This is a genomic window from Heliobacterium chlorum (assembly GCF_014502795.1).
In the GTDB taxonomy this organism is placed as follows: domain Bacteria; phylum Bacillota; class Desulfitobacteriia; order Heliobacteriales; family Heliobacteriaceae; genus Heliobacterium; species Heliobacterium chlorum.
In genome coordinates, this window is sequence record NZ_JACVHF010000006.1 from 1 (window position 1) to 57,671 (window position 57,671).

Here is a 57,671-nt window from a genome sequence, read left to right on the forward strand (position 1 = left end):
GAGTCTGGGCCGTGTCTCAGTCCCAGTGTGGCCGTTCACCCTCTCAGGCCGGCTACCGATCGTCGCCTTGGTGAGCTATTACCTCACCAACGAGCTAATCGGACGCGGACCCATCCAAGAGCGGATTGCTCCTTTGGTTGTCCGGGGATGTCCCCAGACAACGTTATGCGGTATTAGCAGCCCTTTCGGGCTGTTATCCCCCACTCTCAGGCAGGTTATCCACGCGTTACTCACCCGTCCGCCACTAAGAGCTTCCATCGAAACTTCCGCTCTCCGTTCGACTTGCATGTGTTAGGCATGCCGCCAGCGTTCGTCCTGAGCCAGGATCAAACTCTCCACAAAAAATGTAGATAAGCTTGAGTCAAGCTCTTATTGATAAAATTTCTTGTCGAGTTAATGCTTCTTATATGAAGAATCATCAACTCGTAAGAAGTTGTCCGTCCCGCTTACGCGGGCCGAATTAACTTTGGTTTCGCACGTTTTTGCTTACAACTGTTTGATTTTCAAGGACCAGATCCGACCAAGCTTATAGCTTTTCGTCGATGTTTTCGCCGCCTTGTATCGGCGACGTTTGCTATTATTGCACAGGTCTAAAGTGATTGCAAGCATAATTTTTTTCCAAATCGATTTTTTTATACTTCTCCTTAAACAAAGCCATCCCCTAAAATGAGATGGCCGGACAATAAGAGTCTGCGAACGAGTCGACTTCAAGGCTTCATAGACTGCTATCTCTATGGAATTCACGTGGTGTAGGTTTTACGATTATCCCTCTTTTTTCGGTTGGCCTTCGCTTGTTTCACCAGCACCCATATCGACAGTGTTTGTTAACTTACGAGTATGTGTACCGTCGGGACCAACTTCGCGAATGATCAATGTCTCTTGCTCTGATGCATTGTTTTTCATCTACAATCACCTCCGACGTTAGCATATCCAGGAGGCTTTCGACCCATCCGACACAAGAAACTGCCAACCAACGACAGGAGTGATAAAAATAACATTTATATGACAGAAAAATCTGACATCAGGGATTTCTTTTATATCTGATACAATGATAGAATCGTAGTTGTCTAATAGTTTTTCTCACTTTTCCATATTGTATGTAAGAAGGTGTACTGGTTTATGACATCCCGCCCGTTGTCTCACATCGAGATTCTTAACACGTTGGTCGACCGCTTTCAACATCTGGCGGAAGGCTTCCTCCAGGCCGGCGACACCTCATCGGCCCGGGGCTTAGAAGCTTTACAGCAGAAGTTGGTTCAACAGCACTTAAGCATCGCCTTTTGCGGTCATGTGTCAGGCGGGAAATCTGCCTTGATCAACGCGCTGATCGGCCACGATGTGCTTCCGACGAGCCCCGTACCTTCTAGCGCAAACATCGTCTCCATTCAATCAGGCCCCCCGGCTGCCCGGGCGCTTTTGAAAACTGGCGAAGCGGTTGATCTTGACCTCGCGTCAAGTCTCCCTGATGTACAGTCCCATTGCGTAGATGGGACTAATACCGATGGGGTCGTTATCACGGTACCTCATGACCTTTTCGAGGGCTCTGTCTCACTCATCGATACACCAGGGGTCGATTCGGCCGACAAAGCACGGCGCTTAGCCGAAGATCCTGCCATTATCTCTGCTGATGTCGTATTTTATGTGATGGATTACAACCATGTCCAGTCGGAAATCAACTTTGCCTTCACGAAACGGCTGCGGGAACGGGGAAAGCCCGTCTACCTCATCGTCAACCAGATCGACAAGCATTGCGATTTCGAGCTTGATTTTGGCTATTTCAAGCGTAGCTCTGAAGCCGGATTTGCCACTTGGGACATCCAGCCCAACGGATTGTATTTCACCACTCTGACCGAGCCGGATCACCCAGAAAATCAACTGGACCAATTAAAAGCTCATTTACGCTCTATCTTCCTCCATGAACAGGAGATCCTCATTGCCACCGTCTTGCCGGCTGCTCGGCAGTTGATCGAAGACCATAGCCGACGACAGTCCGATCAGCAAGCCGACCGGCGCCAGGAACTTCAGTCCATCGTTGAGGAGACAGAAAACCTGGAACAAGCCCTGCGTACCTATCAAGACCTAAGCCGGCAGGTCGAAAACCTGCGCCGTATACCGGAGCAATTACAAACAGAACTGGACAGCGAGATCCGCCGAGTCGTGGAGAACGCTCGGATTACTCCCTTTACGACGACGGAACGGGCACAGCGTTACCTGGAAAGCCGAGCCCCTGGCTTCAAAGTCGGCTTTTTGTTCTCCGGCGATAAAACGAAAAAAGAGATTTCCGTCCGTTTGGATGCTCTTTATGAGGATTTTCGCCATCATGTATCGACCCAGTTAGAGTGGCACTTGCGTGATGTCTTAGGAAAAGTTCCCGAGGCACACGGCGCTGCCGACAGCGATTACTTACAAAAAGTCAATTCCTTCAGCCTCACTTGGGGGCCCGAATTGATGGTAAACGCTGTTCGCGAAGGAGCAGTGGCCAGCAACGAGTATATTCATAACTACACCCGCGATATAGCCAATGAAGTCAAGGCTATGTATCGCCGGGAAGCCTTGTACTATGCCGAAGAGGCCGTCCGGCTGGCGAAACAGGGCCTGGCAGAACGGCTCGAACAACTGACTCGTCAGTTGGAACCCCTCAGCGTCTTGATGGATGCTATCAAGAACTTAGAAAAAATGGACCAGTTTGACCGGCAGTACCGGGAAAAACTACTTACGATGCTGCAAAAAGATCTCCCCAAGCCTGAACCGATAGAAAAACTCTTGGCCCCACTAATGGAGACGGTAGGTAAAGCGGAAGCAGGCCTTGAGGCTACCAATGATTCTTCAGCCGGCTCTTTGACCAGCCTTGGTCAAGCGATAAAAGAAAATGCCGCACCACTTCGGACAGGGCTAGTCGATGATCACAACACCCCAGCCGCTCAGACCGCGAAACGACACCCATCGTCATCACTGTTGCATCAGACAGGCCTTCGGCTCCATGCCTATGCTTCGGCCGTCTCCTCTTTACCTGGCTTTCAGCACATCGCCGAAGCGTTGACTTTGCGAGCAGAACGCCTAGAGAAGAACATCTTTACGGTAGCTCTTTTCGGCGCCTTTAGCGCTGGAAAATCGTCTGTAGCCAATGCCTTATTGGGCCATCCGGTGCTACCGGTTTCGCCGAACCCAACAACGGCAGCGATCAATAAAATCTTGCCACCGAACGACCACTATCCTCATGGAACGGTCCGGGTGCAGTTGAAGACGGCCGATGACATTGAAAGCGATGTAATGAACTCCCTAAAAGCTTGTGACGTTCAAGCCGCCAGTATGGCCGAGGCCTTGGAACGTTTGCAAGACATCTCTCCCGGCGACATTCACCCCACGGCGAAGCCCCATTATTCCTTCCTCAACGCCGTCGCCCGGGGAATCGCGGCTGTGGAGAACCGGTTCGGTCAGGAACTGATCATCGACCTGGATACGTTCCATGATTACGTGGCCAGTGAAGAGAAAGCTTGTTTCGTCGAATGGATTGAGCTCTACTACCGCTGCCCGCTGACAGACCATGGCATCATGCTCGTCGATACACCCGGTGCCGACTCGATCAATGCTCGCCATACTGGTGTCGCATTCGACTACATCAAAAATGCTGATGCGGTCCTCTTTGTCACCTATTTCAACAGCGCCTTCTCCCACGCCGACCAAGATTTTCTCTTCCAGTTGGGACGTGTCAAGGACAGCTTCGCTATGGATAAGATGTTCTTCCTGATCAATGCTGCCGACTTAGCCAAAACAAGCGATGAATTGGAGACGGTAAAACAGCACGTCAAAGAACGGGTCGCCGCTTGCGGCATCCGTCAACCCCGGTTATATACCGTCTCCAGTCAGACGGCCTTGCTGGCTCGACTCGGACAATGCGACGCCATGACGTCCTCTTTGGAAAAGACCTACCGGCAGCGAACCATCGCCCTATCGGCTGCACGAGGAGAAGCAACTCCTGGTGATGGACTGCTACCCTGGGATAAAGGCCTCGACTTATCAGGCTTTGCTCAATTTGAAGAGGAATTTTTCCACTTCACCCTCGATGAACTAACGGCGGTGGCCTTATCGGCTGCCGAAAGCGAAATGCAACGGACTTTATCCAGCCTGGAAGAAGTGATCGCTGCCGCTAAGACCGATGCCACCTCCCGCCGAATCAAACGGGCAGCTTTCGAAGCGTCCCGAATGGAACTAGAGCAATCGCTCAATAGAGTCGGTACTGCCGCCGAAGCGGACCTGCTGCACAAGGAAATCGATGAACTGGTCTATTATGTAAAACAGCGACTCTTCTACCGTTTCGGCGACATGTTTGACCGCTACTTCAATCCCGCTGTACTGCAGGATGCCCGGGGCAATATTACCAAAAAAGGGTTTCAACACTGCCTCGATGACCTGTTGCAGACGATGGAAAAAGAGTTGGAACAAGAATTACGGGCCACCTCCCTTCGCGTGGAGAATTTCGTCCACAAGCGGGCCGGTCAGTACCTAGAAAAACTGAACCGGGTCGTTACCGCCACCGCCTCCCACTGTGCCTTGCCGGACTATGAACCAGCTCACTTGCCGACACCAGAAATGCCGAAGGGACTTTTCCGGGCGAACACGAGTTCTGTAGGTGCCCTGCTTAACAGCGTGAAGACGTCCAAAGAGTTCTTTGAAGGGACTGGGAGGGCTAAGTTCCGGCAGGACCTCGAAACTCTTCTGCAGGTGCCGGTGGATGTATACTTGTCTAAGGCAATCGACGTGGTAAAGGATGCTTACTCCGAGTCACTTCGTGCAGTATTAGAAACTGTCCACGCAGCAACTTTACAAACGGTAGCCGATTATTATGCAGGATTGTTGGCAGCACTCACTACCGATTTTGATTTAAAAATTGTAGAAAATACCTATGAACAATTGAAAATGGTTGAACTAAAATAAAGTTGGATAACTCCGTAAGACTGATTGCAATTGATACTAAATAGTCAAGAGCGGATCCCTCAGAAGGGGTCCGCTCTTTTTTGGCTAAAAAGGGCTAAATGTTCGTCAGTCAATAGCATTGGTTTGTTATGTAATCTATGTTACAATACCCTATGGGATTGAGATTGAAATATTTTAAAAATAATCAATTGGCCTAAGTTGAAAATATTGGTATCTGAATTCTATTTGAGGAATATATAAGTCTATGTAACATTGACCTTACTTCATTAAAAGCGACCGCATAAACACGAAAAATCTTTTGGAGAACGAATTCTTGTATGAGTTAGAAAGGAAATGAAATGCGAATACTTTTAATTGCCTATGATAACGACTCTTACATTACATGGTTTCCCCAAGGACTTGCATACATCGCAAAGGTTTGCCAAGATGAAGGTGCAGAAGTAGAAATATATAATCAAGACATGTATCATTGGCCAGAGTCTCACTTATTAGATAAACTAAACCGGGAAAAATATGATGTAATCGGTGTCAGTGTGATTGGCGGATATTATCAATATCGAAAGCTATTGAAAATATCTGATGCCATAAACCAATCTAAAAATCGCCCCTTTTATATTATTGGAGGACATGGACCCGCACCTGAACCGGAGTACTTCCTGCAAAAAACTCAGGCAGATGTAGTCGTCATCGGCGAAGGGGAAAGGACCATTAAGGAATTGCTTGAGGTCATTCAAGGGCAAAGATCCTTATCCTCTGTTGATGGCATCGCTTATTTTGAAGGCGGCCAATTTATAAAAACAAAAGAACGAGAATTGCTTACCAATATAGATCACCTGTTTCCATCCTGGGATATATTCCCTATTAATTATTACTCTTTGATGCGTGCACCCCATATTCGCAACAGTGATCGGTGGATGCCCGTTTTATCGGGACGAGGCTGTCCTTTTACTTGTAACTTTTGCTATCGCATGGATAAGGGGTTTCGGGCTCGCTCACCGGAAAGTATCCTTGAGGAAATCGGGATCCTCTCAAAAGATTATGGCATCACCTATATCGGCTTCTCTGATGAATTGCTGATGAGTTCGGAAAAAAGGACCATCGAGCTTTGTGAAGCATTTATTAAATCGGGATTACGGTTTAAATGGAATTGTAATGGTAGATTAAATTATGCTAAACCAGATGTCCTTCGCCTCATGAAAGAAGCGGGTTGTCTATTTATCAATTACGGTATCGAGTCTATGGATGAAAAAGCCCTAAAACGAATGAATAAAGCCTTAACGGTCAAACAAATCGTTACAGGCATCGAGAATACGCTAGCAGCAGGTATTAGCCCAGGTTATAACATTATTTTTGGTAATATCGGTGAAAATGAAGAATCGTTACGACTTGGTGTCGAGTTTTTGTTGAAATATGACGACCATTCTCAATTGAGAACTATACGTCCAGTAACGCCTTATCCCGGCTCTCCCTTATATTACTACGCTATTGAAAAAGGCCTTTTAAAGGATTGTCAAGATTTCTACGAAAACAAACACACCAACTCGGATTTGCTCTCCGTTAACTTCACCGAACTCAGCGATGCCGATTTTCATCGGGTGCTTTATGAAGCCAATAAAAAACTCATGACGAACTACTATGAGCATAAACTTTCTCAAAACCTGGAATTGGCTCGAAAGCTCTATTTTGATCAAGATGCTTCTTTTCGCGGGTTTCGACAAACGTAACCTTTGTGCTTAAAAAGGACTATTCTTCCCCTCCTATCTTCAAATTCACCATTAGCAACCAGTGAGACTAAAAAGCTGTCCTTCTAGTCATTTTCTATATGACTTTGAGGGACAGCTTTTTATCTACTTATATAAAATTTGACGTCGATACCTCAAAGATTCGCAACCACGGGTTTATCGACAATCATAAAATGATTTGCTCAACAGAGACGATAAATCAACTGTTTTGATGATCTCCTTAATTCTTCTTGAGGCATCTCCATTCCCATAAGGAGACTCTATTACCGACAAGGATTTGCGGAAATCCAGCGACAATGCCATGTCAATCGCCTTTTTGATGCTATCTCGGTCGTCATTACAGTCAATGACCGAGATAGCACGCAATCGACCTTTTTGTCTGTCGCCAATATTGACGGTTGGCTTCCGAAAGATCGGGACTTCAATCAAGCCGCTCGATGAGTTTCCGATTACGACATCTACATATTTTAACGCACTCAAGTACCGGAGTTGTCCCAACGATGTGAATACTTTTACCCGTTCCGACCTAACCCTCGCGTATTGATTGATCTCTTGAATGATCACACGTCCATCCGTATCCGCATTGGGCAATGTCAAGATGACTTTCGCGTGCGAGAAATCATCCAACGCCTCAAACAGCGCCTTCAGCGACTTTAATGGTCCTCCCTGATCCAGTGTGACCGGATGAAAGGTGACCATGAAGTTGATCGTGTCCAGCTTAAAATCTAACTCTTGTTCCAACTCTTCCTTGGACAAAAGTTTCATTCTACGAATGTTATCTAAGCCTGGTGCCCCAAAATTAAATACCCGCTCCGGATGCTCTCCCATTTGGATGATTCTTTGCCTATATTCTTCAGAGGCTGGAAAGTGTAGATGTGACATTTTCGTGACCCCATGGCGAATCGCATCATCGATGCATCCCTCTGTAGCTTCCCCTCCGTGGATATGAGCGACAGGAATTCTAGCGATTAGCGCCGCCTGAACGGCGGCGAGGATCTCAAAGCGATCGCCGAGGACCACCATAAGGTCCGGTTTCAATCGCTCAAGCACATCGGCAAAACCGATTAAACCCAATCCTACTGCCTTCGTGATCCCCACCACAGTGTCGCTGGAGAGAAGCATCTCCACTTTCGCGTCGATTACAAAACCGTCGGACTCAATATTTCGATATGTCAAGCCGAATTCCGGCGAAAGGTGCATCCCTGTCGCAATAACTTGCAGATCCAGAAGGGGATCTGCCTTTATCTCATCCATTAGACAGTATAGTAGCCCGTATTCAGCACGACTGCCGGTTACGACAGCAACTTTTCGTTTTACCATGTCTTTTCCTTTCTCATTAAAGACACTATGACTAGGCTACGATGGTCCGAAGGCTTTCAATGCAAATTCGCATAACATAAAATCCAATTCACTATCTATATCAAATGAACGTTCCCTCGGCATGATAAAAGCACCCGTTTGCTTTCCTAAGAAACTCTTTTGTTCGAGCAGCCAATCACGTTCGGCTATATATATAGCACCGTTCAAGGAGTAGCTTTTGGCTAATTCTTGTCGACGAAAGATCATCTCCCCCATATCGAGAATCGGGCTCATAGATCCTTCAAGCTCAACACTGTACATCCAATAAGGGCTTTTTTCGACCTCTGTAACGGATACACAAGCGCTAAATTTATCCTTTCGACTCTCAAACCACTCGATACAGCCATCAATATCTTGAACCGAGCGCAGCGGCGACGTAGGTTGAAGCAATAGGATATAATCGTAATTCGGCAACATTTCCACCGCATGAAGAACGGGGGATATTCCAGGAGTGTCGTCTTTCGCTAATTCCAGAGGCCGAACAAAAGGGATTTCGCAACCCCACGCTTGCGCCGTCGCAATGATTTCGCTGTCTTCCGAAGATAATATGAGACGATCAATATATTTTGACTTTTTAGCCTCCTCGATCGTCCAGGCGATCAGCGGTTTATCACCCAAGATGCGTATGTTCTTCCGAGGTACTCCCTTTGAACCACCCCGAGCGGGAATAATCGCTAAAATCGTTTTCCCATCGATCATCCAAAAACCTCCATGAATTCACCATTCGCTTTTTCGTAGTCAATAAGGTGACCAATATCAATCCAGTACTCACGAATGGGAAAAGCTGATGTGGCTTGGTTTTCTTCAATCATTTTTTCAAAAAGACTAGGCATATCAAACTGGGTATCTTTCGGAATAAGTTTGATCACCTCGGGATTTAAAACATAAATTCCGGCGTTCACGAAAAATCGTTGAACCGGTTTTTCGTCAATACCAGTCAACGTATGCCCTTGGATTTTAACGACCCCATAGGGAACCTGAAAATCATATTCTCGTACACACATGGTCCCTTGAGAATCATTATCTGCGTGGAAATCCATCAATTGTTCAAAGTTAACTTTCGTTAATAAATCACCGTTCATAACGATAAGCGGTTTTTTCGGTAATTCCGGCAGCAAACTCAATGCCCCGGCTGTACCTAACCGCTCCTTCTCGTGAAGGTAACGAATCTCCGCACCCCACTGAGAGCCGTCACCAAAATATTCCTGGATCATATGGGCTTTATAATTCACCGATAGATAAAACTTGCGGAAACCATATTGAATAAAATTCTCGATGATAGTTTCTAACAATGGTTTGTTTCCGACTTTCAACAGCGGTTTCGGCACTGTTTCCGTCAACGGACGCAAGCGGGCCCCTAATCCGCCAGCCATCAAAACAACCCAGTTGTCTCGTTTCTTTTCTTGTTTCAGAATATCCTGAACTAACAGCAAATCAACGACTCGTCCATGTTCATCAACGATCGGTATTTGATGAACATGGACGTTCTTCGTGAGTTCGATCATGCTTTGACGGGATAGGGATTTCTTTAGAATAAAAGGAGTACGATTCATAACTAGCTCAATCGGTTTGTCCAGCGTTACTCCCTTTAAAATACCCCTCCGGATATCTCCATCAGTTACTGTTCCCTGCAGTACCCCCTGTTCATTGATAACCAGTGCAATTTGGACCGCACCAGAATCAATGATTTTAATCGTTTCTAAAATCGTGTTAAACGGTTTAACCAATACTTTTTTCCATTCACCCAAAACCGCTCACCCCCCCCAAATAAGCTTTGGCAGGAACGCCCATAACCACACTTTTCGCAGGAACGTCCTTCACGACAACAGCCCCTGCCGCAATAATACTATCAGCACCGATATATATCCCTTGAATGACCGTAGCCCCGGCACCGACCATGACATTGTCTTCTACCTTCACATCGCCACAGAGCACTGCTCCGGGAGCCACATGGACGTGTTTGCCGATAGAGCAGTCGTGATCAATAACGGCCCTAGTATTGATGATCGAATTTTCTCCGATAAAGCATCCCGGCTGAATGACGGCTCCAGCCATAACCTGGCATCCTTTTGCCAGTTCGATCCCATCCGCCAATAGAGCTGACGGATGGACGATCGTGGCAAACTGGTATCCGGAAGATATAAATCTTTCGTACAGGCTCCTTCGGACCGTACTCTTTCCGGTAGTCCCTACGCCATTTATCAGGTAAACCGAATTCGCCGGATACTCATATACACTTTCGTCGTTACCGAGAACGGGGATACCTGCCAAAAAAGCCTCCCGCCCTGGATCGTCCTTAGCGATAAAGCCTAGAAGTGGCCATCTGCGCTTTCCGAGGATATCCAGTAAGACTCTGGCATGTCCACCCATTCCTAAAAGCAGCGAAGGTTTAATCACCTACACCTCCTCTGCCGATAAACTCTCATCCGTTTCGTAGCCCCGTTTCGCTTTTTTACCGATGACATTCCAATAAAACATGGGGGAAAGCCCATTTCCCGGCCGTTTGGAAGAAATGTTGTCGCAGCTGAAGCTCTCCCCTTTTTGGATCGGCCTTGAAGCGACGAGACTTTTTCTTGCAATATGGCGATTTTCTATCTCAGAAGGAACTGGTCTTTTCAAAGCCGTACCTAATCCATCCTCGACTTGACGAACGGCTTGAATCATCTGCATTAACTCTTGCGGTTCCAATGATGCTTTATGATCGGGTCCCGGCAAGGTACGATCCATCGTAAAATGTTTCTCAATGACTTGGGCGCCTCGGGCAGCCGCAGCTATTGGAATCGCTATACCGCAAGTGTGGTCGGAATATCCCACAGCAAGACCAAAGGCATTGCGCAACGTATCCATAGCCCGTAAGTTCACATCTGCAAAGGGAGCAGGGTATTCGGTCGTACAATGTAACAGAACAACCTTTTCCATAAGCGATGCTTGCCCCTCGGAAGAACAATAAGCACGTTCAAAGTTTTCAATCGACGTTTCTTGTTTATCACCGATATATCCAAAGGCGAGAACCGATAGAGCCCTCTCGATTTCACTCAATGTGCTGATTCCCGTGGACAAGATGATTTTATGTCCCCTTTTGGCCGCTGCAAGCAGCAGAGGCCCATTTGTGATGTCACCAGAGGAAATTTTTAGACAGGAAAGATGTAAGCGGTCTACTAGAAAAGATAAGCTGGGCAGATCAAAAGGTGTAGATAAAAAGTCGATTCCTTTTTCTGCGCAGTATTGCATCAACTGAAAATGGGCAGCTTCCGTCAATTCGAGTCGTTTCAGCATCGCGAATTGGGATTCCCTATTTTCCGCAGACTCATTTTGGTAGCGGGCTTTCGGTGCATCAACACAAACTAAATTCTTTGTCTTAAACGTTTGAAATTTAATCGCATCAGCACCGGCTTGGACTGCCGCATCAATCAGTTTCATCGCTAAGTCCATGTCTCCGTTATGATTGACACCAGCTTCCGCGATGACATAAATCCGTCGGTAGTTCATTGCTTCACCATATTTCCTTACGAAAAATTTAAAATCTCAATATCCCGCTCATTTCAGTTCACACATAATAACACTGCTGGGTACATTGATGATACGTTGTTCTAACTTTTCCGAAACCGATAAGTTCATTCGCGGGCATTGATGATACATGGGTAGTCTATGCATCAGCGTCCATACGGGTCGTGTCTGTATCCCTACGGCATTTGTTGCTTCCAGCAATTCGTCTCTCTGAGCGACAAATTCTTCGTCTATGATGAGCGCGTTGAGCCAGTAATTGCTGACGGCAAAAGCTGGCTCTCGGAAGACCTGAACGCCATGGATTCCAGTGAAGAGGGCCTGATATTTTTGGGCCAGATCCCGCTTTTTTCGCAAAAAATCTGGCAGTTGTTCCATCTGTGCACAGCCTAACGCTGCGTTTAAATTCGGCATCCGATAGTTGTAACCGACCATGTCATGGTTAAATGCCCACCGATGGGGCACTTTCGCCGTTGTGGTCATATGTTTCGCTTTTTTGGCCAACTCTTCGTCATTCGTCAAGATGATTCCGCCACCGCCGGTCGTTATCGTTTTGTTGCCATTAAAGCTAATCGCTGACAATCGTCCGAAAGTGCCAGTATGTCGTCCTTTGTAAAAAGAACCAAGCGATTCGGCAGCGTCTTCCACGAGTTCAAGACCGAACTGCCGGCAGACTTCGAGGAGCGGTTCCAAATCTACGGGGTGTCCGAAGGTGTGCATTGGAACTACGGCTTTGATGGCACGTCCGGTAAGGCGGTTATGACAGATTCCATCCCGCTTCTCAGCGATTTCTTTCAAGTAATCGGCCAGTTTGGAGGGATCCAAACCGAGAGTGCTTTCCTCCACATCGGCGAAGTGGGGAACGGCGCCGCAATACATGACGGCATTGGCCGTAGCCACAAAGGTTAGCGAAGGAATGATCACCTCGTCGCCGCAGTCGACGCCGGCGAGTTTGAGACAGATGTGCAAGGCAGCGGTTCCATTGACGACGGCGACAGCCTTTTGGGCACCTGTATATTCTGCGAGCATCGATTCAAATTTCTCTACATATTTGCCTGCCGAGGACACCCATCCGGTATCCAAACACTCTTTGACATAGGCCCACTCATTTCCACCGAAACAAGGCTCATGGAGTCCGATGAATTCTTTCTCGCCGGGCAGTATCTCTTTTAACTTTTGAAGAACGCTGTCGATATCTAAACTCATATTCATATGTTATACAAATCTGCCTTATAGGCTTTCAGATTTTCTCTATCGGTAAACCAGGCTGCTGTCTCGGTGAGCCCTCTTTGAAAACCGTCACGACCACCGTAGCTAGGGCTCCAGTCTAGAAGGCTCTTGGCTTTCCGATTATCGGCCCAGAGTCGCTCCACTTCGCTCTTCTCCGGTCGTATTCGGTTTGGATCTGTTTCGATCTCAATTTCAGCCCTCATCACATCGGCGATGAGTTGAACCGTTTCGCCAATCGAGATCTCATAATTACTGCCAATATTAATGACCTCGCCAATCGAACGCTCTGATTCGGCGACTGCGATAAAACCGCTCACGGTGTCTTTGATATAGTTGAAATCGCGTGTCGGCTCTACGGAACCGAGCTTGATTTTTCTCTTTCCACTGGCGATTTGAGAGATGATCGTAGGAATCACCGCCCTGGCCGATTGCCTGGGACCGTAGGTGTTAAAAGGGCGGATAATGCTGACAGGCGTATGAAAGGCATAGTAAAAAGACATAGCAAGTTGATCTGCACCGATTTTGCTTGCCGAGTAGGGCGATTGTCCTTGCAGGGGGTGTTCTTCATTGATGGGGACATATTTGGCAGTACCATAAACCTCACTCGTCGAAGTATGTACGACCTTCTCTATCTCTAATTCTCTAGCTGCTTGTACCACATTTAATGTACCTTTTACATTCGTATCGATATACGTATCGGGCGAATGGTAGGAGTAGGGAATAGCGATGAGCGCAGCTAGATGGAGCACTACGTCACAGCCCGTTATGGCTTTTTTCACCCCGTGAGGATCACGTATATCTCCCGAAAAGACATCCAAACTCTCTCGGATGTCTTTGGGAGAGGCATCTAGCCATCCCCACGAATTAAAGGAGTTATAATAGACAAAGGCGCGAACGTCGCAACCTTGCCGGACTAGCTCCTCGGTAAGATGAGAACCGATAAATCCGTCTGCGCCTGTAACAAGGATTTTCTTCCCGTTCAATGTCAAAATCAAAACCCCCACATATTGATGAGAAACTCTTCAGGGCACTGTTCTAATATATTGAGATTCATAGTTAAGACTTTCTTATATTATTATTTATCGTCAATTTAAAAATAAAACTTTACGTTAGCCGTACGATTGCTGGGATGAGCGAAGGGATCTGCAAAATCCCTGCTTCCCTTTTCCGACATTAGTCGGGGATTCTCTCCCCTAGACAGTTAAAAGGTCATCCCTTATGATTTATTCAGGAAATAAGATGAAATACTATGAACCATCGCTGGTGGTTGGAGGATAAAGCAGGAATACCCAAAAAGAGGGGGCAGAAAGGTATGCCTTGGGATGCGGAAATCTGGCGCTTCGGCTTTTTTCTGGTAAAAGAGACCGTATCCTTTCTCTGGACGGCGTCCTTGGAGATACTCTCTTTACTGGCCCATCAACGCGGTTTCTGGTTGATCTTGGCCGGGTTCGTCTTTATGGGTGCAGCACTTTACCTCTGGCGCCGGCGATTCCGCCGGGAACCATCACGGTTTCAGACGGAAAATGCCCCGCGTGATGCCTAACTTGGCCTCACCGGGGCATTTATCATGTAATCATATAAATACCTTCCGTGGTCGTTCAATCGACCAATATCTTAGACGGCGAAGAATTTGGTATGCGGGAATTAGGAAAGCTGATGGGACATCATGGACAGATCTTCGGCCGAGTGGGCTACCGCCTCAGAGGCGTTCTCGATCTCATGGGCCGTCGAACTGAGCGACATCACTTCTTCTGTCACCTGTTGCATCTGTTCCTGGTTCGAAGCGATCGACTCGAGGATCTGGGTGAAGCCCTGTACCACTTTATCGACGAGTTGGTTGACCCGCTCCATGGAGTGGGAATTCTGTTCCATCGCTTGGCTGACTTCGGCCGTGTGGGTGCGCGATAGCTGAATCATCTCGGCGATCTCTTGGACGGACTGTTCAGAACTGCTGGCCAGCTTCTTCACTTCCTGAGCGACCACATTAAAGCCGCGGCCGTGTTCGCCGGCACGAGCCGACTCAATGGCGGCGTTTAAAGCGAGCAAATTCGTCTGGGAAGCGATTCCCTGGATCACTTCCGCGATCGAGGAGATCTTCTCCGAACTTTCGTCCAAGGCAGAGATTTTGCTCTTCATATCCAGCATCAGTTGAGTCAGGTCTTTAATCGCCTGAACGGATTCTCGAAGCTGTTTTTCCCCGTTTTGGGCGAGGTGGACCACTTGGTCGGTATGTTTGGCCGCTTGAGACACGTTCTGGGTGATCCGTTCTGCCGACGAGGACATGTGAGCCGCAGAAGCAGCCGTTTCCTCCGCTGTGGCAGCTAAGCCTTGACTCGCATCATTGACCTTTTCCTGTAACGATTGCAAGTCTCCCAGAATCTTTTCCAGTTCCTCTTTTTTGGATAAGCCGGATGTATAACTATCTAGGTAACTGCTCATGACCAACTGCTGATCCAGGTTGGTAATCGTCAGTAACGCCGTGATCGCTGCTTTGGCTCGATCTTTATCGGTGTAGGCATCCATTATTTTGGGGATAAAAAAGTTGTAGTAGAGTTGATAAGCCGAGGTATACCAATAGGGCGGCAAGTCGATCCGGTCATGGGCCTCACCGATTTTATGACGGTTGGCGGCGTAATCGTCGTCGAGCCGTAACGGGGCCAAACTCAGCAGGTAAGCCCGCATCGTCTTTTTCAGTCGTTCCACCGTAGAATGTCGAGTGATAAATTCGCGCATTTCCGGTATCGAACCCAGGTGCCCGTAAAAAACGTCGACAGCCTCATCGACATGCTTTTCGATAATCGGGCGGATTTCCTGTAGCAGTTCCATTTGTTCCGGATTCAACTTCATAAAACGGACAGACAATTGAAAAGAGGGATTTTGAATTGCAATAGTCGGTTTCGGTCCACTATAAGGACGTAATCCCGTATTCTCTGATGCTTTTCGCCAGAACATATTCTGGACCTCCCTACTCAATCCTAATGATGCTTAGCCTTACAATGATCGAGAATTCATCCGGCCGGTGGTTGCCTTTACTAAGTAAAACCGGATTGGGTATAAAATCATTTTGGAAGAAGAGCAGAATATGGTACTGTTTCGATATCCATTGTCGCTTTCCTTCTCCCTATGCAAAAACTCAGATAGGATTATTCAGCAAAGAAGGTTTGTCTATGAATAATAATACTAAAGCCATACTGTTTGGCGGCCTACAGGCAACAGAATATACCGATCGTGCCGAAGCAGGCCGTCTTCTGTATGAGCGGATCAAACAACAAGGGCTGACCTTTGATGTGATTGTCGCCATCCCTCGAGGCGGTGTGGAAACGGCCGCACCGATCGCTAAAGAACTAGGCAGTCCGCTCGCTCTCATCACTCCCCGGAAATTGGGGGCCCCCGGACAGGAAGAGGTCGCCATCGGTGCCGTGGGACCGGATGGTTCCGTCATATTGAACGACCGCCTCATCGCGTATCTCGGAATCAACGAAGAGTATATCGAGCAAGTCAGGCAGCTTCAGGTCATTGAAATGGACAGGCGGAAGAAGGAATATCCCTTTATCCTCAACGTAGGATCGGTGACATCGAAAAAGATACTCCTCGTCGATGATGGCGTGGCCACCGGCTATACCCTGATGGCGGCGATTAAAAGTATCCTCCGTCATGAGCCGGCTTACCTGGCCGTTGCACTGCCGGTCGGACCGCCCGATGTACTGGAAGCCCTCTCCGAATCGGTCGATCAAATCATCTGCCCGCTAGCCCCGGAAGACTTTCAGGCTGTCGGGGCCTACTACGTGGACTTTGGGCAAACCTCGGACGAATCTGTTCGAAAGCTTCTAGAAGAAGTCAATCAGTCCCTTCCAAGGCCCGGTTTTTTCGCTTGATGAAGTATTGTGTAAGGAAATAATAACATTCTTAGTGGGAATTGCCTTCACTGTACTTTGAAACACTAGTGATTTGTATTATACTAAAAGTTAGACGCGAGACATAGAAATAAAGAGTATCCGGAGGGTTACCCGCTATGAAGATGTTAAAGATCCCCGAACCTACCGTCGTTCGGCTGTCCCTGTACTCTCGCTTTCTAAACCAAGCCAGCAGCAAAGGCATTGACATAATATCTTCCGATGAAATCGGCGCAGCTGTCGGAATCCCGTCAGCACAGGTGCGCAAAGACTTGTCTTACTTTGGAGAATTCGGAATTCGGGGCGTCGGCTACCGCGTTAAGGAACTGGGCGCTCAAGTAGACAAACTCCTGTGCGTCAACCATACCTGGCCTGTCATCATCGTCGGGGCCGGCCATTTGGGCATGGCCATGTCCTCCTACCGGGGTTTGCAGGACCGCGGTTTCAACGTGGTGGCACTCTTCGATTCGGACGCGAAAAAGCAAGGCCACCTTCCCAACGGTCTGCCCGTGCTTCCATTAAAGCAATTAAATGACACAATAAAAGAACAGGGTGTGAAGATCGGCATCATCACCGTGCCTCCTGCGTCAGCCCAACGGGTCTGTGAGTATCTTGTCGACGCTGGTATCGATTCGATCATAAACTTTGCTCCAACTGTTCTCAGCGCCCCCCCTCACGTAGAGGTACGCAATATCGATTTAACCGTTAACCTGGAAGTATTGAGCTTCAATCTCGGTATGCGCGGGTAAGCTTTGATATACTGCTTTTTGTACGTTGGCTTTCGTACGTGCCAACTTCTGTGGCGTTGAAAAAAAGCCTTAAGAAATGGAAAAATCGCCCTCCGCCTTATCTATTTAGGATAAGACTGGGGCGATTTTTTTGTGGGCCGTGAACGTTTGTTATGGTTTATCTCGATTCCGCCGAAAAAACCGTTGGCTCCAGTTCCTCCACAAGTTTCCGAATAGCCCGACTCCCTCAAACCGAATCAACGGTGGATCTTCCGGATCGGGTACGGGAATCAGACCGAGCGATTCATTCCATCCTTTGATCGCGGTCGCCCTTTTCCAGACACCTCCGGTCCCACCAGGCAGGAATTCCATCTCCACTTGAGCCGGCGACCAGGAAAGCGAGACAGCTAGATCTCTGCGGGAACGCACGGGAAGGCCGTTGACGCTGCCTAAGAGATCTCCGGCTCGAAGGCCCGCCTTTTCAGCTGGAGAGCCATCGCCTACATCGAGGATCTTCAGACCCCTGGGGGAGGTCACATAAAGGGGAGTGCCCTGCATCTCGCGCCGCTTTGTCCAGAGAATCAATGCCTCATGGCCGAGGGGCCCAAAAAGGGCTGGCAACAGGGACAGCATGGGTATATGGGAAGCCAGCACGACCAGGGAGAGCAGAATCAAGCTGTAGCCGGCCAGCATCAGAGACGATCGCCGGCAATGAACTCGGGGTTGGCGAACGAGAGCCAGGTCACCATAGCCGAGTAAGGCCACTAAGGGCAATGGGCTGAGCACCACCGATTCCACAGCCGGATTGTAGGGGATGTCTGGAGGGCTGATCAGCGGCCACCAACCGGGCGTAGAGATCTCTTGAAAAGGAATACCGCTGTTATGGGGAATCGCGACCATCGTCAATACGACCAAGGGAATCGGCCAGAAGCTTTGCAGGTGATATCCCCCGACGGTCATTCCCCGGCGATGGGCCACATAAACAGGTAAACTGTCTCGGTGGCCCGACAAAAACATCAGAACGGCCTCAACAAGATGCAAGATGGCCACGAGCCCCATGATTTGCACTACGCTGACTTCCGTCCACCCGAGAAAGATCGCCGCCAGGGAGATGACTCCGCCGGCATAGGCGTAACACATATACCGGGTGTTGATCAAAGCCAGTGCGATGGCGACGGGTAAGAGATAGAGAAACCCCGATTCGACGATCGTAACCCCAAAGAGAATCATCAAGAAGGACCCGATGAATCCGCCAACCAGACCATACATCGCTGATGAAAAGACAGAATGCCACACATTTTCCGTTTTTACTTGAAACAGTTCTGATTTCATCCGCAGTTGACGCCGGTAAAGGAGCGCAATGATCAAAAGGAATACCCAAAAAGTTGGGTATTCCAGAGGGTAAAGCAACAGTATTTCAAAACCTTGGATGATCGTATTCAGAAGGTCCCATCCATTGAAGTCGACCATAGTTAAGCCAGCCTTTTTTTGTAATCAGGTCACCTTATCTCATCATCGAACGAACGACCTCGACACCTTTGTTGAAGACGGTATCGTTATCTTCCGTACCAGCAACATGGGGAGTTTCATTCTTCTCGGGCTCTACTTTGAAATCCGGTTCGATACCGATTTTATGAATATCGTTGCCTTTCGGTGTCAAGTATTTGGCTGTTGTCAACTTGACGGCAGCACCGCCATCCAAGGGGATCACCGATTGGACAATGCCCTTGCCAAAGCTCTTCGAACCGATCATAGTCCCGGTGCCATAGTCTTTGATCGCACCAGCCACGATCTCCGAAGCGCTCGCGGAACCGCCGTTGATCAGTACGGCCAGCGGGAGCATGACTTGATTGCGGGTCGATTGGTAAACTTCTGTTTCTCCGTTGCGATTGACCACCTTGACGACAGGACCTTGCGGAACAAAGTTGGAAGCGATGTCTACGGCCGATTCTAATTCACCGCCGGGATTATCGCGCAGGTCAAGGATGATGCCTTTTACATGCTGATCCTGGAATGCTCGGATGGCTTTGTCGACTTCCGCAGCCGCTGTTTTGTTGAATTGAGTGATGCGCAATACACCGATGCGGTTGTCCCCTTTGGCCAACTCAGCCGTTACGACAGGGATGTTCACTTTCTCACGGGGCACTGCGAATTCAAGGAAGTTTTTCGTGCTCTCCCGGAACACAGTCAAGTTAACGTTAGATCCTTCGGGCCCTTTGATTTTCGAAACGGCCAGATCCACATCCATATTGGCCACTTCTTCCCCATCGACCTTGACGATGACGTCACCGGCTTTGATGCCGACCCGTTCCGCCGGTCCACCTTTGATGGGCGAAACGACGACGATCTTATTTTGATCTTTTTTGCTGACGTAGACTCCGATACCGCTAAAACTTCCCTGGATCTGATCGAAAAGCTGTTTGTATTCGTCCGGTTCGAGATAGGTTGAATAGGGGTCTTTTAGGGAGGCAACCATGCCCTTCATGGCCCCGTCCACAAGGGTGGAAAAAGAGGTCGGTTCCAAATATTCGCTTGTCACGAGCCGGACGACGTTCACGAGACGGCCCAGATGTTGATAGTTTCCTATCACCGCCACAGCCAGGGAAGCTGTTGTCAATACACTAACGATGATGACCAGGGCTGCGGCGATGACAAGCCCTCTACGACGACCAGCCAATGAATTCAACCACCTTATTCCAAAATGAGCCACACAAAAGTTCTGTTCCTCTAAACTCTATACGCTTTTAGTGCTAGATATACAACAAGCTGAGTTTAAATCATTCCGGCAATTATCCCCCGATGTACCCCATCGGGTTAGTATGAGATCCGTTTATCCGGACTTCATAGTGCAAGTGCGGTCCCGTGCTCAATCCCGTCGATCCTACCTTACCGATAAAATCGCCTTTTTGGACAGTTTGTCCTTCCGAGACACCAAGCGAAGACATATGCCCATAGAGCGTCGTAATTCCGCCGCCGTGATCGATGACCACACAGTTTCCGTAGGCATAGTCATAACCAGCGACGATGACGACACCGCTGTTCGTCGCCAGAATGGACGCGCCGGCAGGAGCACCAAGGTCAACACCCGTATGATAGCTGTTTTTCTTTCTCACTGGGTGGTATCGCGGCCCGTAGGAAGATGTAACAGGAGCATAGTTTTCCAAGGGATAACCCCACGTTCCTTGGGTCATACTGGGGCGGTTCGTTTTGCTCTGCAAGCTGCGAATTCTCGCTTCCAACCGTTGCGATGCAGCTTCTTCCGCGTCGAGCATTTCAGCGATACTATCTTTTTGTTCACGTACTTGTGCGAGGACTACCTTTTGTTCCTCACTCTGAGCCGCTAAGCGGGACCGTTGTTCTTCCATACGAGCCTTGATCTGGGCCAGTTCTTGTCTACGAAGTTCCAAATCGGCTTTGCGAGCTTCAATCGTCTTCTGTTCCGCTTCAATCTCATGAATCAATTGAGCATCCCGTTGAACGACCTTTTCCATCAGGTCCATGCGGGTTAAAAAGTCGGTGATGCTGTTCGCCTGCAGCACCACTTCCAGGTAAGAGACGTTCCCGTTAATATAGATATCTTTCATGCGAGCCTTAAGGAGATCCAGTTGAGTTCCTTGGCGCTTTTGGGCTTCAGCGATCTCCTTCTGAGCCTGCTGAATGGCTGTTTCTACATTTCGCGTCTGACTGTTCAGGTCATTGATGGCCATTTGGGTATTGTTCATTTCCCGGTTGACCGTCGATAGTTTCCCGAGAACACTGTTTTCCTGCTGGACCTTTTCGCGCAGTTCCCGGCGGGTGTTTTCGATGTTGGCCTGCCGCTGCTGCAGTTCCTGCTGGGCATCTTCCAACTGGTCTGCCGACGCCGCTTTGATAGGAATCGTCTGAGCGCTGTAGATAAAAAGCCCCGATAAACAGGCTATCGCTACTCCCCCCAGCACCAGACGGGATAGGTTTTGCTTCAAAGGAGCCACTCCTTTTTGCATGGAGTCATCATACTTTCAAAAACTTCCGCAAGGAAATGACACTACCCATGGCACCAATGAGGATACCGGTTCCCATGACGATCTCAAAGATGGTCATCAGGAAAGAGGCATCTGAGCGCAGCGGCACAAAAGGCAGGGACGATTCTACATAGGTCGTGACCGGCGCATAGATGCCGTAAAGCAATCCAACGGCGATGAGGGAGCCAAAGAGGCCCAAAAAGGTCCCCTCCAGCAAAAAAGGCCAGCGAATAAACCAGTTGGTTGCACCGACGAATTTCATGATGTTGATCTCTTTACGCCTGGCAAAGACCGTTAACCGGATGGTCGTAGAGATTAAAAAAACCGATGCGGCCCCGATCAGGAACATGATCGACAAGCCGACCATGCGGATCCACTCGGTCAGACTGAGCAATTTCTCGACGAACCCCTGACCGTAGCGAACTTTTTCTACGCCGGGATACTTGTTGAATTCTTCGGCCAGGCTACTCACATCGTTGGGATCTTTCGCTTTCACCCGGTACATATCGGGAAATGGGTTTGCATCCCCCAGGGCTTTGAACATATCGCTGCGGTCACCGAGTTGCTTTTTCATGGTCGCCATCGCTTCGTTCTTAGAAACAAAAGTGACCTCGTTGACTTTGCTATGACTGCGGAGTTTATCCCCCACGGCTTGGATCTGCTTGGCATCAATATCGGTGCGCATGGCAACCAAAACTTCCAGTTCCGATTCCATCGTCGTCACCAGATTATTGGAGTTCATCACCAAAAGCAGCGAAATCCCTAAGATCAGCAGGGAAATAGCTACCGTCGAGATGGATGCGATACTCATCCAACCGTTCTTCCAAAGCGAGCGGAAGGACTCCCGAAAAAAATAGCCTACGGTGCGCATTCTCATCGCAGGGCACCCCGTTCCTGCAGGGAATAAAGGCTCTGTGAATTGTTACCGGGTAGAACGGTACCTCCCGGTTGGATATATCCACCTTGAGCTAGGGAACCCGGTAGAGAAGCGCTCGACCCCTGTTCGTAGCTGCCCCGCTCTTCGTCGCGGACGATGCGCCCATTTTCCAGGGCAATGACTCTGCGTCGCAGGCTATCGACGATATCCTTGGCATGGGTAGCCATGATGATCGTCGTACCGCGGCGGTTGATTTCTAAGAGCAGGTTCATAATTTCCGTGGCCGTCTCCGGGTCGAGGTTTCCCGTTGGTTCGTCAGCGATGATCAACATCGGTTCGTTGACGATGGCCCGGGCGATAGATACGCGCTGCTGTTCTCCACCAGATAATTGATGGGGCATGAGGTTGCCTTTTTTACCGAGTCCCACCATCTCCAACACCTGCGGTACGCGCTGGCGGATTCGCTTCGTCGGTGCTTCGACGATCTCCATGGCAAAGGCGATGTTGTCATATATAGTCTTATTCGGCAACAGACGAAAATCTTGAAAGACGACGCCGATTTGCCGGCGCAGGTAAGGAACCTCTCGTTCACGCATGCGGACGAGAGACTTTCCGTCAAAAAGGATTTGGCCGCGAGTCGGCGCTTCTTCGCGAAAGATCAATTTGATAAAGGTCGACTTTCCTGCTCCCGAAGGACCGACAAGAAAGACGAAACTTCCCTTTTGTATACGAACGTTTACGTCTACAAGGGCCTTTACCTCGTTGGAATACGTTTTTGAGACGTTAAACATCTGTATCATAAAAATAACAACCCCCATCAGGAGGTTGTTCGACAAAAAGATTCTATATCCTTTTTCCAATTTCGAGAAAATAGTGGATTCTGACGGTCTGTGTACGTTAAGAACGAACCATTTGTGGCAAATCGGGGTGTAATGACTCCGTTCGCTAAGGGCTCCACGGCTGTTCGCTCGGTCGCTTCGCGAGTGCGCCAAAACTCTGGGCTTTTCTGCGTGTTAACCGTGGCGCACTTTCCGCTTCGCAACGTTCGCTCTCGACGCCGTTCCGCCCAAAACGCTCACTTCGTCATTACACCCCTGATTCTACAATTATGTGTATTCGCCCTGTTGTACGCGTTGTTATTTTTTCCGACCGACGGCTTTTTTCGCTGCTGCGACGAGAGCCTCTTTTGTCAGGCCGTATTTTTCAAAGAGTTCATTCGGTTTACCCGATTCGCCGAAGGTATCCTTTAGGCCAACCCGTTCCAGCGGTGCCGGGTAGTGTTCGGCGAGTACTTCAGCGACGGCGGAACCGAGGCCGCCGATGATGGAGTGTTCTTCCGCTGTGACGACAGCACCGGTCCGTTGAACGCTCGCACAGATCGCCTCTGCGTCGATCGGTTTAATCGTGTGAATATTGAGCACTTCCGCCTCAATGCCTTCAGCGCTCAACAGCTCTGCCGCTTCCATCGCCATCGCGACCATCAAGCCGGCGGCGATAAAGGTCACATCCTTGCCGGAGCAAAGGGTTACGGCTTTACCCCATTCGAAGCGATAGTTCTCATCGTACAAGACCGGCACAGCCAGCCGGCCCAAACGGATGTAGACAGGCCCTGAGTATGAGGCTGCCCAGCGGATGACCGCTTCCGTCTCGATGCCATCTGCAGGGACGACGACGGTCATGTTGGGGATAGCCCGCATGAGGGCGATGTCTTCCACAGTCTGGTGGGAGGCACCGTCTTCCCCGACGGAGATCCCCGCATGGGTAGCGGCGATTTTGACGTTCAGTTTAGGGTAAGCGACAGAGTTGCGTATCTGTTCAAAGGCTCTCCCAGTGGCGAACATGGCAAAGGTGCTGGCAAAGGGGATTTTGCCGGCCGCAGCCAGACCGGCAGACACGCCGATGAGGTTCTGTTCGGCAATACCCATATCGAAAAACCGTTCCGGATATACTTTGGCAAAGTCAATCGTTTTGGTCGATTTGGCCAAATCAGCATCAAGTACGACGATGTCCTGGTTTTCGCCGCCCAGTTGGGCCAGGGCGCGTCCGTAGGCATCGCGGGTAGCGATTTTCGTCATCGATGGACCTCCCTTATTGCAGTTCCTTCAGCGCTTGTTGGGCTTGTTCGGCATTGGGCGCCGACCCGTGCCATCCCACCTGGTTTTCCATGAAGGAAACGCCTTTGCCCTTAACGGTGTGGGCCACAATGCAGGTAGGTCGTCCTTTTGTCGCCTTCGCTTGTTCGATCGCGTCGATGATCTGTTCGAAGGAATGGCCGTCGATCTCTAGGACGTTCCAGCCGAAAGCTTCGAACTTTTCTTTCACAGGAAGGCAAGACATGACTTTTTCTACGGGACCATCGATCTGGAGCTTGTTGAGGTCGACAAATGCTGTCAAGCGATCGAGCTTGTAATGGGCAGCCGCCATCGCTGCTTCCCATACTTGCCCTTCTTGGAGCTCTCCATCACCGAGGACAGCCCAGACGCGGGCATCACTCTTGTCCAATTCCAGAGCAAGGGCCATTCCGACGGCAGCCGAGATGCCTTGTCCCAGCGAACCGGTGGACATGTCCACACCGGGGACTTTCTTCATATCGGGGTGGCCTTGTAAAAAATGGCCGGTGCGGCGCAGATTCGGCAGTTCTTCCACCGGGAAGAAGCCTTTTTCAGCGAGGGCCGCATAGAGGACTGGGGCAGCGTGACCTTTGCTGAGAATGAAACGGTCACGACTAGGCCAACGAGGGTTTTGCGGATCTACACGCATCTCATGGAAAAAGAGCGCAGTCACTATATCGGTAGCAGACAGCGAACCGCCGGGATGACCGCTGCTGGCCCCGTGGGTCATGGAAATGATGTGGCGCCGGAGCTGCCTGGCGGTCTGTTCCAGGCGCTGCTGTAACGCTTGTTCCATAATGTTAACATTCCCCTCCTGTAAGACATCCTGTTAATATTCTGCACCTTTCAACCAATTCCCTGCATGAATTAGTGATTTGAGTGTAAAAAAAGCCAGGTTTTAACCTGGCTTTCCATCGAGAACCTATCGTGTTGCTAGCTTTCCATCTTTTTTAGGATTATATCGCTGGCTCTAATCGGAACATGTGAGTTCCTATGAGCATGACTGCTGTTTTACTGTGCGCTCTCTTGCTTGGACGCCCAGATCATATATGCCGAGACAAAATCGTCGATCTCGCCGTCCATCACATTATAGACAGCACCGACTTCGCAGTTCGTCCGGTGATCTTTGACGAGGTTATAGGGGTGAAAGACGTAAGAACGAATTTGGCTGCCAAAGGCGATATCCTGTTGATCCCCTTTGAGCCGGTTCACTTCGTCGGCTTGTTCCTGCCGCTGCCGTTCAAAAAGCTTCGCTTGCAACATCCGCATAGCCGTCGCACGGTTTTGAATCTGAGAACGCTCGCTTTGGCAGGCGACGACGATGCCCGTCGGTATGTGCGTGATGCGCACGGCTGACTCGGTCTTGTTGACGTGCTGACCACCGGCACCGCTAGCGCGGAAAGTGTCCACTTTTAAGTCTTCTGCATTGATCTGGATGTTGATATCGTCACTCACTTCAGGCAAGACTTCGACAGAGGCAAAAGAGGTGTGACGGCGCCCGGACGCATCGAAAGGGGAAATGCGCACCAGCCGGTGAACACCCATTTCGCCTTTTAGATAGCCGTAGGCGTTTTCTCCGGAAAAGGACAAGGTCGCCGATTTCATACCTGCTTCATCGCCAGCTAAGGAATCGAGGATGTCAACTTTATATCCCTTTTTCTCACCCCAGCGAATGTACATGCGCATGAGCATCTCGTTCCAGTCCATGGCCTCAGTTCCGCCGGCACCGGCATGCAGGGTGACGAGAGCGTTGTTGCGGTCATAGGGTCCGTTAAGCAATAACTGAAGATGCCAGCGATCCAGTTCCGCTTGGATTCCCTGGATACCCTCTTCAATTTCTTGAAGAATATCGGGGTCTTCTTCTTCTGCTCCCAACTCCCGCAGGACACCGAGATCTTCCCATTTCTGATAGAGATCGTGAAAGGACTTGACTTTGTCTTTCAATCCCGTCAGTTCCTGCATCGTCTTTTGGGCCAGTTCTTGGTCCTCCCAAAAGGTCGGGTCCGTGATCATCAGCTCTAGTTCAGCGATCCGCTCTTCCTTGACAGACAAGTCAAAGAGAAGCCCTCAGATCTTCCAGCCCGGTCTCCAAGGCCGTTAATTCCCGTTTTACGTCGGAATATAACATGTAACACCGTTCCCTTATTCAAAGTTACCATCGCTCATACTTTATGAGCAGCTATTATGTCGGTTCCATAGCAATGGGATGCAATTGAATGGACAATTCCCAATAAATCTTTGAGCGGCATAGATCAGATTATGCTCTAACGCCGCTCAAAGCTAACTTTTATTTTGCTTCGCGTATCTCCTTACGAAGCTCATGGATGTCCGCCTCGTGCCGGTAACCAATTAAGGCAATTCCGGCAACCGTCTTTTCAAGACGATACAACGAGCCTTCAAACTCATTCATGCTCTCATTCATTTTCTTTATTTCTGCTGTGGATGTTTGTAAATTGGTTTCTATGGCTCTAGTCACGCTATAAAGTTCATCTTGTCGCTGCTTTACTCCATTTACCTGATCTTTAACCCCATTGAGTTCGCTTTTAATTCCTTTGACGTCAATTTTAACACCATTGACATCGATTTTAACCCCGGTTAGTTCACTCTTAATCTCATCGATATCACTTTTTATCTCATTGACATCACTCTTGAGGTCCCGTATTTCAGCCAGGATTTGTAGGAGCAGCTTTTCACTCATGAACATTCACTCCCTAGAAAGAGCCTACCCCTTTTTCTGCCCGCAACACTTCTTATACTTTTTCCCGCTGCCGCAGGGGCACAGGTCGTTCCGGCCCGTTTGCGGTTCCCCTTTCACAGGCTGTTGCGGTTCGTCGTCATACCGGTTTTCATGAGCTTTTTTCAGGAGCAATTCTTCCTCCGTGGCCTGCGGCTGCTGGACAACCACGTTGACCCGGTAGATATAGCGCAGGAACGTTTCCTGGATGTTCGTGATCATGTCGTTGAACATGTTAAAGGCTTCGTATTTATATTCCACGAGGGGGTCCTTTTGACCGTAAGCCCGCAGACCGATGCCGTGGCGAAGGTGATCCATCGCATCGAGATGGTCCATCCAGTTCTCGTCGACGATACGCAGCAGGATGATTCGTTCCAGTTCACGGAGCGTCTCTTCCCCAAGTTCACGCTCACGCCGTTCGTAACTCTCTTGGGCTTTCTCTTGGAAAAAGTCGAGGATATCTTCCTTTTCCATATCCAAGAGCTCTTCCTGATCGATCACTTCTTCGATGGAAAAGAGTTCTTTTGCGTAGGCGACCATAGCCGGGAGATCCCAGTTCTCGACGTATTTTTCTTCTCCGGCAAACCGTTCGATCATGCTGGAGACGAGCTTGTCGATAAAGTCTTGGACCGTTTCCTTGAGATTTTCCCCAGCCAACACTTTGCGCCGCTGTTCATAGATGACGGTCCGTTGCTGGTTCATCACGTCGTCATATTTGAGCACGTGTTTACGGATATCAAAGTTGCGCGCTTCTACCCGGCGCTGGGCGTTTTCGATCGCCCGGGTGATCATCCCCGATTCGATAGGCATGGAATCGTCCATGCCAAGTCGATCCATCAACCCTTGAATGTTCTCGGCACCGAAGAGGCGCATCAGGTCATCTTCCAAGGAGACGTAGAAACGGCTTTTACCAGGGTCGCCCTGACGTCCGGAACGGCCGCGAAGCTGGTTGTCGATCCGGCGAGCCTCGTGCCGCTCGGTACCGATCACAAACAAGCCGCCCGCTTCAGGTACGCCTTCACCTAAGATGATGTCTGTCCCCCGGCCGGCCATGTTCGTGGCGATGGTGACCATGCCCCGCTGCCCGGCGTTTTTAATGATTTCCGCTTCTTTTTCATGATATTTGGCGTTCAAGACTTGGTGAGGAACACCGCGCCGTTTCAGTTTATCGGAAAGGTGTTCCGATTTTTCGATAGAGACGGTACCGACGAGAATCGGCTGTCCCTTTTGGTGAGCCTCAATGATGTCTTCGACGACAGCGTTGAACTTGCCTTCCTCAGTCCGGTAGACCACATCAGGCACGTCTTCCCTGACGACCGGTTTGTTCGTCGGGATGGCCACGACGTCCATCTTGTAGATCTCGATAAATTCTTCTTCTTCCGTCCGCGCTGTACCGGTCATACCGGACAGTTTGTTATACATGCGGAAGTAGTTCTGCAGCGTGATGGTGGCCAAGGTTTGGGACTCGTTCTGAATCACCAGACCTTCTTTCGCTTCGATAGCTTGGTGCAAGCCTTCCGAGTAGCGGCGACCAAACATCATACGGCCGGTGAATTCATCGACGATGATGACTTCGCCGTCTTTGACGACATAATCCTTATCCCGCTTCATCAAGCCATAGGCCTTTAGGCCGCAGTTGACATGATGAGCCCATTCCATGTTATCGGCTAAGTTGTCGATGCCGAGGATTTTCTCGACTTTCTCGACCCCTTCTTCGGTCAGCGTTACCGAGTGGGCTTTTTCGTCGACTTTATAGTCTTCTTCTTTTTTCAAACGGGGAATTAGCCGAGCCACGGTGTAGTATTTCTCAGTCGGTTTATCGGCAGGACCGGAGATGATCAACGGTGTCCGGGCTTCGTCGACTAAGATCGAGTCCACTTCGTCGACGATGGCAAAATTCAGTTCCCGCTGGACCATATGGTGAGGCTGGTTCACCATGTTATCCCGCAGGTAGTCGAAACCGAACTCGTTGTTCGTACCGTAGGTGATATCGGCAGCATAAGACTCTCTGCGCTGGGCAAAATCAAGTCCATGGACGATCAGGCCGACCTTCAGACCGAGGAATCGATGGATCTGGCCCATCATCTCGGCATCCCGGCGGGCCAGGTAGTCGTTGACGGTGACGACGTGGACGCCTCGACCGGTCAACCCGTTCAGATAGGAAGGCAAGGTGGCGACGAGCGTCTTCCCTTCACCGGTCTTCATCTCAGCGATACGCCCCTGGTGAAGGACCATGCCGCCGATCAGCTGGACATCAAAATGGCGCATACCGGTGACACGTTTAGAGGCTTCACGGACAGTAGCGAAGGCTTCTGGAAGTAGGCTGTCCAAACTCTCGCCATTCTCAATACGTTGGCGGAACTCTACAGTTTTGTATTGAAGCGCTGCATCGTCGAGCCTTGTAAATTCGGGCTCCCACGAGTTGATCTGATCGACGATCTTTTTAAGCTTACGAACTTCTTTCGCGTTATCATCGAGCAATTTCTTTAAAAACCCAAACAAAGATAATAACTCCTTTCAAAGGCGCGTTGCGTCAACCTATATTCTATCACCCTGCTGCGGGCAGATGCAATGGAAGGGAAAAAGAACCATAGAAAAAGAGTGCACGAGGCACTCTTTTTAGAATCCGGTATATTCTTTTGTACTGTCAATCCTCTTCTTGCTGGTAAATATCAGTCAAACTCCGGTTCAATCAGACCGTAGTTGCCGTCTTTCCGGAGGTAGACCACATTGACCTGCTCCGTCTCGGCGTTGGCAAAGACGAAGAAGTTGTGACCGATCAGATTCATCTGCATGACCGCTTCGTCTACGTCCATCGGTTTGAAGGCAAACCGTTTCGAACGGACGATCTTCGGTTCGTGCGCTTCTGCACGGCTCTCGATAGCAAATTCCTTAAATCCATGGCCCTTCAGCTTGCGGGAAAGGCGCGTTTTATGGGCATCAATCTGCTTTTCCAGCTTCTCAAAGACCAGATCGATCGATGCATACATGTCGGGATGGGATTCTTCCGCCCGCAGGATCAGGTCACCGGCAGGGACCGTCACCTCGACTTTGGACATATCCCCTTCGACAGATAAGGTCGCGCGGGCACCGCCCAGGGTGTTGAAGTACTTTTCGAGTTTGGAGAGTCGTTTGACCACATACTCACGTAGGGCATTGGTGACTTCAATGTTTTTTCCGCGAACTTGGATGTTCATCAGGCATCAGCTCCTTCGCGTAGTAACCGGTTCTTGTAGTATTATTCCCTAGAGGGCTCGGAAATTCCTGCCTGGATCAAAGAAAATAGTGCGGAATGTTCGAATTATCTCATAATCGCAGTTCCAAGGCCTGAAGCGTTTCCTCGACTTGGTCTAAAATTAACGCTGTCCGCCTGCCAATCTCCTTAAAAAACAGTTCAGCCCGGGTTAAGTCTTGTCCGATCGCTTCTCGTTCATTCGTCGGATTCTGAAGAGCCAGCGATTGTTCGATCATGCCTTGTACCGGCCGGAAGGCTAAACGCAAGAAGTCCATCGAGAACTTGTTTCCCTCGATGCGTTGCTGTATTTGCTCCAGTTTCTTATAGTATCGGAGAAACCGGTCTGTTACATCCATTTTGCTGTGAACGAACCGGCGATGGCTAGTTACCAGTTCCTCCCCTTTGCGGCATTCAGCAGCGATCGTCTGCAGATGAGTTCGCAGCTTGCCCAGTTCACCAGCGGCAGGCCTCACCACCCGTTCCAGTTCACCGACACCTTTTATAAAGGCTTCGTGAGTCGTTAATTCGAAGCGGCTGCGATCGATAATAGACGGAAGATCTCCCATGACTTCGACCAAGGGACGATTGGGCACACCGGGGATACCGATGCCCCCTTCGGTCGCATTGATGTAGGTACGATCTGCGTGCACTGTGATGAACCACTCAAACCACTCGCGAAAAGCCATCAATATAGATTGTGTGTATATCTTTTCTCCGAATATATCCTCAGTTTCAATTAGATTCTTATCATTGATGTCGACGACACCACGTCTGTTGTCATACCCGCTGAAATGGGTGACTTGATTCGTTAAGGCCAAATCCTGACCGGCAAAGACGATGGGGTTGCATCCCAACTGATAGGCCAGGTTCAATCCCATGTTGGCTACTGAACCACCCACATTCACGATGGATTGTGTAATATCGACATGCGTCTCCAGCACATTGTAGACAGGCTTTTTGTCTGCACCGAAAAGGACAAAATGTTTTCCTCCCCCCCGGTAGGACTGAAGGATGAAAGGATAGGTCGTCGCATCGAAGACCAAGGGAACTTCATCATTAGGCAAATCTTTGAAATAATTTAGATTGGCCGGATCACCATCGATGATCACTACAAAATTGGGCCGTATCCCCCTTTGCAACAATGCACGCAACGTTGGCGATGTAGCGATAATCACCCCGCGAACGGCGAACTCGGCCAATTGATCGATATTCTTCTCCAAGGAAGGACCGGCTGCGACAATGACGGCAGGAACATTCTCAAATCGCCCAAAAAGATGCCTAACCGGTGCTGCTTCTAATACTTTCGGTAGGTTACGCAAAAAATTCAACGTCCAGGTAAGATCAAAAAAGTGCTCCGTATTGACTTCAATCTGCTGAGATTCAAAATACTCCTTTAGATATTGACTGACGTCACGGTAGTATTCATCGAAAAGCATGGTCAGGTGATTAAATTCATATAACTGTGCCGTCAATGAATCCCATGAAGAAAAGTTCATATTGTACATCATCGGCCGAACCGATGTAACATCCATCGCGATGGCATAACGAAAGCGCGGATCAGACAATAGGACTCGTAAATCCACCGTCCAGAGAGCCAACCAAAAAACGTCGATCGATTGTTCAAAAACGAGAACCTTAGCCCGTTGCGGGATAATCTGACGCAGCACCTGTAAGGGATAACCGAGACCAAACCCAAAAATGACATAGGCACTCGCAGGATCTCCCATGACTTCGGACACCCATTTTCGGGCTTCTGCTTGGGGATCTTCCTTCGAATGCAGATAACATTCATAATCGTCCACAGAAAAAGCTAAGGTGAGGTCACCAGAGGGAGTCGGTTCGACACGAAAAGGTTGATTTAGCGGCGGCTTATATTGAGCCATGTGTTCGGCCAAAGGACGCTGCACAGTCGCTAAGGCCTGAATATTTCCCTGAAATATCTGTTCATTGAGAAACTTTGTATAGGCGGGGGGTACGAAAGTCATGGTGCTTTCCTCCCTTACTATTCCCTGAAAAAAGGCATGTCCGGGCAGATAAATAAAAAGGGCGCCCTATCTTTCGGCGCCCTCATTATACCTCAACTTGCTGCAACAAGAATATTATCATTACAAAACTTACAGGACTTTACTTAAGAATGACTGGGTTCGCTCATGACGGGGGTTGCCAAAAATCTGTTCCGGTGCCCCTTGTTCGACGATCACGCCTTCATCCATAAAAATCACCCGATCGCCCACTTCTCGAGCAAAGCCCATTTCATGGGTGACTACGACCATGGTCATTCCTTCGCGGGCTAAATCCTTCATGACATTTAATACTTCGCCGACCATCTCCGGGTCGAGCGCCGATGTGGGCTCGTCAAAAAGCATGATCTTCGGCTTCATCGCTAAGGCACGCGCGATAGCGACCCGCTGCTGCTGTCCGCCAGACAATTGTTCGGGATAAGCCGTCTCCTTTTCCGATAATCCCACCTTGGCCAAAAGGCTCCGCCCTAACGCTTCTGCCTCGTTTTTGGTCATCTTTCTCACTTGTACCGGAGCGAGGGTGATGTTCTGCAGAACCGTCATATGGGGAAAGAGGTTAAATCGCTGAAAGACCATACCCACTTCTGCCCGTACCCGGTTGATATCGGTCTCTTTATGAGTCAGGTGAATCCCTTCGACCTGGATTTCGCCTTCTGTCGCTTCTTCCAGGTGATTGATACAGCGAAGCAAAGTGCTTTTTCCCGATCCAGAAGGACCTATGATACAGACCACTTCCCGCTCATTTACGGTAAGATCGACACCTCGCAAGACGTGCAGTGAGCCGAATTTTTTATGCAACCCTTTGATTTCAATCATGCCAGAAAGCTCCTTTTTCGGCTAATCAACGGTGGTTTTGCACACCGAGTTTTACCTCGTACCAAGCCACCAACCGAGTAAATATAAGCGTCAAAACCAAGTATATAGCCGCAACCGGAAGCCAGGCCTCCCAAACACGAGCGGTCGCACCGGCGACGGTCCGCCCCGCCATAGCTAATTCGGGCAGCGATATGACCGAAACCAGCGATGAATCCTTGAGCATAGCGATAAACTCATTGCCGAGGGGTGGAATAATCCGGCGGAACGCTTGAGGCAGAATGACGAATCGCATCGCTTGCGCATAACTCATCCCCAGGGAACGGGAGGCTTCCATCTGCCCTTTATCGATCGACTGAATCCCCGCTCGGAAGATTTCTGCCACATACGCACCGGAGTTGATACTCAAAGCAATCAGGCCCGATGTCATGGCTTGCAAAGAGAAGCCTAGCAGTTTCGGCGCACCAAAGTGAACGATGAAAATCTGCACCAGCAAGGGCGTCCCACGGATGACATCCGTATAAATGGTAGCCAACCAGCGAACAGGAGTCATTTTCGTCATACGAGCCAAAGCGACGATCAGTCCAATGAGCGTACCTACTGTGACCGAGATCGCCGTGACTTTCACAGTGGTCCATCCGCCTGCCAGGAACATATCCGCATAATCTAAGACGATTTGCCAGCGAAAATCCATGATTAGAACCGGCTCCTCCACTTCTGTAATTACAAGGAAATGGGCGCCACAGGTGGTTTCCTGAGACGCCCATCCTCAACCTAAGGATTACGGTAGGTTTGTTCAACCAAGTTAAGCAAAAGTCTAAAAGACACTTACTAAAGAGAGTTTTTTATCGATAAGGCTGGCTTATTTACCCAGGTACTTTTCAGAGATTTCTTTGACCTTGCCATTTTTCTCTAACTTATCGAGAGCCCCGTTCACTTGATTCAGCAGTTCCGAATTTCCTTTTTGAACGGCGATCCCATATTCCTCTTTTTCAAAGCTGGCATCATCGAGCAGTACCAGTTTGGCTGAAGGGTTGTTCTTCAAGAAGAGTTGGACGACAGGCTTATCGGCGACAACGGCTTCTACGTCGCCATTGATCAAGCTGTTCAAAGCGGTCGGCGTCGTATCATAACGGGCAATTTTCGGGCTCTTCGCTCCCAGCAGCTTCTCGACGACATCTTGACCGGTCGTAGCGTTTTGAACACCCACTTTACGGTCTTTCAAGTCGGCAAAGGCTTTAACGGGCGAACCTTCTTTTACAGCGATCGCTTGTACAGCCACGAAGTAGGGCTTGGAGAAATCGACCGATTGCTTGCGCTTATCGTTGATCGTCATGGCGGAGATGAGCATATCCACATTGTTGTTTACCAGGGACGCAATAATCCCATCAAAAGGCGTATCGACGAATTGCACGTCCGCATTGATCTCTTTGCCAATCTCTTTGACTAAATCGATGTCAAATCCTACGATTTCCCCTTTTTCATTTTTCCATTCAAAGGGGGCATAAGCGGCGTCTGTGGCGACACGGATAACCTTTTTCGGAGTTTCCTTACTTGTTTGCGCAGGTTGGCTGCCACATCCGGCTACAGCCGTCAGTAACCCTAAACAAAGAATGCCAGCGATACTGTTTCTTATCCACTTCTTCAACGATAACGTCCCCCTTAATTCGACAAAATACAACATATTTCAGCGTAATTATACAACTCGGTGCATGAAAGGACAAGCATTGATTTTATAAAGAAAAAAGCCTGCGCAGGCAGGCTAAAAAATTTACATGCTTATTGGGTTTAGTTGATCGCGATGATCCGCTCCAAGGACTCCTCTACAATACTATAATATTTATTCACCATCTGATCGATTGTTTGATATAGAATCCGGCTCGTCTCTGCCGCTTTTTTCCCTGATATAGATTCTTCTTCATCAACCATGACATCGGCACGACGGAAAAAAGCATAGTAGTGCCATTGAAAAGGCGATGCTAACAACCAATTGATTTTTGTAAACTGTTTCAGCTCCTGATCAATGCTATCTAAATCATCGAGAATTTGGCCTATCTCTTTTTGGAATACAGGAGAGTCATAGTCATCATAGAGTTTCCACATCTGTTTGGTGAGCTCCAGACCTTTTTTACACAGCTCCTTTGCCTTATCCATTTCTTCAAGAACTATTCGTAAATCATCGATCATCGGTTCTTTTTCTTCAATCAGAGGGCCTCTGTTTTGCATTTCCTGAATTCTTTTACGAGACTCCTCTATCAATCGAGGATCGTTACTCAGTTCAGGGATATTCTCTAATCGTACTTCTGGCGCACCTTTGATCGATAATCCGCCAATACTGGCATTATATACTTTTGTATTGGGGAAAAGCTCAAAGTATGTTTCAAACTGCTCTTTAAAGATAATAAAAGGGCCCGTCGTATTTACAGCTTCCCCATACATGTTCACCACGGAGATAAGTTTTCCGCCTTGCTCTTCTTTTTTTCGCAGAGCGGTCCCCTCTGCATGGGTAAATCCATCGACATAGCATAAATCCTGACCAACGAAGATCACCGGGTTACAACCCATTTGTCTTGCAAAGTGATAAGACACGTGAGCGACAGAGGGACCTGATTCAATCACATTACGTTCGAATAAATCCGGAGGAAACAAAGGTTTGTATATTCCCCTTGTAAAATTGATCATTCTGGGTCCGATATAAGAGTCGGAGATTTCCCAATAGGTCGTGAAGTCAAAAATAAGTGGTGCTTTACACTGAACGCCTTCAAAGTGACGATGGTTAAGCTTGGATCCGTCTATGGCAACGACAAAATCGGGCTCAATTCCCGCTTGTAAGAGGGGCCTCATAGCTGTATCGACAGCGATTAGAATAGCGTGGGCTTTCCACTTTTGGAGTTCCGGTAACACCTTACTTAGACTCGGTCCGGCTGCTACAACGATCGCTGGAATTCCTTCGAACTTTCCAAACAGATTCCCTGCACCTGGCGCATTGAAGGCATGGGGAAGATTTCTCAAAACATTTTCGACCCAATAATCAGAAAAGAATAATATCGTGTGCAATTGAGTAGCAAGACGTTTAATAACAGCGAGTATTTCCTTCGCTATTTCCTGATAAAAAGGCTCATCCCACTTTTTCACCGGCGTATAATCAACTAACCGCACCGATTCAAGATGATAAATATCAAGCCAATCGCCAATCGTTTTCGGATAATCCTTTGCTGGAGAACCAAAAAGCAGCTTAACTTTATTGCTCTCTATAATCGATGTCCAATCGTTGATAGACAAGGAATAAACGAAGTATTCTATCCTGGATTCAAAGGCAATAATAAGCCCTTCCGTATCCTTTTGTCGACACAAGTCCAACAGATGGTATCCCAGACCAATACCCATCAGAAAGATATGATCGACTTTGCCCTGTTTTTCCTTATCGTAACCGCGAAGTTTTTCAGCAGCCCAATCCTCCGCCTCGCGGCTCGAATCATACTGGCTGTGCAAGAAAATCTTCTTTCCCTCATGCTGCCTAACTAAGGTATATCCCCGGCGTTTGCAAGGTAGAAAGTGTGTATCTTCCGCAAGGGCTCGCTCCCGCAAGGCATCAAGGGTGACCCCATGATGTTGGGCCATTTCGGTTAACTGTTCGAACAGGTCGATTCGATATTGCTTCAGATGATCCAGATTCTTTTTCCAAAGGCTCTCTGTTATCGTTCCGATAAAATTTTCATCAGTCACTTGTTCAGACATACCTGTCAACCTCTTAGAGTTTCTTTAAACTGGATCATTTGTTCAGAAAACCACTCATAAAGGTTTTCTAGTGACGGTACAAGTTCGTACTCGATGAGATCTGCCAGCGATGTATGATCCTGGTCCGACCACGCCTGCTCTAATTCAACGAGGACTGTCTTTAGAGTCTCCAGCACGTCAATATTCTCCGATTGCAATAGCACAGGCACACCGTTCACGACTGCCTGCACCCATTCCAACCCTTCAAGGGACTGGGACAATCGTTCTATCCCCTCGTTTTCTTTCCCTTGCCGTAAAAATTCTGCCACTTCCCCTAGTCCTTCTACCAATCGGGGCAAGTATTCGGTACCTGATTCTGCAATTTCATTAAACAATTTATTCAAACTTCCGAAACCCTCCTACCCTTGGTGGTTAAATAGCTTAGGATTCGCATCGACATAGGCCCCGTACCTTGATACCCCTTGATAATCGGAGGATAACTGCCGATATTCCCCGAGCAAACGCCCTCTGAGTACCATCATTCGTTCAAGGATTTTAGCATCTTTTACCGCGATTGATCTGATCAGTGCATCTAAAATTACTGACAAGCTCTTCTGTTTCCTAGTGGGATCATCTAGCGTATTTCTTAATTGGTTCAAATCTAAAAGCTGAGCCAACAAAATCTCTCGCTGCTCTAGGGTTTTGTTTATCCAATCAATGTCGTCAAATTCTGCCTTTTCGAAAGCGGCTATAACAGAATCTGTCGTCTTTTCGGCCTTGCGGAGTAATTGAATCATCTCAAGAAGAACTTGAGAAAGTAAGTCATTCGATGACATTATCGGCCTCCGGAGAACGATTGCGACTTTGAAAGCTTGGCTGCTTCATCCCAGGTATTCCTTAAAACAGTTAGCATATCAACAACCTCAAGAATGATCTTCGTCTCCTTTTTTATGTTCGCTTGAACGAGTTGCTGATAAAAGAAATCGTAGAGCTTTTTTAGCTGTTTAGAGATTTCATAGTCCATATTCAATGTAACCATCAGTTCCACAACGATATTTTGAGCTTTTAGCAGCTTTTCATGGGCGTCATTGAAATCCTTCGTCTCAATCGCTTTTACCGCTTGTTGAAGAAAGCGGATGGCCCCATCGTATAACATAATCAGAAGCTTCTCCGGGGCCGCCGTCTGAACGGTTGTGTTCCGATATTGTGCCAATGCAGCCTGCTGTTGGTGGTAGTTCTCCGTCATCATATAAGAAACCATCTCCCAGAATTATCTATTATTACGAAAGCATGGAGGTAAAGGAGGATGTCTGCGATTTTAGCTTCGACAAGGCCGCTTCCATGGCCGTAAACTTACGTGTATAAGTCTCTTTTTTCATCTCTAAACGCTTGTTCAGCGCATCAATATCGTCGTCGATTTGACTGATTTCATTGGCAATACTGCCGTCGCTGCCGATTACAGCGTCGAGGGATCCCCCACTCTTGGTTATCCCGTTCGTATAGAATTTGAAGCGCGACGCATAACCCGCCTCGTAATCACTCTGTGGATTATAGGAATAGTAGATGTTTTTGATGTAGTTCCCTGTACCGGGGTCAGTGCCCAGCTTTAATATGCCACTAGTCAAATCAATTGTAAATTCTCCCGCTGCCGGCGTACCCGTTACATAATTCAGGCTCGCGATAGATGTACCGGAACCATCCGTAATTGAAAGCGAGGTTGGGAAGGAATTAGCATACAAGTTTTTCTTAGCCAACTGGTAATCGGTTTTTCCCGCTGTTGTCGGACCCACCTGTTCATCAGCCACTTGTACTTTTTGAGTTTGGAACAAAGCCATCACACCGCTGAGATTTGTCGAAATTGCTTCTTTCAACTTATCTTCATCGATACTCAGCTGACCACTTTTTCCTCCGTCGTCAGTGTATTTCTTCCCGGTAATCCCTATATCGGATAGGCTGTTCATCTCTGCCGGCATTCCGGCAATATTTGAGGAAACCATACGGCGCAAATTAGTGTAAGCGTCCCGTACTACCGATTCTGACTTAAGCAAGCCTTTCTTTAAGTCGTCAGTGCTTTGGGGATCGGTAACTTTCTTCTCGGACAGCTTACCGTAAAGGTAATCCACCGTTGAGTTGTACGTGCTTACAAAATCTTTGATATTCTGCAAAATCTTGTCCTGATCGGGATTAATCGTGATATACGAGGTAGCCCCGCTCTTCAACAAAGAGATATCCATGCCGTTAAACGTAACCGCATTGCTTGAACTGGACATGTCGACATCGTTAATTTTGTATTGTGCGTTCGTACCCGCTTGAGTAAGGGCGGTATAGTCTAAGGGATTACTAGGGTCGTTTCCTAACATAAGATGCAGAAAATTCCCTTGTGACGGGTCTTCTTCAAGTTTAACCGTTTGGTCTGCTCCAGTCTTTTCGGATGTAAAGCTGATCGATCCTTTTCCCGTGGAACTGTCATAGGCATAAAATGCGGTTACGCCTGTTGCCCCTTTGTTAATCTTATTGATAATAGATTGGACTGAGTCTGAAGTGGTATAGCTTATCGTATAGCCGTTTATTTTGAAAAATCCACTCTGGAAGGCCCCTGCGGCGGGGGTAAGATCTGAGAGGGCACGTTTTTCTCCCCCGTCAGTTCCGGCCGTTACAGTGTAATCACCGGTAGTGTTCAGACCCATAGCCGCTAAAAAGTTTGAACTATCGTTGGCGGTTGTACTGACGGTAATCTTACCCGAGCTACCTGCTGTTTTTTGGGTTAAGACCATCTTATGATTCGTATCATCCCAAGAAGCGGTTACCCCAGCTGCCGAGTCATTGATCTTGTTCAATACAGTGTTAATCGAGTCGGTGCCTTCGATGATGCTGATGCTCACGCCATTTATAGTGAGCTTTCCGCTCTTCACCTGATCAAGTCCAGTGGGATCACCGGAAGCATAATTGCTAAATACTTTTGTGACGTCTACCGAAGGGACGAGTGCTTTTCCCGTTAACGTTGCCGATGTAGCTGGTTGCAAAAATGTGATGTTGTCATACGAAACCCGTGTACTCGTAGCCAAAGAGGACACTTGAAGTTTATAGGAACCCGGTACGGCATTGGTTCCCGGTTTAACTGTAGCTACAGAGGTGTCACTAGAGGTACCCGTCGTCGCCGAAAAACCGGTAGTTCTGTATAGGGCTTCGGCCTTGTCGCGAAGGGAATTCATCTTCAACTTAAATTCAGTATAGGCATCTTTCCGAAACTGCAACGTTTGCTTTTTTGACTGTAATTGGGTCAATGGTTTCGATTCTACGGCCATCAATTGATCAATGATGGATTGCGTATCCAAACCGGATACGATACCGCCTAGTTGTATGCTGCCGCTCATAATGATTCCTCCCTGACAGATTCAATCATTTACACTCGTTTATCCACTAACAACCCAGCTACTTCCTCTAAGGCTGCCGCGAAATCGAGTAGTTTTTTCGGTGGGATCTCCTTAATTACTTTATCGTTTTTATCGTCGATGATCTGAACCATGATTTGCCCTGTTTTTTCATGAACAGAAAATTTTAAATGAGAGTTAAATTGCTCAAGGGTATCGTTGATTTGTTGGACCATTTTTTTTACTTTTTGTTCGCTGTCAAGTGACGGTTTGAATGATATATTTCCTTCACCGAGATTCTCTTTATCCCCGTCGGCTAACAAAGCTTTATTTGCCTCAAGTATGATGTCGTTCTCTCTTACACTTGAATTCGTAACATTTACCTGATTAGTCTTTACACTGAGCCGATTTCCATCGGTGTGAATCTCCATTTTGGTCACTCTCCTTTTAGATACATTACCATGAGGCATTTCAGTCGAATGTTAAAAAAGGCCAACCGGTCGGTACCGGTCGGCCTTTTTGAGTTGGAGAAATTAACGGAGTAAGGAAAGAACTGATTGCGGTTTTTGGTTGGCTTGGGCAAGCATAGAAGTGCCTGCTTGAGACAGAATTTGTGTACGGGTGAAGTTGGTCATTTCCTTAGCCATGTCGACGTCCCGGATTTGTGATTCGGCAGCTTGCAGGTTCTCGCCAGCGACGTTCAAGTTAGCAATAGTGTGCTCAAGACGGTTTTGCCATGCACCCAATTGGGCACGTTGCGTCGATACACTTTTAATAGCCGTATCGAGCGTGGTAATCGCGTTTTCTGCTTTAGAGGCGTTTGACACGGAGATGGCGTTAACTTGCAGCGAACCACCGGCACCAGCGGTAAACTTCCCAATGGTCAGTGTCATGACTTGACCGCTGTTCGCCCCGATGAGAAGGATTTTGTTAGTGAAGGAACCGTTTAACAGGTTCTGTTTGTTGAACTCGGTGGTTTTACCGATCCGGGTCAGTTCTTTTTGAAGTTCGCCAATTTCGGTAGCGATAGCCGAACGGTCTTCACTTACGTTCGTGTCGTTAGATGCTTGCACGGACAGTTCACGCATGCGCTGCAGAATCGAGTGGGTTTCGTTCAGGGCACCTTCCGCCGTCTGAATCAGCGAGATGCCGTCTTGGGCGTTCCGCACAGCCTGGTTGAGACCGTTGATCTGACCGCGCATTTTTTCCGAGATGGCCAGACCAGCTGCATCGTCACCAGCACGGTTAATCCGCAGGCCCGAAGAGAGTTTTTCCAGAGACTTGTTCATCGAGAAGTTGGTGATGCCTAATTGACGTTGGGCGTTGATGGAGCTTAGGTTGTGGTTAACAATCATGGAAACCATTCCTCCCTGATTTTTCTCAGGCCTTCCATGGCCTTACATTTTTATTATCGAGAGGAATGGAAATAAATTTAGCCGTATATTTACTTGTTTGAAGCCAAATACGCCCAAAATTTTGGCTAGTAAATAAATGTCATTGGTTTTCTCCTGTTTAACGAATATTTAACCATTTTGCAGCCTTATTTACGAGCCATTTTGAAAAACATAGTCAAAAAGGCGGCCGGTAGATTTCCGGCCGCCTTTTTGTTTAGGATTATCGAAGTAAGGAAAGCACTGATTGGGGCTTCTGGTTTGCTTGAGCGAGCATCGACGTACCTGCTTGAGAAAGAATCTGCGATCGGGTGAAGCTGGTCATTTCCTTAGCCATATCGACATCACGGATTTGAGATTCAGCTGCTTGCAGGTTTTCACTAGATACGTTCAAGTTAGCCACAGTGTGTTCCAGGCGGTTCTGCCAGGCACCTAACTGGGCTCGTTGAGTAGAGACACTTTTAATGGCACTATCAAGTGTAGTGATCGCAGCTTGAGCAGAACCATCGCTCATCACACTAATTCCGGTGACTGCTAAACCGCCACCACCTGCCGTAAACTTTCCGATGGTCATCGTCATGATTTGACCGCTGTTCGCTCCGATGAGGAGCGTCTTCGCAGCGAAGGAGCCGTCTAATAGAGCCTGTTTGTTGAACTGAGTAGTCTTGCCGATTCGAGTCAGTTCCTTCTGCAGCTCTGACAATTCCGTTGTAATTGCAGCACGATCTTCGGTGACGTTCGTATCGTTGGAAGCTTGAACGGCAAGTTCCCGCATCCGTTGCAGAATCGAATGGGTCTCATTAAGAGCACCTTCAGCCGTCTGAATTAAAGAAATTCCGTCTTGGGCGTTACGGGTGGCCTGGTTTAAGCCGTTAATCTGACCACGCATTTTTTCCGAGATGGCAAGACCTGCGGCGTCGTCGCCAGCACGGTTGATGCGCAAACCAGAGCTAAGCTTTTCCAGGGATTTGCTCATAGCACCGTCGGTAATACCAAGTTGACGCTGGGCATTCAAGGAACTGATGTTGTGGTTGATAATCATCTTGCATTCCTCCATGACTGTTTATCTGACCATCCATGGTCGGCTTAATTTAAGGGTGTGATAAGATTAGCGAAGCAAGGAAAGAACCGATTGAGGTTTTTGGTTTGCCTGAGCTAGCATCGATGTGCCTGCTTGGGAAAGAATCTGCGAACGGGTGAAGCTGGTCATTTCCTTCGCCATGTCAACGTCTCGAATCTGAGATTCAGCGGCTTGCAGGTTCTCGCCAGCGACGTTCAAGTTTGCAATCGTATGTTCTAAGCGGTTCTGCCAAGCACCAAGTTGAGCACGTTGTGTCGATACACTTTTAATAGCCGTATCGAGCGTGGTAATCGCGTTTTCTGCTTTAGAGGCGTTTGACACGGAGATGGCGTTAACTTGCAGCGAACCACCGGCACCAGCGGTAAACTTCCCAATGGTCAGTGTCATGATTTGACCGCTGTTCGCCCCGATGAGAAGGACTTTGCCAGTGAAGGAACCGTTTAACAGGTTCTGTTTGTTGAACTGGGTCGTTTTGCCGATCCGGGTCAATTCAGACTGCAGTTCGGTGATTTCCGTTTTGATGGCTGAACGGTCTTCAGTGACGTTCGTGTCGTTAGAAGCTTGAACGGCCAGTTCCCGCATCCGCTGTAAAATCGAATGGGTTTCATTGAGGGCGCCTTCAGCCGTCTGGATCAAGGAAATGCCATCTTGGGCGTTCCGAGTAGCTTGATTTAACCCGTTGATTTGCCCGCGCATTTTTTCGGAGATAGCCAGACCGGCCGCATCGTCCCCAGCACGGTTGATCCGCAGACCCGAACTGAGTTTTTCCAGCGACTTGTTCATGGCACCGTCAGTAATACCCAGCTGACGCTGCGCATTGAGGGAGCTGATGTTGTGGTTGATGATCATTTTTACATTCCTCCATGATTTTTAGTAGACCATCCTTGGTCTTCTTGTTATTGGAGCGGAGCGTAACTGTTTACACAATTTTTATCGACACACAGCCACAATTAATTAATCATTGAAATTAGCCTTTTTAGCCGATTTAATTCGTTTTTCGACATATCTTGGGCTTTTTCTTGGTTATCCACCCATATCTTAATATTTTTAAAAATCAAAAACCATCCCATTGAAAAAATGGAATGGTTTGGGTTTAGCTTATTAGTTTTCAAGTTTTGCTATCCGGTTACAAGCCGGTAGATAATCATAAGCGGCCGATTGCCGGTAGTAATCTAAGGCCTTGCTTCGATCGCCCAGGCTTTCGTAGAATACACCCAGGTTATAGAGCGGGAGAAAAGTCCCTGTTCCGATGACACTGTCATACTTCCTTGTCTCACCTAATTCGAGACAGGTCCGGTAGGATTGTTCGATTAGTGGGAACAGGTGTACATATTTTTGGATGTCTGTAAAAATCAGTTCCATGTAAAAGAGTCCACAGGCAAAGTGGAAATCGGGGTAATCCGCTAAAATAGTTTTCTCATTGGCAATGACTTCAAGTCCTATTTTAAAGTTTTTCGTGTTTAATAGGTTATATAAATAATTTACGACTAGAGATGGTCGATAAATCTCTTGAACACTGATTTGTTGATAACACTTTTCAAAATAGGGCTCTGCCGTATCATACCGCTTATTCAATCGGTATTGTTTCCCTACTTGGTATAAGGTGTACGGGTCCGATGGGTTTTCATCGAGCATCGTCAACAGTATCGTCAAGTTTCTTTCTGTTTTGTCCGTCTGGAAGTACCCCTCGTGGTGCAGATCGATCTCGGTATTAAAGCGAGGTAAATCGGATATGACCTGCTCATGAACTCTCCCCTCGTAATAAGCCCCGCGAGGAAAAAGGCGGGAAATGAAATCTTGGGAATAGCGAATCTCTTCCCCTTGCAAAAACTTATTCATTCTCCGAACGCGCCCTATCGCATGCATGGTGTTCATGTAGCGGTCAAAGAGCTTTCGTTCGCCCTTAATCACTGTCTCATCAGCATCTAAGACCAAGATCCAATCACCCGTACAATTTTGCAGCGAAACATTCCGGGCTTTGGAAAAATCATTTTCCCAGGTGTAATCATAAATCTTCGCCCCATAGGAGCGAGCGATCTCTTTGGTGTCATCGGAAGATCCTGTATCAACAATCACAATTTCATCTACGATCCCTTTGACACTGGACAGACAGTTCGATAAGTTTTTCGATTCATTTTTGACAATCATCGCTAAGGACAGTCTTTTCATTCTCGTATGTTCCTTTATTCACTTCCAGGACTCGTCGGCAAGCCTTCTAGAAACGGAAGTATCTCTTCAGGTTTTGACGTCACTACGGAGGCCCGGTTTGCCCGCTCGATCGATTCCAGGACCTCTTTGCGCATTACACGGACACTCTTAGGGGCGGTTATGCCGATTTTGACTTGATCTCCCCGTACATCGAGCACAACAATTTCGATCTCTTCCCCGATCAGTAAGGACTCCCCATTTTTGCGTGTAAGAACTAGCATGTATTAACGTCCCCTTCCAGCCTCTGCCGAGGTCCGAGAGTTCGTCGGGTCGACTTTTTCCCCGTTCAGCCAGTGCCGTGTCGTGTACTGATCGTTTTCCAAGATCACTTGTTTCGCTAGCCGCTTTTTTACATTGATCACTACAGGAGCTTTTAAATTAATGGTGCTTTCTTGGATTCGTTCGGCCGGCGTCAGGATAAGAAGGATGAAGGCGTCCTCTTCTTTTTCCAATAAGAGATCTCGTAAATCCTTTTCCGTCAGTTCGACTTCATACTTCGATAATAACCGAAAGGGCTCACAGGCAATAAACCGCAACAGGGGATTGTCCGCACTTTGTAAAAAATAAAAAGGAGCTTTTCCATCCAATGGAACCAGAAGGAAACTCCTTTCTTCTTCAAACCCCGGAATCCCCCGTTCAAAACGGATGACACCATTTCCATTTATCTCTGGCGTATCGATGATATCGTTTTGAACTTGCAAAGCAAGTACCTCCCTTTCTCCATTCACCATTTCTCTGATACGCTTTTTCTATACTGTCAGCGATATCTTTGGCGGAGGCGGCGTGATTTTAACATAGCCTTGTTGAACGACGGATATGGATACCCGGCTAGGTTGGTACTCTCCTGATACGGATCCCGGCGTAAATTGATAGTTGATGGTGCTCGGCGTAAAGTTAAAGCTTAGCTGGCCGAGAGTGACATCGATTTGGGGTCGTTCCGCCGGCAGGCTGGCTATATTGATTTCAGGCGTCTCGGGAAAGGCGCTCTCTAAAGCGATGTCCGGGATTGGGTTCTCTTTGTTCTCGATCGCGCCAATCCGATCGCCTTCCTCCGCTTTTTTTTCGATGTATTCATAACTGTTTTGCATGGCTAGCTGGGCTTGATAGGCTTCTAGATCGACCATCTTCCGGAAGCCTACACTGGCACGGGCAGCCGTCTGGTCAATCTGGACCTGTGGGGGCGTACGGGTAATTTCCACGTGAGGTTGGGAGCGCTCGAAGGTCAGTTGGGGCAGCTCGTTATGAAGCTCAAACCGCCGGGGTATGGTCTGTGCTTGAATGCGGGTAAACTGCTGCTCGATTTGTATCCTCGGGAATTCCATAAGTCACTCCCCCTAAGTCTTACCAGTCCTTACAGTCTACTTGAGGAAGTCTGCTAAGCTTGGCTGAATAATGCGGGCTCCTGCCGACAAAGCAGAACGAAAAACGTTCTCCTGGGTTTTTAGGTCGATGATCACCTGAGCGATATCGGCGTCAGCGACTTGGGCAAGGTTATCGGTCATCGTCTGCTCAAAGCTTTGCAAGCGGTTATTGGTAAATTCGATACGGTTTTCTCGAGCCCCGATATTCGCCTGCTCCTCCAGCACCTTATCCGATAACTTATCGAGCCTTCCTAGATAGTTAAACTGGTTCCCAGCCCCGAGGGTAGTCGCTGCCGATTGCAAGAAGTTGAGCAGGCCTTGCTGGTTCGGATCAGTAGTGCCTGTAACATCGTCGGCAAATATTTTTTTCCCAATACTGTTCATCGGAACCGTCGCTTTAGCGTCTATTTCCACTTGAATTTCACAGTCGTTTCCGCTCCAACTGTATGAGGTGCCACTGAATGTCGCCGGTGGATTCGCTGTATTGGTTCCACCAAAAATATAGCGCCCTCCTACGGTCGTATTGGCGATCTGTTTAAGATGGTCTGCCAATTGAGCAACCTCTTCACTGATAGCTTGACGTCCTTCCGGCGTCATCGTGTCCGTATTCGCTTCCTCTAACAGTGTACGTACCCGTTGGACGACACTGGTTACTTCGGTGAAGGCGGAATCGGTGTTATCGAGCCAGATCCCTGCTTCCCGGGCATTATCGAGGTATTTATTTGTCTCGACTAACGCACTGCGGTAGGTCAAAGTCTGAACAGTTCCGACCGGATTATCTTCAGGCAGACGGTACTTTTGTCCGGATGACATTTGATACTCCGTCTTATCCATCTGCTTCATGATGTTATTCAGGTTTCGCATAACTGTACCGGTCATCATAGACTGGGTAATTCGCACTGAATGCCCCCTCCTATTCATCCACTAACGTCATATTTCAACAAGCGGTTCTATTATCGACCAACAACGCCCATTCGGCTGATGATCGTGTCAAGCATTTCGTCCGCCGCCGTGATCATCCGTGCCGCAGAGTTATACGCTTGCTGATAACGGATCATGTTCGTCAATTCCTCATCGAGGGACACACTGGTGATCGCATCCCGCTGACCTTTGACCGTTTCAGTGAGCGTAGTTTGGTTTTCAGACATACGGGTTGCCTGTTGTCCGTTTACGCCCAAGTCGCCAATGATATTACGATAATAGTCATCTAATGTACAAGGCTGCGGGAACGTGTCGACATCGTTGTATTTTAACTGAGAGAGGGCCAAGGCGTTACGCCCATCACCTTCATAAGTAGTGGTAGGATACGGCGTAATGCTGCTACTCTCGGGCCTGCCGGCAGCCAACTTGGAAGAGTCATCGAGGACTGGATTGATGATCAGATTTTCTAAATCTGTAGGATCGATGTAAGAACTCGAATTATTATAGGCAACAGAATCCACAAAAAACTTGATCTTACTGGGTATAAGAATACCACCTGAGTTTTTTTGAATATCTTCCAGGGAAACGCCCTGCTCATGAACCTGGTTGATCTGTGAAGCAAAGGTTAACGCCAGTTTCTGTAGTCTACGCCGCATGTCGGGGACGATGCCTTCTCGTTTGGTAATGTCTACATTTACGTTTGTGCCATTAGTGCCGGTTACATCGACGACCAATCCGTTCTTCAGGGTAACCCGAGTACCGTCAACTTTGTCAACGCCGACAGTCGTTGTTCCAGAACCGATGTTTACCGTAACGGGGTTGGTTATGACTACATTGGCACCGCCGGTACTATTTTGAAGCTCAAGGCTAGCAGGCGTAGCGGCATCATTAAACCGTTCAACGGAAAAGTTATATACACCATACTTTGTCGCCGTTAATTGAATCGCACCCCCGGACTTTGTGGCTTCCACTCCGGTGATCGAGGTTAGTGCATTGAACTTTTTGACCGCATCATCGATGGTTTCGGTCGAGCTTATTTGAAAGCTGCTGGTTTTTCCGTCGAGACCGGTAATCTTATATGTTTCGCTATGCCCGGCTGCCGGAGCGGCAAAGACAGCCATCGTTGCATTAGACTTCGCGGCTGCAGTATTTATGTGAAATTGATAAGTCCCGACGATGGTATCGCTCGTTACGTCCACTACAGAAGCACGGCTTGGAACATCGACATTGGCCTGCCAGTCAAAGTTCTGCGTACCGAATACGTTCGTTTCTCCTTTGGGTACCATCGCCCCCCGGGCTTCCAAACAGCCTTTCAGTTCGCCGCTGTTTGCGACGCAAGCAGTGCCCGTATCCCAAAAGACTTCGTACAAGCGTTTTCCGTTCGCATCGGGGATGCTGTTGTCATAGTGGATTTCCCTGCTGCTCACACCTGTGACAAGGCTTCCGTTACCGGCACCGACATTGACCATTCCCCGGCTGTCTTCGGACACGGTGATATCGATCAGAGAGGATAGCTTATCTAAGAGCAGGTCTCGTTTATCACGCAGGTCGTTCGCTTTATCGGTACCTACTTCAATCGCCAGAATTTGTTTGTTCAAGTCGGCGATCTGTTTTCCATAGGAGTTGATCGTGTCCACCGTTGATTTGACTTTATCGTTATAGTCTGTTTCTAACTGGCGAAGCTGACGGCTGAGGTAGGAAAAAGTCTCCGCCACGGCCTTACCCCGTTGGATGACGACCCCTCGAGCAGCCGGCTGTTCCGGATGGGCCGTCAAATCTTCGAGAGACTCCCAAAATTGGTCCATCACCTTCGATAGTCCCGTGTCATTTTGCTCTCCCAAGAGGTTTTGGATTTTTTGCAGGACATCCGATTGGATGTTCCAGTATCCCAAAGAACGGCTTTCGTTACGATACTGCATATCGAGAAAAGAGTCTCGGTATCGACGAATCTCGTCTACGTTCACCCCTGTCCCGATCTGTCCTGCACTGTTAGAACGGTGCAGGGAGGGCTGAAATAAGGACGGCGTGGTCCCGAGGACGACCGTTTGCCGTGAATAGCCTTCGGTATTCGCATTGGCGATGTTATGGCCTGTCACATCGAGACCCATCTTATTTGACATCAACCCTCGCCGGGCGATCTCCAAGCCAAAAAAGCTGGATAGCATATATATCCTCCCATCATCGCTCTCTTCGTTTTCTATATCCTATCTATATCTTTTTATTGAGAAAAGACGCCCTCATCGAGGTAGAATCGCCCTGTGGTCCGTAGGAAGGAATCGTCGATTCGGAAGCGCGGGACAAGATGTCGTAGTACCACTGGTAATATTCAAGGGACTTTTCGATCAACTCTTTGTTCCGGCTGTTTTGGTTATCGATCGCTTGGATGACTTCTGTTAGTTTTTCTTGCTGGGCAGTGTATTCTGCCTGCCAAAACACCGGTATCACTAAAAGCAGTTCAGACAATGGGGCACTTGGATGCAGACCCACTAGAGGAAGCAGATCATCCATGCCCTTTTGGCGCTGTCGTTCCACATGCCCTAATTGCAGGATGAGCGTGTTTTCTGCTTCCGTGATTTTCTGAATCTCTGGCAATTCTGCCTTTACTAAAAAGGTTTCTTTTTTCTTCGCTAGGATCAGCAAGGCATTTAGTAAGCGATACTGCATGGCTAAGATATTTTTTAACTGCTCAAAAAGGCCCTCCCGAGTGTCGTTCCCCGTTCCTACCGCACCCGAGGGGGCCTCATGTTTTAATGTCATGGCTGTTCACCTTTTTCCCTTATTCAGAGCCTAGCCGATCCACCAAATCGCGGCCGAGCAACTTCTCGGCAATCTGGTCTCCCGTGACCGAGTACGTGCCGGAACGTACAGCCTGACCTAAAGTGTTTACGATTTGCTCCCGCTCTTCTGGAGCTTCTCGAACGGCCTTCATCGCCGCTTGCAAGAGACGGGCCTCTTCCGAAACGTTGACCGTGTCCTGACCGGAGCCTTTGACTCTGGAAGTTTCCGCCATTCCGCTTCCTTTTTCCAGTCGTTTGGCCCCGTATACCTGGAGCACGTGTTGAATTTGATTGGATGATATGATCATCGTTCCCCACCCCCGCTGTCTATCCATGAAAGCAAATCATATCGAATATGCAGGTCTTTCTTTACTGCTTATATCGTTTCCCGGAACAAAAAACTTTAGCATCGGCATAAAAAAAGCTGGTTCGCACCAGCTTATTTGTCAAATTTATCGGTAATGTCCGCAGTAAACATTTTATCTCTCGGGCGGCTTTTGGTATCCCGTTCCGGCGTTTGCGACCGAAAAGAGCCGGCAGCCTGCTGCAATTCCCGGGCCAAGTCGCCTTGACACTTTGCGCAAAGTCTGCCGCTGGAGATGGGCGTTCGACAGCGTTCACATTCGATAGCGGCATCTTGAAAATCAGACGCCTCAATCCGTCCCTCTTTGATATACTGCAAAATCGTATCCTCGTCTACACCAGTCGCATTGACGACCTCAAGCAAGGTGGCTCCGGGGTACTCCCGAAGGTATTCCCGTACCTTTTCATATTTTTCTTCTTCTTCTCGTACACAAACCGGACAAATTCTTCGACCGCCTTGAGGGATAAAAATCCGGTTACATCGCGGACAATTTTTTACATTCATCTTTCAATATCCCTCTTCTCCACACTTTTTTTTATTATATCCGAGAGAGGGTAGTCGGTACAATAGCAATCACACCTTGAAGACCCCCTTAAATACCAATCCCAGCGGCTACTGTCAATACGAATATCTTTTCAACACCCCATTCCATCAATGGGCGGGATGCCTCAGCCACCGTTGCACCGGTGGTATATACATCATCGACGATGACCGCTGTCGATGGTTTCTTGGCCGTGGTGGTCAATAGATTCTTTTCATCCTCTTGGATAAAAAACTGACCTTCTAAATTGCGAAAGCGTTCGTTGCGGCCTAGTTTGGCCTGAGCCGTCCGGTCGGCGCGCCGTCCCAGGAGATCGGCGAGGGGAAGGCCAGTCTCATCACAAACGGTTTCGGCGATGAGACTGGCCTGATTAAAGTTCCGGCGGTAACATTTTTCTGGATGCAAGGGGATCGGTACGATCACCGCACCGCGCAATTCTCCCCAGGGGTTCAGCCAACTGCTTCGAGGAACGCCTTCCCAGAGTCTTTGAGCCAGCATCTGGCCTAAGGGGCGGGCCATCTTTTGATATCCTCGATATTTTAGATCATGAATCCACTGGCGGAGCATCCCCTCATAGGGACCGATGTTCCAGGCCTGTAGGAAGGGCGGTTCCCGCCGAGTACAGTCTGAGCACTTGGATGCCGATAAACTCAGTTCTGTCTGTCCCCCCGCCGTCTCCATATACTTCCCACATCGGCTGCATTGGACTTTACCGAGACGAATTTGCTCCAGTTCCCCGGCACAGCGGCGGCAGATCCCAGTCCGTCCCGGGGCTTGCCCGTAGATAGACAGGGCTTGCTGGCAAAGTGGACAATCTGGAAGGGCCGGAAACAGTGTCTCTTTGATCGCTGCGAACCAATCTAAGTATCTATCCAGTTCTTTTGGTTTTATTTGATCTCCATGTCCGTCATTTCGTTCACCTGTCTCTTCCGTCCTCCAACGCAGTCGAAATCCAGTCTCTTCATTGCTCCTTTCCTGCACTGCTCATCAACCTCATCTCCTCTTACCTCTCAAAACTCATAACGCTATAACTCCATAACTCTTTTTGCTCTTATTTTTTCCTTTAACTTCACAAGCTCCATAAACTCCATAGTTCGACAAACTCTAAGCTCTGGCACATTCTATAAGCCCGATTATTTTGTTAAGCACTCATCTATTCTCACTGAGCCGCTTTCTCATCCGAAAGTAAAAAGCCTTGCTTTTGCGCCTGCCCGTTTAGCCAGTGAATCGCATCGACAGCCTCTTGCATGGCTGCCGTTATTTTTGTCGCCACAAACCATACATCTCCATAGGGGCGTTCTGTGGAACGACCAGCGCGGCCGGCCATTTGGATCAAGGTACGCTCGTCATAGATCCGCTCATTTTCGGCAAACAAGACGACCACGTTTGCTCGGGGTACCGTGATGCCTCGTTCCATGATGGAGGTAGTGACAAAAATGGGAAAGAGTTGCCGGCTGAAGCGCTGCCGTTTTGCTTCCCGATCAGGGTCGCGGGAATGGCTATATTCGACCCAGGTGCCTTTAAAATCGTTGAAAGGCGGAAGACGGGTCGCCGCTTTCAGAGATTCACCGACACGGTGAGCTAAAAAAACAGAGGGAACGAAGAGGAAGACCTGGGACAGGTCTCCTTCCACACTGCGGTGTAAGAATGTAAGCAGTTTCTCGGGAAAGATCAGCTGTTCCCGGTCCCAGCGCCACTCCTTTTCCAAAAGGATCTGCGGAACGGGAAGCGGGTGTCCGTGATGACGAGCCGGGATGCTGACCAGTTGCATCCGCTTGGCCCGGACTTCCCCTTTCATCTGACCATCAGGAGTGGCCGTCATGAGAATCACTGGACCATGCCGTTTGCGGGAACGGGCAACGGCATGATAGAGCATGGCGCTGCCCTGGTAGGGAAAAGCGTCGACTTCATCGAGGACAACGAGGTCGAAAGCCCGGTAAAAGCGGATCGCTTGATGCGTTGTTGCCACGACCAATGGACTCGTGCCGAACCGCTCCCGGCTCCCTCCGTAAAGGGTCGTCACGGGAATACCCGGAAAAGCGGATTGCAGTCGGGGAGTCAGTTCCAGCACCACGTCCCGACGGGGAACGGCAAAAAGAACCCGCCCGCCTCGTCGCAAGACTTGGGCGATGGCGGCAAAGGCAACCTCGGTCTTGCCGGCACCGCAAGCCGCCCATACGAGAGCCTCCCGCCGTTCCTTAGAATTGTCGGCTAGCCAATGCAGCAGTTGTTCGCTGGCCGCCTCCTGGGCCGGGGTAAGGGGAAAGGTCAGCACGGGCCAGAGCGGACTGTATCCTTCCTTGGAAGCGGAAGCCGTCGTTGTGTCCTGGGCTGAAGGTGAGTCGAACTCTTCTCTGTCCCATGTCTCCGGAACAGAGTCGGGAAGCCTTTCCATGAACCAGGGGAGCACGTGCCGATTCCACCGGGCAACCCAGTTTTCATCGCCAGCCAATCCGTAGAGGGGCCGGCAAAGGCGCGCTTCCCCCATGGTCAGGCATTCTTCACAGTAGTAACACTTCTCCCTGCCACAGCGAACACAGGGACTGACGGAAATCCGGCTGTTCTGGCCGCAGCGGACACAGCGAACTTGTTCCGGGCCGGTCATCATGACAGAGGGGTAGATCTCCACGATTCCCGCTAAGGCCAGGACTTGCAAGATATCCTCCAATTGGCCGACGGGAAAGGGGATACCGTCCTGTTGACTCTTTTCTACCAAAGCCATTTCCAGCTCCGATGTAAACAAAAGCCGGCCTTCGAGCACTTGCGCTACTCGTCTCAAGTCAGCCAACTGGCAAAGAGACTCCTCTCCCCCGGAGGGCCGGTAGACGTGGAGGGGAAAACCGGTGGCAGCCTCTGGCAGTTCATGAAGACCCCGAAGTAGTGTAATCGTCCGGCGGGACCAGAAGCTTAACTCAGGATCACTTTTTTCAATCACTGGTCGACCGTAGATGTACTCATGGCTTTCCTTTTCAGCGACCCCATGATCGGCCGGCTCCAACAATCCCCAACCGAGGGTATGAGCCAATTTGCGCCAGAATCGACCCGTCTGAGACGGCCGGGGTTGAAATTCAGCAGGATTCTTTTTCTCCGCTTCAGCTCGAAGCCGCTGCAAAATGTACAAGGCGATGCCTATGGGCATGTTCGGCGTTAGTGACACAAGGCTGTCTACTCCTTCGGGATGGAGAATCGTCAAGTCGAGAGCCGGATCATGGGTAAAGCCAAACCAGGATTTCCCCTTGCCCCGGGCTAGATAGACAGACCCCTTGAGGCAAACCACCGAGCATCACCCCTCTTACATATTTTTCCTATAATTCATTCTCCCTCGACCGACCTTTTCCTTCTTCGTTCTGCAATATTTTGGAACAGTCCACTTTTTGCTCACAACTACAGAAGACAATTCTTAGGTAAAATGGTAATTTTTTAATTAAAATGTTTTCTTTTAAAACTCTTAATGTTCACTTCGAAAACATCTCTTGGAAATGAAAAACCAGTTATTCTCCAACGAAAATAACTGGTTTCTGAATCACTATCAAATTGTCGCCCAGGTTTTCTTACTGGCACAAAAAATAGCATCTTGGAACAGAGTCTTTTACATACACCTGCGGTGGTGCTAGAAATCCTCACATTTTTACGAGACGATGTTTGATCGCATACAAAGCCGCCTGTGTCCGGTCTTTGACCTGCAATTTCCGAAATATATTGGTGATATGGTTTTTCACCGTTTTTTCGCTGATAAAGAGGGTCTTGGCGATCAGGGCATTGGTCGTACCCTGAGCAATCAGTTTGAGCACATCTAGTTCCCGTTCCGTTAGTTCATCGGCAGGATGAAAGGACGCTTCGCCTTCATCGCCTTTTTGACCTCGGGCACGTTGAATCGCTTTGCTCACCACGGAGGGGTTCAGCACCGACTCACCTCGGGCCACACAGAGGATGGCGCTATAGAGCGTATCGGGGCTGACATCCTTCAACAGATACCCGTCGACACCCGCCTCGATCAGTTCAAGAATATGTTCTTCTTCCTCATGAGCCGTCAAAATGATGATCCCCGTTTCCGGGAGCTCGCGCTTCAGCACCCGAGTCGCTTCCACGCCATTTACACCAGGCATGTGAATATCCATCAGGATGACGTCTGGGTTTAACTTCCGGGCTAAATTGATAGCGCCTTGCCCGTCGCCAACCTCGTCGAGAACACGAAACTGTGGATCCAACTCTAGTATCTTACGCAGCCCTCGACGGAGCAACGTATGATCGTCAGCAAGCAGAATTCGGATGGGTTCCATGATGGTCACTCCCTGTCGTTTCCGCCTTGAATCGGAATGCGGATCAATACCTGCGTACCTCGGCCCTTTTGACTGCGGATCTCCACGATACCCTCCAGCAGTTCCCCCCGCTCCTTCATCCCTACCAGGCCATAGTGCTCGCCTGAATAAGCCATCATCGCCTCGGGATCGAAACCAATTCCGTCATCCCTGACAATCACCGTGACCGCTTCCGGAGCCATCTCAAAATAAAACTGGAGCTTTTTAGCTTGGGCGTGCTTACGTACGTTGCTCAGCACTTCCTGGACCATCCGGAAAATGGCCACCTCATAAGGCCGATCGAGCCGTCGGGCTTTGCCGAGAAAACGGCATTCCAACTGCAATCCTGTTCGCTCAGCAAAGTCGGTCACATAGCGCTTGAAGGCAGGTTCTAACCCTTGAGCATCAAGGGCCGTCGGGCGCAGATCATAAATAATCTTGCGGACGTCTTTCAATGTGGCGCGAACAGCCACTTTCAACTCTTGCAATTCCCGGCGCACCGCCTCGGGATCGGCGGCGAGGAGCCGCTCACAAAGCTCTGCCTGTTGAACGAGACTGCTCATCATCTGGGCTGGACCATCGTGAATTTCCCGGGCTACGCGCAGTCGTTCCTGATCCTGGGCCAAAATAATACGCAGAGCCGCCTGCTGGCGAAGCTGGGCCTCTTCCATCTTCATCGATAGGTCTTTTAAGTTGCCGCCGATAAAATCCAGAACGACGCCCACTTGGTTCATGAGCTGTTCTGCTCGTTCCACCATCCCCTGCAGATGGCGCAAGCGGCGCTCCAATTCATCCCGTTTCAAACGCAGTTGGTTTTCCCGCTCTCGCAAGACAGCCAGATTCACTTGAATATCTCGAGCCTGTTCATAGGCTGTGCGGATATCCTCTTCGGAAAAGCGCTCCAGGCCTCGGCTCACTTCCATCAGCCGAATACGGGCCTGCCGCTCTTTGAGCGTCAACGTATCTACTTGATCGATAATTTTTTGTGTCGATTCACGAATCTCTTGAAGATCTTTCTGTACCCGCGCACATTCTGTCCGGGCGTCTTCGGCAATAGTAAAAATTTGCTCCTTTGCATTTTCGATCGCATCGATCGTTTGTCGAACAACTTTATCTAACGCCCCGGCTTCGAGCACGCCTTCCACTCCCCATCCATCCACCTGATTTTCTCTTTATCTCAATACTTGTACATTTGGCATGTATACAGCGTTTTACCGAATTGGACCTGCCTTACGTAAAGAAAACCGTCCAATCCAGCCATAGATGTTGCATCATTCATTTTGTGTCACCGGATGGGATTTGCGTTTTCAAACTGAGTATTTAGCTCTGTTACGCTAAAAAATAAGACTCAACTTGATCTCTTCGACAGTTTCTCTATTTTCTCCTGCTGATTTTTTTGCTGTCCTTGTCCTCGCCGTAACATAAAAAAGCACCGACGAAATCGTCGATACTCTTGAAATACAAAACATACCCGCCTAATCATTCGGGTCTGTTCTTTTTACTTTTTCGGAAATCATCTTTCCATAAACCTCTTGTTTATCCAGCCTGGTTCGCGATGCTCCCGCGACGCAGATCCTGTATCTGCGCTTCATGGCGGATCGTGATCAGAGATAAGCCCTTGTTAATTCCAAAGCCTCACAATGCATATCGGCCAGACGGCTTACCGATTGGACTGTACGGGCTACATCCCCCTCGAGTTTGTCCAAGCGCTCTATAGATGATTTTCCTTCGGCCCTGGATTCTTGGAAATTGCCTTCAATGGCTCTAACGATATGGTAGATTTCATCCTGTTGTTGTTCAAGGCCGGTAACTCTCATATCAATATTAGCAACATGTTGTTCGAGACCGGTTACTCGCTGTTCGATTCTAGTGACCTGTTTTTCAATTCCGGCCACCCGGTTCTCAATCCCGTCCACCCGTTGCTCGATTCCTGTAACCCGAGTCTCAATAGTAGTAACCCGTTCTTCAATGCCAGCAACCCGCTGTTCTATTCCGGTTACCCGTTCTTCAATACCATTTACTCGCTGCTCGATGCCAGTAACTCGATGTTCAATTTCCGTCACTCGCTGCTCAATGCTGGTGATCCGTATTTTAACTTCCCGCATGTCTGTCTTTACCAGCATGATTTCGTTTAAAATCTTCTGGAGCATTTGCTCGCTCACCGATGTCCCCTCCGTTCCGAATGGCATTTGTTTTATCGTAACACTCTCGAAAAGCAAACGTTTGTTCTGGTCATATTGTACCCTTTGTTTGACACACAATCAAGCGAAGCCCAAAATATAATGGAAAGTTTTTACTAAAACCACAATAGTGCTTAGTTGCAATTTGCGCAAAATAGTACCGGAAAACAAAATAGCTCTAAAATAGTAAAGGCTCATGACCCGTCGGGTACAGGACAGGATAAAGAGGTTCTTTAAAAATAAAGGAGTGCGAACAGTGACGTTCAACACTCCTTTTT

At 48.7% G+C, this 57,671-nt stretch carries 51 protein-coding genes, 1 rRNA gene and 1 pseudogene; 5 read left to right on the forward strand and 48 right to left on the reverse strand.

The features are described from left to right. Together H1S01_RS07850 and H1S01_RS07855 are read right to left on the reverse strand one after the other, a co-directional pair. Positions 1-342: ribosomal RNA gene (locus tag H1S01_RS07850) — 16S ribosomal RNA — on the reverse strand; the annotation flags it as partial. Positions 343-762: 420 nt separating this feature from the next. Continuing rightward, positions 763-903: a hypothetical protein gene (locus H1S01_RS07855; protein ID WP_188039544.1), complete on the reverse strand. Its 141-nt coding sequence runs from the start codon at positions 901-903 to the stop codon at positions 763-765. Positions 904-1,119: 216 nt separating this feature from the next. Here H1S01_RS07855 and H1S01_RS07860 point away from each other — a divergent pair, with 216 nt between their 5' ends. Together H1S01_RS07860 and H1S01_RS07865 are read left to right on the forward strand one after the other, a co-directional pair. Next, positions 1,120-4,935, forward strand: a complete 3,816-nt coding sequence (locus H1S01_RS07860; protein WP_188039545.1) for a dynamin family protein — start codon at positions 1,120-1,122, stop codon at positions 4,933-4,935. A gap of 338 nt (positions 4,936-5,273) precedes the next feature. Next, on the forward strand, positions 5,274-6,659 hold the full coding sequence (locus H1S01_RS07865) for a B12-binding domain-containing radical SAM protein (protein WP_188039546.1): 1,386 nt from the start codon (positions 5,274-5,276) through the stop codon (positions 6,657-6,659). Between the two features lie 174 nt (positions 6,660-6,833). Here the strand turns inward: H1S01_RS07865 and neuC are convergent, their stop codons facing one another. Genes neuC through H1S01_RS07900 form a run of 7 tightly spaced genes read right to left on the reverse strand, consistent with a single transcriptional unit; the run spans position 6,834 to position 13,759 of the window. Then, on the reverse strand, positions 6,834-7,997 hold the full coding sequence (gene neuC, locus H1S01_RS07870; RefSeq protein ID WP_188039547.1) for a UDP-N-acetylglucosamine 2-epimerase: 1,164 nt from the start codon (positions 7,995-7,997) through the stop codon (positions 6,834-6,836). Between the two features lie 36 nt (positions 7,998-8,033). Beyond that, entirely contained in the window at positions 8,034-8,735 is a 702-nt protein-coding gene (locus H1S01_RS07875; RefSeq protein WP_188039548.1) for an acylneuraminate cytidylyltransferase family protein, read from the reverse strand. Then, entirely contained in the window at positions 8,732-9,784 is a 1,053-nt protein-coding gene (locus H1S01_RS07880; RefSeq protein ID WP_188039549.1) for a nucleotidyltransferase family protein, read from the reverse strand. Before H1S01_RS07880 ends, H1S01_RS07875 begins: the two co-directional genes overlap by 4 nt. Next, positions 9,777-10,433 (reverse strand): acetyltransferase, encoded by a 657-nt coding sequence (locus H1S01_RS07885; RefSeq protein WP_207732248.1) that lies wholly within the window; start codon positions 10,431-10,433, stop codon positions 9,777-9,779. Before H1S01_RS07885 ends, H1S01_RS07880 begins: the two co-directional genes overlap by 8 nt. Beyond that, positions 10,434-11,525: an N-acetylneuraminate synthase gene (neuB, locus tag H1S01_RS07890; protein WP_188039550.1), complete on the reverse strand. Its 1,092-nt coding sequence runs from the start codon at positions 11,523-11,525 to the stop codon at positions 10,434-10,436. It lies immediately after the preceding gene. A gap of 48 nt (positions 11,526-11,573) precedes the next feature. Further along, positions 11,574-12,752, reverse strand: a complete 1,179-nt coding sequence (locus H1S01_RS07895; RefSeq protein WP_188039551.1) for a LegC family aminotransferase — start codon at positions 12,750-12,752, stop codon at positions 11,574-11,576. After that, positions 12,749-13,759: an NAD-dependent 4,6-dehydratase LegB gene (locus tag H1S01_RS07900; RefSeq protein ID WP_188039552.1), complete on the reverse strand. Its 1,011-nt coding sequence runs from the start codon at positions 13,757-13,759 to the stop codon at positions 12,749-12,751. Before H1S01_RS07900 ends, H1S01_RS07895 begins: the two co-directional genes overlap by 4 nt. Before the next feature lie 323 nt (positions 13,760-14,082). On the opposite strand from H1S01_RS07900, the gene H1S01_RS07905 reads away from it, so the two are divergent. Continuing rightward, entirely contained in the window at positions 14,083-14,313 is a 231-nt protein-coding gene (locus H1S01_RS07905; RefSeq protein ID WP_188039553.1) for an LPXTG cell wall anchor domain-containing protein, read from the forward strand. A 101-nt stretch (positions 14,314-14,414) separates the two neighbouring features. Here the strand turns inward: H1S01_RS07905 and H1S01_RS07910 are convergent, their stop codons facing one another. Next, positions 14,415-15,722, reverse strand: coding sequence for a globin-coupled sensor protein (locus H1S01_RS07910; RefSeq protein ID WP_188039554.1), 1,308 nt, complete (start codon positions 15,720-15,722; stop codon positions 14,415-14,417). Positions 15,723-15,937: 215 nt separating this feature from the next. Between H1S01_RS07910 and H1S01_RS07915 the strand changes: the two genes are divergently transcribed. After that, positions 15,938-16,645, forward strand: coding sequence for a phosphoribosyltransferase (locus H1S01_RS07915; RefSeq protein ID WP_188039555.1), 708 nt, complete (start codon positions 15,938-15,940; stop codon positions 16,643-16,645). Positions 16,646-16,782: 137 nt separating this feature from the next. Then, a complete protein-coding gene (locus tag H1S01_RS07920; protein ID WP_188039556.1) occupies positions 16,783-17,412 on the forward strand; it encodes a redox-sensing transcriptional repressor Rex in 630 nt (209 codons plus the stop codon). A 150-nt stretch (positions 17,413-17,562) separates the two neighbouring features. On the opposite strand, the gene H1S01_RS07925 is transcribed toward H1S01_RS07920, so the two are convergent. The 38 genes and pseudogenes from H1S01_RS07925 to H1S01_RS08110 form a co-directional block, all read right to left on the reverse strand. Then, positions 17,563-18,861 carry a PDZ domain-containing protein gene (locus H1S01_RS07925; protein ID WP_188039557.1) on the reverse strand — a complete coding sequence of 433 codons (1,299 nt, stop codon included), beginning with the start codon at positions 18,859-18,861 and terminating at the stop codon, positions 17,563-17,565. Positions 18,862-18,895: 34 nt separating this feature from the next. After that, entirely contained in the window at positions 18,896-20,068 is a 1,173-nt protein-coding gene (locus H1S01_RS07930) for a S41 family peptidase (protein ID WP_188039558.1), read from the reverse strand. A gap of 112 nt (positions 20,069-20,180) precedes the next feature. Then, positions 20,181-21,353, reverse strand: coding sequence for a murein hydrolase activator EnvC family protein (locus H1S01_RS07935; protein ID WP_188039559.1), 1,173 nt, complete (start codon positions 21,351-21,353; stop codon positions 20,181-20,183). Positions 21,354-21,381: 28 nt separating this feature from the next. Beyond that, positions 21,382-22,269, reverse strand: a complete 888-nt coding sequence (gene ftsX, locus H1S01_RS07940) for a permease-like cell division protein FtsX (RefSeq protein WP_155476730.1) — start codon at positions 22,267-22,269, stop codon at positions 21,382-21,384. Between the two features lie 128 nt (positions 22,270-22,397). Continuing rightward, positions 22,398-23,069 (reverse strand): annotated as a pseudogene (gene ftsE, locus H1S01_RS07945) (cell division ATP-binding protein FtsE); the annotation flags it as partial. 336 nt (positions 23,070-23,405) lie between these two features. Beyond that, positions 23,406-24,344, reverse strand: a complete 939-nt coding sequence (locus H1S01_RS07950) for a transketolase family protein (protein WP_188039560.1) — start codon at positions 24,342-24,344, stop codon at positions 23,406-23,408. Between the two features lie 13 nt (positions 24,345-24,357). After that, complete coding sequence (locus tag H1S01_RS07955) at positions 24,358-25,176, reverse strand: transketolase (RefSeq protein ID WP_188039561.1); 819 nt, start codon at positions 25,174-25,176, stop codon at positions 24,358-24,360. A 215-nt stretch (positions 25,177-25,391) separates the two neighbouring features. Next, positions 25,392-26,508 (reverse strand): peptide chain release factor 2 gene (gene prfB, locus H1S01_RS07960; RefSeq protein WP_188039562.1). Its coding sequence is split into 2 segments (ribosomal slippage): positions 25,392-26,435 and positions 26,437-26,508, totalling 1,116 coding nucleotides; the frame shifts between segments, so codons are not numbered across the junction. A gap of 159 nt (positions 26,509-26,667) precedes the next feature. Beyond that, a complete protein-coding gene (locus tag H1S01_RS07965; protein ID WP_188039563.1) occupies positions 26,668-27,078 on the reverse strand; it encodes a hypothetical protein in 411 nt (136 codons plus the stop codon). A gap of 24 nt (positions 27,079-27,102) precedes the next feature. Further along, positions 27,103-29,616 (reverse strand): preprotein translocase subunit SecA, encoded by a 2,514-nt coding sequence (gene secA / locus H1S01_RS07970; protein ID WP_188039564.1) that lies wholly within the window; start codon positions 29,614-29,616, stop codon positions 27,103-27,105. A gap of 170 nt (positions 29,617-29,786) precedes the next feature. Continuing rightward, entirely contained in the window at positions 29,787-30,311 is a 525-nt protein-coding gene (gene hpf / locus H1S01_RS07975) for a ribosome hibernation-promoting factor, HPF/YfiA family (protein ID WP_188039565.1), read from the reverse strand. 109 nt (positions 30,312-30,420) lie between these two features. Further along, positions 30,421-32,334: a motility associated factor glycosyltransferase family protein gene (locus H1S01_RS07980; RefSeq protein WP_188039566.1), complete on the reverse strand. Its 1,914-nt coding sequence runs from the start codon at positions 32,332-32,334 to the stop codon at positions 30,421-30,423. Positions 32,335-32,463: 129 nt separating this feature from the next. Beyond that, a complete protein-coding gene (locus tag H1S01_RS07985) occupies positions 32,464-33,186 on the reverse strand; it encodes an amino acid ABC transporter ATP-binding protein (RefSeq protein WP_188039567.1) in 723 nt (240 codons plus the stop codon). Positions 33,187-33,211: 25 nt separating this feature from the next. Next, positions 33,212-33,877 (reverse strand): amino acid ABC transporter permease, encoded by a 666-nt coding sequence (locus H1S01_RS07990; RefSeq protein ID WP_188039568.1) that lies wholly within the window; start codon positions 33,875-33,877, stop codon positions 33,212-33,214. A gap of 168 nt (positions 33,878-34,045) precedes the next feature. After that, positions 34,046-34,831, reverse strand: a complete 786-nt coding sequence (locus tag H1S01_RS07995; RefSeq protein WP_188039569.1) for a basic amino acid ABC transporter substrate-binding protein — start codon at positions 34,829-34,831, stop codon at positions 34,046-34,048. 140 nt (positions 34,832-34,971) lie between these two features. Then, positions 34,972-36,921 carry a motility associated factor glycosyltransferase family protein gene (locus H1S01_RS08000; protein WP_188039570.1) on the reverse strand — a complete coding sequence of 650 codons (1,950 nt, stop codon included), beginning with the start codon at positions 36,919-36,921 and terminating at the stop codon, positions 34,972-34,974. 5 nt (positions 36,922-36,926) lie between these two features. Beyond that, positions 36,927-37,304 (reverse strand): DUF8042 domain-containing protein, encoded by a 378-nt coding sequence (locus tag H1S01_RS08005; protein WP_188039571.1) that lies wholly within the window; start codon positions 37,302-37,304, stop codon positions 36,927-36,929. 15 nt (positions 37,305-37,319) lie between these two features. After that, a complete protein-coding gene (locus H1S01_RS08010) occupies positions 37,320-37,736 on the reverse strand; it encodes a hypothetical protein (protein ID WP_188039572.1) in 417 nt (138 codons plus the stop codon). Next, the gene (fliS, locus tag H1S01_RS08015) at positions 37,736-38,149 is read right to left on the reverse strand and encodes a flagellar export chaperone FliS (RefSeq protein WP_243237147.1); all 414 of its coding nucleotides are present in this window, start codon (positions 38,147-38,149) and stop codon (positions 37,736-37,738) included. The genes H1S01_RS08010 and fliS overlap by 1 nt, the downstream gene beginning before the upstream one ends. A gap of 31 nt (positions 38,150-38,180) precedes the next feature. Beyond that, a complete protein-coding gene (fliD, locus tag H1S01_RS08020; protein WP_188039573.1) occupies positions 38,181-40,274 on the reverse strand; it encodes a flagellar filament capping protein FliD in 2,094 nt (697 codons plus the stop codon). Positions 40,275-40,303: 29 nt separating this feature from the next. Beyond that, positions 40,304-40,702: a flagellar protein FlaG gene (locus tag H1S01_RS08025; RefSeq protein ID WP_188039574.1), complete on the reverse strand. Its 399-nt coding sequence runs from the start codon at positions 40,700-40,702 to the stop codon at positions 40,304-40,306. Between the two features lie 102 nt (positions 40,703-40,804). Further along, positions 40,805-41,626, reverse strand: coding sequence for a flagellin N-terminal helical domain-containing protein (locus tag H1S01_RS08030; protein WP_188039575.1), 822 nt, complete (start codon positions 41,624-41,626; stop codon positions 40,805-40,807). A 259-nt stretch (positions 41,627-41,885) separates the two neighbouring features. Next, the gene (locus H1S01_RS08035) at positions 41,886-42,704 is read right to left on the reverse strand and encodes a flagellin N-terminal helical domain-containing protein (RefSeq protein ID WP_188039576.1); all 819 of its coding nucleotides are present in this window, start codon (positions 42,702-42,704) and stop codon (positions 41,886-41,888) included. A gap of 66 nt (positions 42,705-42,770) precedes the next feature. After that, positions 42,771-43,592, reverse strand: a complete 822-nt coding sequence (locus H1S01_RS08040) for a flagellin N-terminal helical domain-containing protein (RefSeq protein WP_188039577.1) — start codon at positions 43,590-43,592, stop codon at positions 42,771-42,773. A 252-nt stretch (positions 43,593-43,844) separates the two neighbouring features. Further along, positions 43,845-44,912 (reverse strand): glycosyltransferase, encoded by a 1,068-nt coding sequence (locus H1S01_RS08045; RefSeq protein WP_188039578.1) that lies wholly within the window; start codon positions 44,910-44,912, stop codon positions 43,845-43,847. A gap of 14 nt (positions 44,913-44,926) precedes the next feature. Further along, positions 44,927-45,172, reverse strand: a complete 246-nt coding sequence (gene csrA, locus H1S01_RS08050) for a carbon storage regulator CsrA (RefSeq protein ID WP_188039579.1) — start codon at positions 45,170-45,172, stop codon at positions 44,927-44,929. 3 nt (positions 45,173-45,175) lie between these two features. Beyond that, complete coding sequence (gene fliW, locus H1S01_RS08055; protein WP_188039580.1) at positions 45,176-45,652, reverse strand: flagellar assembly protein FliW; 477 nt, start codon at positions 45,650-45,652, stop codon at positions 45,176-45,178. A gap of 48 nt (positions 45,653-45,700) precedes the next feature. Continuing rightward, entirely contained in the window at positions 45,701-46,273 is a 573-nt protein-coding gene (locus tag H1S01_RS08060; RefSeq protein ID WP_188039581.1) for a DUF6470 family protein, read from the reverse strand. Positions 46,274-46,309: 36 nt separating this feature from the next. Then, positions 46,310-47,212 (reverse strand): flagellar hook-associated protein FlgL, encoded by a 903-nt coding sequence (flgL, locus tag H1S01_RS08065; protein WP_188039582.1) that lies wholly within the window; start codon positions 47,210-47,212, stop codon positions 46,310-46,312. A gap of 53 nt (positions 47,213-47,265) precedes the next feature. Then, positions 47,266-49,398: a flagellar hook-associated protein FlgK gene (gene flgK / locus H1S01_RS08070; RefSeq protein WP_188039583.1), complete on the reverse strand. Its 2,133-nt coding sequence runs from the start codon at positions 49,396-49,398 to the stop codon at positions 47,266-47,268. A gap of 43 nt (positions 49,399-49,441) precedes the next feature. After that, the gene (locus H1S01_RS08075; RefSeq protein ID WP_188039584.1) at positions 49,442-49,990 is read right to left on the reverse strand and encodes a flagellar protein FlgN; all 549 of its coding nucleotides are present in this window, start codon (positions 49,988-49,990) and stop codon (positions 49,442-49,444) included. A 19-nt stretch (positions 49,991-50,009) separates the two neighbouring features. Beyond that, positions 50,010-50,318, reverse strand: a complete 309-nt coding sequence (locus tag H1S01_RS08080) for a flagellar biosynthesis anti-sigma factor FlgM (protein WP_188039585.1) — start codon at positions 50,316-50,318, stop codon at positions 50,010-50,012. A gap of 131 nt (positions 50,319-50,449) precedes the next feature. Continuing rightward, entirely contained in the window at positions 50,450-50,878 is a 429-nt protein-coding gene (locus H1S01_RS08085; protein WP_188039586.1) for a TIGR03826 family flagellar region protein, read from the reverse strand. A gap of 88 nt (positions 50,879-50,966) precedes the next feature. Next, the gene (locus H1S01_RS08090) at positions 50,967-51,896 is read right to left on the reverse strand and encodes a ComF family protein (RefSeq protein ID WP_188039587.1); all 930 of its coding nucleotides are present in this window, start codon (positions 51,894-51,896) and stop codon (positions 50,967-50,969) included. 178 nt (positions 51,897-52,074) lie between these two features. Continuing rightward, positions 52,075-54,192 carry a DEAD/DEAH box helicase family protein gene (locus H1S01_RS22280; protein WP_188039588.1) on the reverse strand — a complete coding sequence of 706 codons (2,118 nt, stop codon included), beginning with the start codon at positions 54,190-54,192 and terminating at the stop codon, positions 52,075-52,077. 343 nt (positions 54,193-54,535) lie between these two features. After that, the gene (locus H1S01_RS08100) at positions 54,536-55,195 is read right to left on the reverse strand and encodes a response regulator (protein ID WP_188039589.1); all 660 of its coding nucleotides are present in this window, start codon (positions 55,193-55,195) and stop codon (positions 54,536-54,538) included. 5 nt (positions 55,196-55,200) lie between these two features. After that, positions 55,201-56,373, reverse strand: a complete 1,173-nt coding sequence (locus H1S01_RS22285; RefSeq protein ID WP_188039590.1) for a histidine kinase — start codon at positions 56,371-56,373, stop codon at positions 55,201-55,203. Between the two features lie 444 nt (positions 56,374-56,817). Continuing rightward, positions 56,818-57,375 carry a coiled-coil domain-containing protein gene (locus tag H1S01_RS08110; RefSeq protein WP_188039591.1) on the reverse strand — a complete coding sequence of 186 codons (558 nt, stop codon included), beginning with the start codon at positions 57,373-57,375 and terminating at the stop codon, positions 56,818-56,820. Positions 57,376-57,671 lie beyond the last annotated feature (296 nt).

Bases quoted from the DNA above. Each gene is read 5' to 3' on its own strand.
- ftsX (WP_155476730.1), bottom strand. From the start codon at position 22,269: ATGAGAATGCGCACCGTAGGCTATTTTTTTCGGGAGTCCTTCCGCTCG.
- H1S01_RS07860 (WP_188039545.1), top strand. From the start codon at position 1,120: ATGACATCCCGCCCGTTGTCTCACATCGAGATTCTTAACACGTTGGTC.
- H1S01_RS08085 (WP_188039586.1), bottom strand. From the start codon at position 50,878: ATGAATGTAAAAAATTGTCCGCGATGTAACCGGATTTTTATCCCTCAA.
- csrA (WP_188039579.1), bottom strand. From the start codon at position 45,172: ATGCTAGTTCTTACACGCAAAAATGGGGAGTCCTTACTGATCGGGGAA.
- H1S01_RS07925 (WP_188039557.1), bottom strand. From the start codon at position 18,861: ATGGTCGACTTCAATGGATGGGACCTTCTGAATACGATCATCCAAGGT.
- H1S01_RS08075 (WP_188039584.1), bottom strand. From the start codon at position 49,990: ATGACATTAAAACATGAGGCCCCCTCGGGTGCGGTAGGAACGGGGAAC.
- H1S01_RS07955 (WP_188039561.1), bottom strand. From the start codon at position 25,176: ATGGAACAAGCGTTACAGCAGCGCCTGGAACAGACCGCCAGGCAGCTC.
- H1S01_RS08080 (WP_188039585.1), bottom strand. From the start codon at position 50,318: ATGATCATATCATCCAATCAAATTCAACACGTGCTCCAGGTATACGGG.
- H1S01_RS07910 (WP_188039554.1), bottom strand. From the start codon at position 15,722: ATGTTCTGGCGAAAAGCATCAGAGAATACGGGATTACGTCCTTATAGT.
- H1S01_RS07875 (WP_188039548.1), bottom strand. From the start codon at position 8,735: ATGATCGATGGGAAAACGATTTTAGCGATTATTCCCGCTCGGGGTGGT.
- H1S01_RS08060 (WP_188039581.1), bottom strand. From the start codon at position 46,273: ATGGAATTCCCGAGGATACAAATCGAGCAGCAGTTTACCCGCATTCAA.
- H1S01_RS07905 (WP_188039553.1), top strand. From the start codon at position 14,083: ATGCCTTGGGATGCGGAAATCTGGCGCTTCGGCTTTTTTCTGGTAAAA.
- fliD (WP_188039573.1), bottom strand. From the start codon at position 40,274: ATGAGCGGCAGCATACAACTAGGCGGTATCGTATCCGGTTTGGATACG.
- H1S01_RS07915 (WP_188039555.1), top strand. From the start codon at position 15,938: ATGAATAATAATACTAAAGCCATACTGTTTGGCGGCCTACAGGCAACA.
- H1S01_RS07965 (WP_188039563.1), bottom strand. From the start codon at position 27,078: ATGAGTGAAAAGCTGCTCCTACAAATCCTGGCTGAAATACGGGACCTC.
- H1S01_RS08000 (WP_188039570.1), bottom strand. From the start codon at position 36,921: ATGTCTGAACAAGTGACTGATGAAAATTTTATCGGAACGATAACAGAG.
- H1S01_RS07895 (WP_188039551.1), bottom strand. From the start codon at position 12,752: ATGAATATGAGTTTAGATATCGACAGCGTTCTTCAAAAGTTAAAAGAG.
- H1S01_RS07855 (WP_188039544.1), bottom strand. From the start codon at position 903: ATGAAAAACAATGCATCAGAGCAAGAGACATTGATCATTCGCGAAGTT.
- H1S01_RS07990 (WP_188039568.1), bottom strand. From the start codon at position 33,877: ATGGATTTTCGCTGGCAAATCGTCTTAGATTATGCGGATATGTTCCTG.
- H1S01_RS07980 (WP_188039566.1), bottom strand. From the start codon at position 32,334: ATGACTTTCGTACCCCCCGCCTATACAAAGTTTCTCAATGAACAGATA.
- H1S01_RS07920 (WP_188039556.1), top strand. From the start codon at position 16,783: ATGAAGATGTTAAAGATCCCCGAACCTACCGTCGTTCGGCTGTCCCTG.
- neuC (WP_188039547.1), bottom strand. From the start codon at position 7,997: ATGGTAAAACGAAAAGTTGCTGTCGTAACCGGCAGTCGTGCTGAATAC.
- H1S01_RS07950 (WP_188039560.1), bottom strand. From the start codon at position 24,344: ATGACGAAAATCGCTACCCGCGATGCCTACGGACGCGCCCTGGCCCAA.
- hpf (WP_188039565.1), bottom strand. From the start codon at position 30,311: ATGAACATCCAAGTTCGCGGAAAAAACATTGAAGTCACCAATGCCCTA.
- H1S01_RS08035 (WP_188039576.1), bottom strand. From the start codon at position 42,704: ATGATTATCAACCACAACATCAGTTCCTTGAATGCCCAGCGTCAACTT.
- H1S01_RS07865 (WP_188039546.1), top strand. From the start codon at position 5,274: ATGCGAATACTTTTAATTGCCTATGATAACGACTCTTACATTACATGG.
- H1S01_RS08040 (WP_188039577.1), bottom strand. From the start codon at position 43,592: ATGATCATCAACCACAACATCAGCTCCCTCAATGCGCAGCGTCAGCTG.
- H1S01_RS07985 (WP_188039567.1), bottom strand. From the start codon at position 33,186: ATGATTGAAATCAAAGGGTTGCATAAAAAATTCGGCTCACTGCACGTC.
- H1S01_RS08010 (WP_188039572.1), bottom strand. From the start codon at position 37,736: ATGTCATCGAATGACTTACTTTCTCAAGTTCTTCTTGAGATGATTCAA.
- H1S01_RS08045 (WP_188039578.1), bottom strand. From the start codon at position 44,912: ATGAAAAGACTGTCCTTAGCGATGATTGTCAAAAATGAATCGAAAAAC.
- H1S01_RS08030 (WP_188039575.1), bottom strand. From the start codon at position 41,626: ATGATTGTTAACCACAACCTAAGCTCCATCAACGCCCAACGTCAATTA.
- H1S01_RS08100 (WP_188039589.1), bottom strand. From the start codon at position 55,195: ATGGAACCCATCCGAATTCTGCTTGCTGACGATCATACGTTGCTCCGT.
- H1S01_RS08025 (WP_188039574.1), bottom strand. From the start codon at position 40,702: ATGGAGATTCACACCGATGGAAATCGGCTCAGTGTAAAGACTAATCAG.
- neuB (WP_188039550.1), bottom strand. From the start codon at position 11,525: ATGAACTACCGACGGATTTATGTCATCGCGGAAGCTGGTGTCAATCAT.
- fliS (WP_243237147.1), bottom strand. From the start codon at position 38,149: ATGATGACGGAGAACTACCACCAACAGCAGGCTGCATTGGCACAATAT.
- flgK (WP_188039583.1), bottom strand. From the start codon at position 49,398: ATGCTATCCAGCTTTTTTGGCTTGGAGATCGCCCGGCGAGGGTTGATG.